54 protein-coding genes and 3 tRNA genes (2 of these 57 only partly in view) are annotated in these 56836 nt (G+C 65.1%); 31 read left to right on the top strand and 26 right to left on the bottom strand.

All coding sequences use genetic code 11. The annotated features are described in order from the left end of the window. From LA521A_RS13840 to LA521A_RS13770, 15 genes are all read left to right on the top strand, one after another. Positions 1-316, top strand: the 3' portion of a protein-coding gene (locus LA521A_RS13840; protein WP_281779452.1) for an HK97 gp10 family phage protein. 215 nt of this gene lie to the left of the window's left edge; only the last 316 of its 531 coding nucleotides appear in the window; its start codon lies beyond the left edge, outside the window; the stop codon is at positions 314-316. After that, positions 313-672 carry a DUF3168 domain-containing protein gene (locus tag LA521A_RS13835; protein WP_281779451.1) on the top strand — a complete coding sequence of 120 codons (360 nt, stop codon included), beginning with the start codon at positions 313-315 and terminating at the stop codon, positions 670-672. Before LA521A_RS13840 ends, LA521A_RS13835 begins: the two co-directional genes overlap by 4 nt. Positions 673-759: 87 nt before the next feature. Then, complete coding sequence (locus tag LA521A_RS13830) at positions 760-1407, top strand: phage tail protein (protein WP_281779450.1); 648 nt, start codon at positions 760-762, stop codon at positions 1405-1407. A gap of 50 nt (positions 1408-1457) precedes the next feature. Then, positions 1458-1766, top strand: coding sequence for a phage tail assembly chaperone (locus LA521A_RS13825; RefSeq protein ID WP_281779449.1), 309 nt, complete (start codon positions 1458-1460; stop codon positions 1764-1766). Further along, positions 1706-2119 (top strand): DUF1799 domain-containing protein, encoded by a 414-nt coding sequence (locus tag LA521A_RS13820; protein ID WP_281779448.1) that lies wholly within the window; start codon positions 1706-1708, stop codon positions 2117-2119. The genes LA521A_RS13825 and LA521A_RS13820 overlap by 61 nt, the downstream gene beginning before the upstream one ends. A gap of 43 nt (positions 2120-2162) precedes the next feature. After that, positions 2163-4814 carry a phage tail tape measure protein gene (locus LA521A_RS13815; RefSeq protein ID WP_281779447.1) on the top strand — a complete coding sequence of 884 codons (2652 nt, stop codon included), beginning with the start codon at positions 2163-2165 and terminating at the stop codon, positions 4812-4814. Beyond that, entirely contained in the window at positions 4814-5419 is a 606-nt protein-coding gene (locus LA521A_RS13810) for a DUF2460 domain-containing protein (RefSeq protein WP_281779446.1), read from the top strand. The genes LA521A_RS13815 and LA521A_RS13810 overlap by 1 nt, the downstream gene beginning before the upstream one ends. Beyond that, positions 5416-6357, top strand: a complete 942-nt coding sequence (locus LA521A_RS13805) for a DUF2163 domain-containing protein (protein WP_281779445.1) — start codon at positions 5416-5418, stop codon at positions 6355-6357. The genes LA521A_RS13810 and LA521A_RS13805 overlap by 4 nt, the downstream gene beginning before the upstream one ends. Then, positions 6354-6785 (top strand): C40 family peptidase, encoded by a 432-nt coding sequence (locus LA521A_RS13800; RefSeq protein WP_281779444.1) that lies wholly within the window; start codon positions 6354-6356, stop codon positions 6783-6785. Before LA521A_RS13805 ends, LA521A_RS13800 begins: the two co-directional genes overlap by 4 nt. Beyond that, positions 6782-7789: a hypothetical protein gene (locus LA521A_RS13795; protein ID WP_281779443.1), complete on the top strand. Its 1008-nt coding sequence runs from the start codon at positions 6782-6784 to the stop codon at positions 7787-7789. Before LA521A_RS13800 ends, LA521A_RS13795 begins: the two co-directional genes overlap by 4 nt. Continuing rightward, positions 7786-8808: a hypothetical protein gene (locus LA521A_RS13790; RefSeq protein WP_281779442.1), complete on the top strand. Its 1023-nt coding sequence runs from the start codon at positions 7786-7788 to the stop codon at positions 8806-8808. The genes LA521A_RS13795 and LA521A_RS13790 overlap by 4 nt, the downstream gene beginning before the upstream one ends. Continuing rightward, positions 8808-10994, top strand: a complete 2187-nt coding sequence (locus LA521A_RS13785) for a phage tail protein (protein WP_281779441.1) — start codon at positions 8808-8810, stop codon at positions 10992-10994. Before LA521A_RS13790 ends, LA521A_RS13785 begins: the two co-directional genes overlap by 1 nt. Beyond that, positions 10994-11875, top strand: coding sequence for a DUF2793 domain-containing protein (locus LA521A_RS13780; RefSeq protein ID WP_281779440.1), 882 nt, complete (start codon positions 10994-10996; stop codon positions 11873-11875). Before LA521A_RS13785 ends, LA521A_RS13780 begins: the two co-directional genes overlap by 1 nt. Continuing rightward, positions 11875-12744 carry a hypothetical protein gene (locus LA521A_RS13775; protein WP_281779439.1) on the top strand — a complete coding sequence of 290 codons (870 nt, stop codon included), beginning with the start codon at positions 11875-11877 and terminating at the stop codon, positions 12742-12744. The genes LA521A_RS13780 and LA521A_RS13775 overlap by 1 nt, the downstream gene beginning before the upstream one ends. A 434-nt stretch (positions 12745-13178) precedes the next feature. Continuing rightward, the gene (locus LA521A_RS13770; protein ID WP_281779438.1) at positions 13179-13415 is read left to right on the top strand and encodes a hypothetical protein; all 237 of its coding nucleotides are present in this window, start codon (positions 13179-13181) and stop codon (positions 13413-13415) included. Positions 13416-13664: 249 nt separating this feature from the next. Here LA521A_RS13770 and LA521A_RS13765 read toward each other — a convergent pair whose 3' ends face one another. Continuing rightward, positions 13665-14597 (bottom strand): SOS response-associated peptidase family protein, encoded by a 933-nt coding sequence (locus tag LA521A_RS13765; protein ID WP_281779437.1) that lies wholly within the window; start codon positions 14595-14597, stop codon positions 13665-13667. Between the two features lie 115 nt (positions 14598-14712). On the opposite strand from LA521A_RS13765, the gene LA521A_RS13760 reads away from it, so the two are divergent. Both LA521A_RS13760 and LA521A_RS13755 read left to right on the top strand, forming a co-directional pair. Next, a complete protein-coding gene (locus LA521A_RS13760) occupies positions 14713-15657 on the top strand; it encodes a hypothetical protein (protein WP_281779436.1) in 945 nt (314 codons plus the stop codon). Next, on the top strand, positions 15654-16247 hold the full coding sequence (locus LA521A_RS13755) for a hypothetical protein (RefSeq protein WP_281779435.1): 594 nt from the start codon (positions 15654-15656) through the stop codon (positions 16245-16247). Before LA521A_RS13760 ends, LA521A_RS13755 begins: the two co-directional genes overlap by 4 nt. 215 nt (positions 16248-16462) lie before the next feature. Here the strand turns inward: LA521A_RS13755 and LA521A_RS13750 are convergent, their stop codons facing one another. The 4 genes from LA521A_RS13750 to LA521A_RS13735 form a co-directional block, all read right to left on the bottom strand. Beyond that, on the bottom strand, positions 16463-16810 hold the full coding sequence (locus LA521A_RS13750; protein ID WP_281779434.1) for a nucleotidyltransferase family protein: 348 nt from the start codon (positions 16808-16810) through the stop codon (positions 16463-16465). A gap of 38 nt (positions 16811-16848) precedes the next feature. Beyond that, the gene (locus LA521A_RS13745; protein WP_281779433.1) at positions 16849-17352 is read right to left on the bottom strand and encodes a hypothetical protein; all 504 of its coding nucleotides are present in this window, start codon (positions 17350-17352) and stop codon (positions 16849-16851) included. 97 nt (positions 17353-17449) lie between these two features. Beyond that, positions 17450-17526: transfer RNA gene (locus LA521A_RS13740), tRNA-Asn, on the bottom strand. 49 nt (positions 17527-17575) lie between these two features. After that, the gene (locus LA521A_RS13735; RefSeq protein ID WP_281779432.1) at positions 17576-18274 is read right to left on the bottom strand and encodes a GspH/FimT family pseudopilin; all 699 of its coding nucleotides are present in this window, start codon (positions 18272-18274) and stop codon (positions 17576-17578) included. On the opposite strand from LA521A_RS13735, the gene uvrB reads away from it, so the two are divergent. The 11 genes from uvrB (at position 18257) to LA521A_RS13680 (ending at position 28762) form a co-directional block, all read left to right on the top strand. Next, positions 18257-20290: an excinuclease ABC subunit UvrB gene (gene uvrB, locus LA521A_RS13730; RefSeq protein WP_281779431.1), complete on the top strand. Its 2034-nt coding sequence runs from the start codon at positions 18257-18259 to the stop codon at positions 20288-20290. The two genes, LA521A_RS13735 and uvrB, sit on opposite strands and share 18 nt — an antisense overlap. A gap of 124 nt (positions 20291-20414) precedes the next feature. Beyond that, positions 20415-20489 (top strand) — tRNA-Val (locus tag LA521A_RS13725). 347 nt (positions 20490-20836) lie between these two features. Continuing rightward, complete coding sequence (gene thrS, locus LA521A_RS13720) at positions 20837-22738, top strand: threonine--tRNA ligase (RefSeq protein WP_281779430.1); 1902 nt, start codon at positions 20837-20839, stop codon at positions 22736-22738. A 66-nt stretch (positions 22739-22804) separates the two neighbouring features. Continuing rightward, complete coding sequence (gene infC / locus LA521A_RS13715) at positions 22805-23329, top strand: translation initiation factor IF-3 (RefSeq protein WP_343226718.1); 525 nt, start codon at positions 22805-22807, stop codon at positions 23327-23329. Between the two features lie 297 nt (positions 23330-23626). Further along, entirely contained in the window at positions 23627-23824 is a 198-nt protein-coding gene (gene rpmI, locus LA521A_RS13710; protein WP_027083463.1) for a 50S ribosomal protein L35, read from the top strand. A gap of 13 nt (positions 23825-23837) precedes the next feature. Beyond that, entirely contained in the window at positions 23838-24197 is a 360-nt protein-coding gene (gene rplT, locus LA521A_RS13705) for a 50S ribosomal protein L20 (RefSeq protein WP_115842434.1), read from the top strand. A 214-nt stretch (positions 24198-24411) separates the two neighbouring features. Next, complete coding sequence (gene pheS / locus LA521A_RS13700) at positions 24412-25407, top strand: phenylalanine--tRNA ligase subunit alpha (protein WP_281779428.1); 996 nt, start codon at positions 24412-24414, stop codon at positions 25405-25407. A gap of 97 nt (positions 25408-25504) precedes the next feature. Next, positions 25505-27892 (top strand): phenylalanine--tRNA ligase subunit beta, encoded by a 2388-nt coding sequence (gene pheT, locus LA521A_RS13695; protein ID WP_281779427.1) that lies wholly within the window; start codon positions 25505-25507, stop codon positions 27890-27892. Positions 27893-27910: 18 nt separating this feature from the next. After that, the gene (gene ihfA, locus LA521A_RS13690; protein WP_115842431.1) at positions 27911-28213 is read left to right on the top strand and encodes an integration host factor subunit alpha; all 303 of its coding nucleotides are present in this window, start codon (positions 27911-27913) and stop codon (positions 28211-28213) included. Next, positions 28206-28562 carry a MerR family transcriptional regulator gene (locus LA521A_RS13685; RefSeq protein WP_115842430.1) on the top strand — a complete coding sequence of 119 codons (357 nt, stop codon included), beginning with the start codon at positions 28206-28208 and terminating at the stop codon, positions 28560-28562. Before ihfA ends, LA521A_RS13685 begins: the two co-directional genes overlap by 8 nt. Before the next feature lie 123 nt (positions 28563-28685). Continuing rightward, positions 28686-28762: transfer RNA gene (locus LA521A_RS13680), tRNA-Pro, on the top strand. Between the two features lie 109 nt (positions 28763-28871). On the opposite strand, the gene LA521A_RS13675 is transcribed toward LA521A_RS13680, so the two are convergent. Next, positions 28872-29051 carry a DUF3606 domain-containing protein gene (locus LA521A_RS13675; RefSeq protein ID WP_281779426.1) on the bottom strand — a complete coding sequence of 60 codons (180 nt, stop codon included), beginning with the start codon at positions 29049-29051 and terminating at the stop codon, positions 28872-28874. A 272-nt stretch (positions 29052-29323) separates the two neighbouring features. Next, positions 29324-30439, bottom strand: coding sequence for a PAS domain-containing sensor histidine kinase (locus LA521A_RS13670; RefSeq protein WP_281779425.1), 1116 nt, complete (start codon positions 30437-30439; stop codon positions 29324-29326). Positions 30440-31028: 589 nt separating this feature from the next. Here LA521A_RS13670 and LA521A_RS13665 point away from each other — a divergent pair. Next, positions 31029-32234, top strand: a complete 1206-nt coding sequence (locus LA521A_RS13665) for a right-handed parallel beta-helix repeat-containing protein (RefSeq protein WP_281779424.1) — start codon at positions 31029-31031, stop codon at positions 32232-32234. 84 nt (positions 32235-32318) lie between these two features. Here LA521A_RS13665 and LA521A_RS13660 read toward each other — a convergent pair whose 3' ends face one another. The 4 genes from LA521A_RS13660 to LA521A_RS13645 form a co-directional block, all read right to left on the bottom strand. Continuing rightward, positions 32319-32756: a DUF1801 domain-containing protein gene (locus tag LA521A_RS13660; protein ID WP_281779423.1), complete on the bottom strand. Its 438-nt coding sequence runs from the start codon at positions 32754-32756 to the stop codon at positions 32319-32321. 31 nt (positions 32757-32787) lie between these two features. Next, a complete protein-coding gene (locus tag LA521A_RS13655) occupies positions 32788-33342 on the bottom strand; it encodes a DUF1801 domain-containing protein (RefSeq protein WP_281779422.1) in 555 nt (184 codons plus the stop codon). Between the two features lie 120 nt (positions 33343-33462). Continuing rightward, complete coding sequence (locus tag LA521A_RS13650) at positions 33463-33648, bottom strand: hypothetical protein (RefSeq protein WP_281779421.1); 186 nt, start codon at positions 33646-33648, stop codon at positions 33463-33465. A gap of 164 nt (positions 33649-33812) precedes the next feature. Continuing rightward, positions 33813-35840, bottom strand: a complete 2028-nt coding sequence (locus LA521A_RS13645; protein ID WP_281779420.1) for a PAS domain-containing sensor histidine kinase — start codon at positions 35838-35840, stop codon at positions 33813-33815. A gap of 222 nt (positions 35841-36062) precedes the next feature. Here LA521A_RS13645 and LA521A_RS13640 point away from each other — a divergent pair, with 222 nt between their 5' ends. Next, on the top strand, positions 36063-37070 hold the full coding sequence (locus tag LA521A_RS13640) for a TraB/GumN family protein (RefSeq protein WP_425494523.1): 1008 nt from the start codon (positions 36063-36065) through the stop codon (positions 37068-37070). Positions 37071-37082: 12 nt separating this feature from the next. Here LA521A_RS13640 and wsfD read toward each other — a convergent pair whose 3' ends face one another. The 14 genes from wsfD to LA521A_RS13570 all read right to left on the bottom strand — a co-directional run bounded on the left by wsfD (position 37083) and on the right by LA521A_RS13570 (position 54208). Then, positions 37083-39884, bottom strand: a complete 2802-nt coding sequence (wsfD, locus tag LA521A_RS13635; protein WP_281779418.1) for a glycan biosynthesis hexose transferase WsfD — start codon at positions 39882-39884, stop codon at positions 37083-37085. Positions 39885-39923: 39 nt separating this feature from the next. After that, positions 39924-41237 carry an NAD(P)/FAD-dependent oxidoreductase gene (locus LA521A_RS13630; protein WP_281779417.1) on the bottom strand — a complete coding sequence of 438 codons (1314 nt, stop codon included), beginning with the start codon at positions 41235-41237 and terminating at the stop codon, positions 39924-39926. Continuing rightward, positions 41224-42261: a lysylphosphatidylglycerol synthase transmembrane domain-containing protein gene (locus LA521A_RS13625; RefSeq protein ID WP_281779416.1), complete on the bottom strand. Its 1038-nt coding sequence runs from the start codon at positions 42259-42261 to the stop codon at positions 41224-41226. Before LA521A_RS13625 ends, LA521A_RS13630 begins: the two co-directional genes overlap by 14 nt. Then, positions 42258-43037 carry a glucose-1-phosphate cytidylyltransferase gene (gene rfbF, locus LA521A_RS13620; RefSeq protein ID WP_281779415.1) on the bottom strand — a complete coding sequence of 260 codons (780 nt, stop codon included), beginning with the start codon at positions 43035-43037 and terminating at the stop codon, positions 42258-42260. Before rfbF ends, LA521A_RS13625 begins: the two co-directional genes overlap by 4 nt. A gap of 10 nt (positions 43038-43047) precedes the next feature. Then, entirely contained in the window at positions 43048-44013 is a 966-nt protein-coding gene (locus LA521A_RS13615) for a glycosyltransferase family 2 protein (RefSeq protein ID WP_281779414.1), read from the bottom strand. Then, a complete protein-coding gene (locus LA521A_RS13610) occupies positions 44000-44857 on the bottom strand; it encodes an NAD-dependent epimerase/dehydratase family protein (RefSeq protein ID WP_281779413.1) in 858 nt (285 codons plus the stop codon). The genes LA521A_RS13615 and LA521A_RS13610 overlap by 14 nt, the downstream gene beginning before the upstream one ends. Continuing rightward, a complete protein-coding gene (gene rfbG / locus LA521A_RS13605) occupies positions 44854-45933 on the bottom strand; it encodes a CDP-glucose 4,6-dehydratase (RefSeq protein ID WP_281779412.1) in 1080 nt (359 codons plus the stop codon). Before rfbG ends, LA521A_RS13610 begins: the two co-directional genes overlap by 4 nt. 274 nt (positions 45934-46207) lie before the next feature. Then, positions 46208-48115, bottom strand: a complete 1908-nt coding sequence (gene dxs / locus LA521A_RS13600; protein ID WP_281782101.1) for a 1-deoxy-D-xylulose-5-phosphate synthase — start codon at positions 48113-48115, stop codon at positions 46208-46210. 124 nt (positions 48116-48239) lie between these two features. After that, the gene (locus LA521A_RS13595) at positions 48240-49382 is read right to left on the bottom strand and encodes a hypothetical protein (protein ID WP_281779411.1); all 1143 of its coding nucleotides are present in this window, start codon (positions 49380-49382) and stop codon (positions 48240-48242) included. Between the two features lie 159 nt (positions 49383-49541). Further along, entirely contained in the window at positions 49542-50204 is a 663-nt protein-coding gene (locus LA521A_RS13590; RefSeq protein WP_425494522.1) for an HNH endonuclease, read from the bottom strand. 83 nt (positions 50205-50287) lie between these two features. Continuing rightward, complete coding sequence (locus tag LA521A_RS13585; RefSeq protein WP_281779409.1) at positions 50288-52072, bottom strand: acyl-CoA dehydrogenase C-terminal domain-containing protein; 1785 nt, start codon at positions 52070-52072, stop codon at positions 50288-50290. A 55-nt stretch (positions 52073-52127) separates the two neighbouring features. After that, a complete protein-coding gene (locus tag LA521A_RS13580) occupies positions 52128-52601 on the bottom strand; it encodes an LEA/WHy family protein (protein WP_281782100.1) in 474 nt (157 codons plus the stop codon). Positions 52602-52851: 250 nt separating this feature from the next. Then, positions 52852-53067 (bottom strand): hypothetical protein, encoded by a 216-nt coding sequence (locus tag LA521A_RS13575; RefSeq protein WP_281779408.1) that lies wholly within the window; start codon positions 53065-53067, stop codon positions 52852-52854. Between the two features lie 580 nt (positions 53068-53647). After that, positions 53648-54208: a dihydrofolate reductase family protein gene (locus LA521A_RS13570; protein WP_281779407.1), complete on the bottom strand. Its 561-nt coding sequence runs from the start codon at positions 54206-54208 to the stop codon at positions 53648-53650. Positions 54209-54399: 191 nt separating this feature from the next. On the opposite strand from LA521A_RS13570, the gene LA521A_RS13565 reads away from it, so the two are divergent. Beyond that, on the top strand, positions 54400-55287 hold the full coding sequence (locus LA521A_RS13565; protein ID WP_281779406.1) for an NmrA family NAD(P)-binding protein: 888 nt from the start codon (positions 54400-54402) through the stop codon (positions 55285-55287). Positions 55288-55588: 301 nt separating this feature from the next. Here the strand turns inward: LA521A_RS13565 and LA521A_RS13560 are convergent, their stop codons facing one another. Further along, positions 55589-56836, bottom strand: partial view of an NBR1-Ig-like domain-containing protein gene (locus LA521A_RS13560; protein ID WP_281779405.1) — the 3' portion only. Its footprint extends 312 nt past the window's final position; 1248 of the gene's 1560 nt are visible here — the last part of the coding sequence; its start codon lies beyond the right edge, outside the window — the gene reads right to left on this strand; its stop codon occupies positions 55589-55591.

Genomic DNA, 56836 nt, shown 5'->3' with positions numbered 1-56836 from the left:
GGTCGTCTATTCGGTGACGTGGAACGCCAAGATCGCCCCGCACGGCCACAACGTGGAAATGGGGCACTGGCGCTACAACAAAATCGTGAACGGCCGGCCACAGAAGAGCCTGCGCCCGGGCCTGAAGAAGGGCAAAGGGCCCGAGGATCACGTGCCTCCGGGCAAGTTGAAAAATCGGAAGTGGGTGCCGGGTAAGCCGTTCCTGACACCCGCGTACCACAACGGGGCGCAGCGCTCCCTGCAGGCAATGATCACGCGCGGTCAGCAGCGTTTGCCCGAGCTGCTCGCCGGCGTAGCACCCGAGGTGGCCGAATGAGTCTGGAAGCAGAACTGAAAGCGCTCCTCGGGCCGCTGGTGAGCAATCGCGTGTATCCGGACGTGACGCCGGAAGATCCGAAGTACCCGCTGATCGTGTACCAGCAGGTCGGCGGCGATGTCGTGGAGTTCGTCGAGGGCAAGGTCGCCGACAAGGACCACGCGCGCATGCGTGTGCACGTGTGGGCGAAGACGCGGCTGCAGGCGACGCAGATTGCGCGCCAGGTGCGCGTCGCGATCGTCGAGGGCGCGATGAAGGGCAGCACCTACGGTGCGCCGATTTCGCTGCACGAGGACATGCTGAAGATCTACGGCAACCGAACCGATTACGGGATCTGGTACACACCGGACCCATGAGCAACCGAGCCGCCCACGAGGCGGCTTTTTTGTGCCCGCCGTTTGGCGGGACCAGTCACCCCGCCAAACCCACAGAAGGAAAGCACCATGAGCGTCTCGCTCCCCAATGGCTCCACGATCCACATCGCCAGCGGCACCGGGTCGGCCATCAACGTCACCGCCATCTCCAACGTCGTCCAGGCCGTGTGCACGGCGGCGGGCCACGGGTTGGCGAATGGCGACTTCGTCATCCTGACTTCCGGCTGGTCGCGCCTGACCGACAAGGTTTTCCGCGTCGCCGGCTCCACGACCAACACGTTCGAACTGGAAGGCGCCGACACCAGCGACGTCAACATCTACCCCGCCGGCGGTGGCATCGGCTCGGTGAAGAAGGTCTCCGGGTGGACGCAGCTGCAGCAGGTCCTGCAAACGCAGTCGCAGGGCGGCGAGCAGCAGTTCGCGACGTACCAGTTCCTCGAAGGCGATCGCGAAGTCCGCTTGCCCACCACGAAGTCCGGTGGCGGCCTGACGATCAACGTGGCGGACGATCCGACGCTGCCCGGCTACATCCTCGCCAGCAAGGCGAACGACGACCGCGTGGAGCGCGCGGTGCGCGTCACCACGGCGAAGGGCAGCAAGATCCTGTACCTGTCGTACATCACGATCGACAAGACGCCGAGCATGGACGTCAACGCGGTGATGGCGTGCCAGGCGACGCTGTCGCACCTCAACGAGCCGGTCCGCTACGCGGCCTGATCCCCCACCGCGGGGCAGGGATGCCTGCCCCGCAGTTCTGAGAGCCCCCGATGTTCAAGATCAAGAGCGAACCGACGTTCCCGGCCACCATCACAATCATCGGCCAAGGCCGCGAGCAGAAGCTGGCGCTCGTGTTCCGCCATCGCATCCGCACCGAGTACGCCGATCTCCTGCAGGCCGTAGCCAAAGGCGAGAAGACCGTCGAGGACGCCGTCCTCGAAGTCGTTGAGTCGTGGGAAGCGGACGCGGAGCTGAGCCGCGACACGCTGGTGCAGCTGGACGAGCAGCAGCCGGGCGCGTGCTGGGCGATCCTCATGGGCTACCAGAGCGCGCTGGCGGTCGCACGCAAGGGAAACTGATCGGCGGCGCACAGGCGCTCTACTGGAAGAAGCCGACGACGGAAGACCTCGGCGGCTTCGATCCCGAGGACTATGCGTCGCCCGAGCAGCAACGCACTTCGGTCTACTACGACGTCGACGCGAAGGATTGGTTCTTCGATCTCTGGGAGGAGAACTGGCCGCCGCTCCAGCTCTACATCCAGCTGCAGACCCAGTGGCGCGTCGGCATGGCTGGGCCGTACGGCCTGGACTACAACGTCATCTTCCACGAGTTGGACCGGCAAGGCCTCGACCGAGAGGCCTACGACGAAATGCTGGCGGCGTTGCGCGTCGTTGAAGAATTCGCCTTGAAGGCGATCACGAAATCGAACTGACCACGGCCCGCCTCGCGCGGGCCTTTTCCTTACTGGGACGGCAATGACTGAAGTCATCGGCACCGCGCGCCTCGATATCGTGGTGAACACCGAGGACCTGGAGCCCGCGATCGAGCGCGCGAAGCGCGGCGTGACCGGGATGTCGCAGGCGGCCCAGGCCGAGTATCAGAAGCTCGGTGCGGCGGAGCGCCGGCGCGCGGACGCGCTGATCCGCCAGGCCGACACGCTCGGCCTTACCCGCGCGCAACAGGTCGCCTACAACGCCACGCTGCGCACGTCCGGCGCGTTGCAGGACGAAGTGATCGGCCGCATTCGCGCGGCCGAAGCGGCAACGCGTTCCGGCGCGAGCGCGCTCAACCAGTACGGGCAGTCCGCGAAGCAGGCGCAGGCGGCGCTCCGCGGCGTTCCCGCGCAGCTCACCGACATCATCACCTCGCTGCAAGGCGGTCAGAATCCGCTCACCGTGCTGTTCCAACAGGGCGGCCAGTTGCGCGACATGTTCGGCGGCGTGGCGCCGGCGGCGCGCGCGCTCGGCGGCGCGGTGGTGGGCCTGATCAATCCTTTCACCCTTGCGGCGGGTGCGGCGGCGGCGCTTGCGTTGGCCTGGCACAAGGGCTCCGAAGAGGGCACGCGTTTCAACGAAGCCCTGATCCTCACGGGCAACTACGCTGGCAAGACGGCCGACCAACTGGCGACGCTGGCAAGCCAGTTGGACGGGCTCGACGGCGTCACCACTGGAAGCGCGGCGGCCGCGATTGCCGCCGTGGCGGGTACTGGCCGCTTCACCGGAGAGCAGCTCGAGCTGGTGGCCACGGCCGCGGAGCAGATGCGCGCGGCGACCGGCAAGGCCATCGAGGAGACCATCGAGGAGTTCGAAGGCCTGCGGAAGGACCCGGTCAAGGCGATTCTCGAGCTGAACGACAAATACCACTTCCTCACGCAGACGCAGCTCGACCGCATCGAGACGCTGAAGGAGGAGGGGCGCGAGCAGGAAGCCGTGGCCGAGGCGATGCGGACGTATGCCGGCGTGATCGGCGAGCGCACGCCGCAGATCGTCGAGAACCTCGGCTACATCGAGAAGGCGTGGCGCGGGATCAAGAACCTCACCCGCGAGGCGGTGGACGGGCTTCTCAGCGTCGGTCGCGCAGCGCCCGTGCAGCAGCAGATCGCGGATCTCACCCGCGCCAACTCGGTCGCCTTCAACGAGCTGCAGCGCTTCGATCCGTCGTCGGACATGGCGGCCTACATCAAGAAGGGCATCAGCGAGCGCTACGACGAGATCAAGCGCCTCAATAAGCAGCTCGCCGAGGACGCCGCGAAGACCACGCCGCAGGCGACCGTCGACAGCGCCACCGAGCGCGCGCGCATGGAAGCAGAAAAGGAGTTCGATCGCGCTGCGCTGTCAAACCTCGACAAGAAGGCGAAGCTGGAGCGCGAGATCACGGACCTGAAGGAGAAGGGCGCCAAGGCCGGGAAGAGCCAGGCCGAGATCGACAAGGCGGTCAACGACGCGAGGGCGCGCTTCGCCGAAGCCGAGGCGCGATCGCAGCGGAAGGGTTCGAAGAACGATCCGACCGCGACGCTGCTGAAGAGAGTACAGGACCAGACCGCGCTCAATCAGGAGCAGGCCCTTAGCACCGAAACGCTGACCGCCAGCGAGCGCATCCGCATCCAAGTGCTCGAGGAGCTGGAACGCATCGGAGGCAAGGTGTCGGCTGGGCGTCGGGCCGAGATCGATGCGGCGCTCGAACAACTGCGCGTGAGCGGCGAACTGGCCGAAGCGCACAAGAAGGAAGTGCTGGCCAAGCGCGAGCTGGCGAAGCTGCAGGACGAGATCACCGCTCGCGAGGGCATCCAGCGCGAGCAGAACAATCTCGATCTCGCGCGCTACGGCATGGGCAGCGACGCTGCCGACCAAGCGCTGCGGCGCCTGGACATCGAGCGCCAGTACGCGAAGGAAGTCGAAGACCTGCACAAGCGCGCAGCATCCCAGCAGCGTGAGGTGCTCGCCGAAGAAGAGCAGGCGCTGCGCGATAGCCGCGACCGCATGATCGTGGAGGAGGAGCGCTACCAGCGCGAGCGCGCCGCAGCGATGGGCGACTGGCGCAACGGCGCGACCACCGCGGTGCAGGACTTCGTGGCCGACTCGGCCGACATCGCCGGCCAGATGTACGACATCTGGAGCGGGGCGTTCTCCGGCCTGTCGGACGTGATCACCGAGTTCATCACCACCGGCAAGGGCGATTTCGCCGGCTTCCTCAACAGCTTGGCGGCCGACATCACCGCCTTCGTGGTGAAGCAGCAACTCTCGAAGTGGATCGGGCAGCTCTTCGTCGGCGGCCGGCAGTCTGGCGGCGACTTCTCCGGCGAGACGATGGGGACGATCTTCGACCTCTGGTCGAGTAGCGGGTGGGGCTTCGCATCCGGCGGCTACACCGGCGCCGGCGGCAAGTTCGAGCCGGCGGGCGTGGTCCACCGCGGCGAGTACGTGATCAACGCGGAGGCGACGCGAACGCTCGGCCGGTCGTTCCTCGATCGGCTCAACGGTGGCCAGGTCCCGGTAATGAGCGGCGGCGGAGGCGGCGACACGTATGTGGTGAACGTGCCTGTGATCGGGCGAGTGGACGCGTCGACGCGTTTGCAGATCGCGAGCAACGTGTCCCGTGAGCAGCGGCGCGCCGCGAGGTTTGGCTGATGGCCTTCGACGAAGACAGCTTCATCGATTTCCGCTTCAACACGAACTACCGCTATGGTTTCGTGGGCGGCCCGAACTTCGCGACGCTGGAGAAGCGACTTCGAAGCGGCGTCACCCGCCGTCGCCCGCTGATGGACATGCCGCTGCACCGTTACCGCGCCGAACTGGCAACGTTCAACGAGGACGAGCGCGCGGCGTTGCTGGACGCAATCTGGGTCGCTGAGGGCAAGGCGTATACCTTCCGTTTTCGCGACTTCAACGACTGGCGCGTCAGCAATCAGGTGCTGGGCTACGGTGATGGCACCAGTTCGCCTATCCAGCTGGTGAAGCACTACACGCGCGGGCCGAAGACGAAGAGCCGGGACATCACGCTGCCCGTCGACGTCGCAATGACGGCGGACGGCGTTCCGTTCACCGGTTTCGTGGTGCAGCCGATCGGCGGTCTGGTGCTTCCTACGACTGTGTGGCCTGCCGGCGCGCTGCTGGAGTGGACCGGCACGTTCGATGTCTGCGTGCGCTTCGCGAACGACTACAACCCGCTGACCAGCGTGGCGGGCCGCATCAACGAGCTGATGATCGAGCTGCAGGAGGAACGGTACGGATGAGCCGAATCATCCCCGTTTCACTGCAACCAAAGCTCGATCGACACGTCGGCGTGTTCACCCGGTGCGTGCGGTTCCGCTTGAAGAGCGGACAGGTGTTCGGCTTCGCCATGTGGGATCGCGATATCACGTACGACCACGGCGACGGCCTTGGGCCGACGGTGTACTCGGCATCGCAGGGCATCGACCCGTCGATGATCGCGTCCGATGTGAACTACTCGGTGGCGAACGCCGAGGGGAAGATTCTCGTATCCACGACGCTGCAGGGGCTGACCATCGAGATGGTCGAATCCGGCGCGCTGGACGACGGAGAGTGGGATTGCTTTGTGCTCGACCAGCGTGATCCCGCGACCGGCAGCGCGTTGCTGCTCGACGCGGGCGACCTGGGTGAGGTCCGTTCCGAACGCGGCATGGTGGTGATCCCTGAACTGCTGTCCTACGCGATGCGGTTGCGCCAGTTCATCGGCACCGTCTGGCAGCGCTCAGGGCGCTGCATCTTCGGCAGCCCCGCGAACTCGCAGACCGGCTGCGGCGTTGACGCTGAAGCATTGTGGCAAGGCGGCGCCGTGGCCAGCGTCGGGGCCGAGAGCGATCGCACCTTCACCGGCAGCTTTGCGGGCTTCTTCCCTGGGCGGCTTGAGTTCACCAGCGGGCCCAATGCCGGACGCCGCTATGCGATCGAGAAGGTCGTCGGGAGCACGATCACCCTCGCCGAGACAACGCCGTACGCAATCGAGAATGGCCATAGCTATCGGCACCGCCCCGACTGCACGAAGCTGAAGGATGGACCGTTGGGATGCGACAGCTACAACAACTGGCCGAACTTCAAGGGTGAGTGGACGATCCCCGTTGGCGACGGCGTCGCCGGTAGCGTTCCGGGCGGCAAGCTCCCCGGCGGCGGCGGATGGACGGGCGAAGTCGGTCCGCAGGTGCTGGAGTGAGCGGCGCCGCTCTGGCGATCGCGCACGCGCGATCGATGATCGGTGTCCCGTGGCGCCATCAAGGACGCAAGCCTTGGGCGGTGGACTGTCTCGGCCTGGTCATCCTGTCGCTGCGAGCGGGTGGCTGGTCGCGGACCGTCGACGCGCCGGCGCGCTACGGCCGCGAACCGTGGGATGACCGCCTTCGCCGCGGGTTGCGTGTGCACTTCGGGGAGCCTGTCACCGGGACGTGCGAGCCGTGCGATGTCGCGCTCGCGCGCTGGGGCGCAGGCGAACCTACGCACGTGGGGCTGCTGGCCGACTACGTTCACGGCGGTCTCTCCATCATCCATGCCAGCACGCGGCAGGGCGTCATCGAGACCGCGCTTGCCGGTCGCATCCGGGACGCCGTCATCGAGGCCTATCGGCCGAACTGGGGTGACGCGTGAGCGATTACGCAGGTCCTGTATTAGGCGCCGTCGGCGCCGTTGTTGGGTGGTTCGTGGGCGGCCCTGCGGGTGCATCGTGGGGCTGGGCCATCGGCTCGACACTGGGCAGCGTGTACAGCGCGTCGCAACAGGTTATCCCCGGGCCGAAGATTGGCGATCTGCAAAAACAGACGTCGCAGGAAGGCGGGTTTCGCGGGATCGTCTTCGGTCGATCGAACCCGATCATGGGCAACGTCATCGCCGATAGCGAGCCGGTGATCGTCAAGAAGAAGGAGCGCCAAGGAAAAGGCGGTCCGAAAGTGGAAACAGAGTACGCATATCGCACGTATGCGATTGGGTTCTGCGAGGGCGAGACGACGCTTCTACAGGCGTGGCGAAACGGCATCCTCGTGTATGACGCCGAGGATCCGGCGTTGACGGCCGCCAACGCGAAGTTCCTTGAGTACGCAACATGGCACACCGGCAGCTTCGACCAGATGCCGGATCCTGACCTGCAGGCGATTCTCGGCGCCGGCAACACGCCGTTCTTCCGTGGCACGTCGTACCTGGTGCTCGCGAATGAGGACGTCACCGATCAGCGCGGCGCGTGGTCGCAGTGGCAGGTGCGCGTCTTCCGTGGTGCCGCCAAGCACGTCACCTCTCCGCTGTATCCAGTGCTAAGCATCGAAAGCATGGATGCGCCTGCGGTGGTCGCAGGGATCGCGTCTCTCGATGCGTTCATCGACGACCTCGATCACGCAGCTACGCTCACCGGCGGCGATCTGCGCGAAGCGCTCCAGGAATACGAAAACAATCCGCCCGACGAACTCGACACGTTCGCGACACTCACCGGCGGCCAACTCCGGCTTGCTCTGGTCGATTACAGGAGCAACCCGCCTGATGAACTGGACACCTCGGCAACGCTCACCGGCGGGACGCTCGTCAACACGCTGATCACCTATTCCAACAATCCGCCCGACGAACTCGACACGTCCGCGAACATCACCGGAGGCACCCTGTCGTGACCAATTTCCTGATTCCGAACAAGAACCTGATCGTGCCGAAGCGAGATGCAGCGATCGGGTTTCAGCATGACGTCGAGCAGATCATCAAGATGGTGTGCCATAAGGTCGATGCGCACGGCCAGATCGTGCACTCGCGCGTTGCGGCACAGTTTCCGAACCTGATCACCACTGGTGGACTTGATCGCATCGGCAACAATAATGGCGCGGCCGCGTATTGCCAGGTCGGAACCGGCACCGCGGCGCCGTCATTTGGCGACAACTCGTTGGCGAATCGCATCGCCGGATCTAACACCGAGATCAGCGGCGGGACGACCCAGCAGATCGTAGCCGGCCCACCGCGGTACTCGTCGAACGTGTCCGGTCGGCGCTTCGCTGCGGGCGTTGCGACCGGCACGCTCGCGGAAGTCGGTTTCGGCTGGGCGACAAATGGCAGCCTCTGGAACCGCGCGCTCATTCGAGATGGTGCCGGCAACCCGACGACGATCACCGTGCTATCGGACGAGATCCTCGATGTTTATCTCGAAACGCGCATCTACATCCCGACGGGCGACTCGGCGCCCTTCGTCCTGAACCTCGCGGGCGTCGACTACACGTTCGTTCGCCGGCCGATGCGCAATGGCCAAGTGAATTCACCAGGTGGTTTGTCGCTCGGGTGGGGTCTGACCAATGCGCCGGGCTCGATGACGCAGTGCGGTCTGAACGGGGATACCGGCGGCGGGACCGGCTTCCAAATCGGAAGCGCGGCGTGGGACGGTGCGCTCGCCGCCGAGAACGCGGCAAATCCGACGGGCAACCGCAGCGGAGCGAACGCCACCATGTCCGCATATGTCGGCGGAACGAATCAGCGCGCCGGCTCGCTCACATGGCCGGTCTCGCAGGGAAATCTGGCGGGCGGGATCGACGTGGTCTCAGTGATCACTAACTGGAGTTCGTGGCAGTTCTCGGTGTCGCCGCCGATCCCCAAGACCAGCAGCCAGACGCTGGTGCTGAACGTGCTGCAGACCTGGGGCCGCCACTGATGATTCCCGAGGGCCGACTGTCGACGCAGGCCGTCGCGGCGCCTTTCGTGTGGCCCGGCAAGCGCCCGGGCTATCCCTTGGAGGCGCGCCATCCCGGTGGCGTGAACATCAGCGACGCCTCGCAAGGGTTGGAGGTGAAGATCTGGACGGCGACCTACGATCAGGTGGCGGAATCGGTGAGCCTCACTGCGCCTGGGTCGCCCGTCACGCTGTTGTTCACCGCGGCGGGCATCAAGGAAATCGACCTCGCGTTCGACCAGAACATGCGGCCGCTGATCGCGTATGTACAGGGCAGCCAGGCGAAGTTCTTCTGGTACGACCCCACGGTCGAGGGCTACACGCATACCAGCCTACCGGCGGGCACGATCACGCCGCGCTGCGCGATGGACGACACGCGCTCTCAGTTCCAGAGCCAGGCTGACATCATCATCGCCTACGTGCGCGCGGGGTCAATGTACTTCCGGCTCCAGCGCGAGCGTTACGCGACGGAGCATCTCCTGCAGTCCGGTGTCGCCGGCGGGCTGGTGCGCATCGGTATGAACTCGCAGCTGCGCTTCCAGTTCGAACTCGAAGACGCCGGAACGGAGGACTGGCGGCTCCCGCAGGTGATCGAGGACGTGTGCCGGCGTGCGAACCTTCCTGAGCACCTGATCAACCTCGTGATGATGGACTGGGAGAAGGTCATCCGCGGTTACACGATTGGCTCGGCATACGCGGGAGCGGGCATTCTTCAGACCTTGTCCTCGATCTTCTTCTTCGACCCCTCGAACGCGAACGGCAAGGTCGCATTTGTGCCGCGCGGCCGCGACGCGGTGGCCACCATCATCGACGACGATCTCATCGACGACGGCGAAGACGCGGAGGTCGAAGACACGCGGCGTCAGGACAGCATTGGCATCCCGCGTGTGCTGCACCTGAACTACTACGACGTCGACGGGGGGCTGAACACCGACAAGCAACGCAGCGAGCGCCCCGAAGGAGCGCGCGCCGACGGCGAGCAATCGCTTCAGACACCCGTCGTGTTGTCGGCAGACGAAGCCGCATCGGTGGTTGCGATCACACACGGGATGATGGTCGAGCAGCAGAAGGGCGAGCTGACGTTCGCGCTTCCGGACAGCTGGCTTCGTCTCACCGAGGCCGATCCGGTGTTCCTCCAGCTTAAGAACAAGATGGTCCGGGCGATCCTGACGCGCGTCGAGACCGACGACGGCGAACAGCGGTACAAGGGAATTCGCGATCGCCAGAGCCTGTACCGAACGCAGGTGCAGGGAATTCCAGCTGCGCCCGTCACGCGGCCGCCATCTTCTGTGGCTGGGCCAACCACCGTCGAGATCCTCGACATCCCAATCCTCCGGGATACGCACGACCAGCTCGGGTTCTATGTGGCGGTCTCGGGCATCTTCCCCGCGTGGCCGGGCGCGCTGGTGGAGTTGTCGCTCGACGGTGGCGCTACCTTCGTCGACGAGCAGAGTACGCGAAACGCGAGCGTCGTTGGAAAGCTCACCACGGCGCTCGGCGCACACCCGCGAGAGTATCCAGACGCCACGAACACCTGCCGTGTGCAAATCGATACGCCGAACGCGCTGCTGGAGAACACCGACCTTGCCGGCATGTTGAACCGCACGAACCGCGCGGTGATCGGCAACGAGATGGTGAACTTCGCCGACGCCGACGAGTTCGCGCCTGGCGTGTGGGATCTGTCGCACTGGTTGCGCGGGCGAAAGGACACGGCGCCGGTTGCGCATTCGGTGGGTGAGCGCTTCGTGCTGCTCGACACAGCGATGTTCATCCCCGCCGACATGTCGTGGCTCAACCGCACCCTGACCTTCCGCGCGATGACGTTCGGCCGCCCCGTTGAGGAAGCCACGATTGTCTCGGTCGTCTTCACTGGTCAGTCGCAGGTAGAACGCCATCCGGCATATCTGCAGGCGCGTCGTGACGGTCTCGATGCGGTGGTGAGCTGGCAAGGGGTGGGGCGGCTTGGTGGCGGCGCGAGGGTCGCGATGGGTGCGTACTTCGCCGGCTATCGCCTCACGCTCACCGACGGCACCACGACGCGCGAGGTCGACACGGCTGCGACGAGCTACACCGGCTCGCTCGTTGCCTTCGACGGCCCCGTCACCGCGCGGGTGCAACAGCGCAATCAACTGACCGGGCTCGGCCCGTATATCGAGGTCACGATCTGATGGCTACTCCGAACACCGGGATTCCGTACGTCCCGGAAAACACGTTGGATCCTGCGGCGGGGCTCAATCTCTCGCTCAACGTCATCGACGCGCTGCTGCAGACGGCGCCGATCGACATGAACCGGACCGCGCCGCCGGCGACCCCGAGCGATGGCGACCTGCACATCGTCGCTGCCGGTGCGACGGGCGCGTGGGCTGGGCACGACAACGCGCTCGCTCGCTACGTCGCGGTGGGTGCCCTGTGGCAGTTCTACCCTGCCGGCACGAACGTGTTCCTCGTGCTCAACCAAGCCGACGGCGCGCTGTATGCCTGGAACGGTTCGGCATGGGTTGCACCGATCGCTTCCGGCTCCGTCGCCGCCATTTCGGTGAGTTACAACCCGGCGACGTCGGGACTTACCGCGACCAACGTCCAGGCCGCGCTCGACGAGATCGCCGCGGCGGCCGGCGGTATTGCCGGACCGGTGTCGAGCGTCGACAACACGTTGCCGCGCTGGAACGGCACCGGCGGCGATGCGCTGCAAGCCTCCGGCGTGGTCGTGAGCGACGCCGACGAGATCAGCGGCTATCGCGGCAACATCAATGCGCAGACGGGCACCACGTACACCGCGCAGGCCTCGGACAGCGGCAAGGTGCTCACGTTCGCCAACGGAGCGGCGGTCACGGTCACGCTGCCGAACAACCTGCCGGCGGGCTGGTGCTGCACGTGGGTGCAGAAGGGTGCCGGCGCAATCGCTTTCGCCGCGGCGAGCGGCGCGACGCTGCAGAACCGCCTTGGCCACGACGGCAGCGCGGGGCAGTGGGCCATGGGTTCGCTGTACGTGGACAGCAACGCGGGCGGCGCGGCCGCGGCGTACGTGCTCGCCGGGGACACCGCCTGATGTTCGCGCTACCCGCAGGGCTCGGCGCAGCGAAGCCGGCCGCCACGGTCGCGGCATGGCAGCGCTTCAATCCTACCGGCGCAGAGCAGACGTTCGTCGTGCCGCCCGGGTTCACCAACTGCACCGCGTACGCGATCGGCGGTGCTGGTGGCGGCGGCGTGTACGCGTTGAACGGCGGCAACTCCGGCGCGGGCGGTTACAGCGAGGGCACGTTCTCAGTGACGCCCGGCGAGACGCTGAGGATCCGCGCAGGAGCGGGCGGGCAGGGCGGTCACCGTGACGTCGGCACCGCGCATTACGGCGGGGTCGGCGGTTATCCGGGCGGTGGTAGCGGTTCGTTCGGCGACACGTTCGGCGGTGGTGGTGGCGGCTATTCCGGCGTCTTCCGCAATGCCGGCGCGGCGCTCGTTATCGCGGGCGGCGGCGGCGGAGGTAGCGGCTTCAGCAATGCGGCAGGGTCGGGCGGTGGAGCTACCGGCGGCGCGGGCAACGGCGCTGGCGGCGGTTCGCAGTCAGCCGGCGGAACCGGCACCTGGCCAGGCAGCGCCTTGCAGGGCGGCAACGCCGACAACGGGAACCGCACCGTCTTCACCAGCAACGACGGCGGCGGCGGCGGTGGCGGCTACTTCGGCGGCGGTGCCGTGAGCGGTGACGGCCGAAGCGGCGGTGGCGGTTCCGGCTTCCTCGGCGTCGGTGTCACAGGCAACACGTACGGAGGCGTCAACAACACGCGACCCGCCCAGGTACCGGCGACCATCAATGGCGAATCGACTGCAGGGCTCGGCGTCGGCGTGCCGGGCATCGCGAGTGTCGCCGGCGCGACGGCTGCGAACGGCGGCGCCGGGGCGATCTGGCTGCACTTCACGTAGCGCGTCGCAGCCCGGGAGACGCCCGGGCGTACGATGCCGGCATGCTGGGCCCGGCCTTCAAGTGGAGCGATTCGGAGGACATGTGCGTCCTGTTCCTCCGCTACGGGTCGGTGGCCACCGTCAAGCGGAGGGCCCCGGGCCTGGTCGAGATCGAGATCAGCTGGGGGAACACTAAGGTCCGCGGCACGGACGGAAGCCTTCGCATGGGGCGCCGAGGAGTCGAGCGGTGGATCAAAGCTCGCGGCGGCCCGCACGAGAAGCGAAAGCCGTACCAGCCTTCAGCAGAGTTCCTGCGGCGTAAGGCGAGCGAGGCGGCGGCCTACAGGTTCCTGCTAGGTCGCCCCTCGAAATGAAGTGGCGGGCCGGGGCGCCTAGGTCTCACCTCGTGAGATGCTCCGCCTGCAGGCTTCGGGCATCCCCCACTGGTATCCACCATGACTGAAAAGCTCGCTTGGGCCGAAATTGAGCCCCGCCTTCGCCAGCTCCGCCTCTCCGCCGACGAGCTGAAGGAACGGTTTCCCGATGAGGCCGACTTCATGCCGCGGTTTGCCGACCTGGCCGACGACATCCTCGAGGCCGCTAACGATGCCTGCTACGACGACGCGAGCGTGCGCATCACCGACATGCTGATCGATTTGGGCTACGTGCCGGCTGAGCACCGGCAGCACTAAAAGGGCAGGCCGCGAATGAATATCCAGCCAGCGGCGTTGCATTGGCTGCACCGTTCGCCGTTTTCGTAACCGCTAGCCTCACAACTCGGGCATTCCTCCCAGTCGCCGACCTGAATGGCGCTTTGGATAACGCCCTTGCATCGACGCTTCCCATAAGTACGCGGGCAAGGCTGGTTTGCGAGCTCGATGCACGCCGGCGCGCGACAATTCGTGCAGGCGGCGGTTGGCTGCCGGAGCTTGGTCATGGCATCACGCCGCCAACCGATGCTCATAGTAGGGATGCCGCTTGTCGTCGAAGATGGCGTACAGCGCGGCGAGATTGCCGGCATCCGGTCGCAGCCACGCGTCGATGTGCTCGGGCTTGATGTTGATGATCGTACGATCGTGCCCTGCGGCCGCGACCTCGGGCTCCGGCTCGTCGGTGATCGCCGCGAACGAGTAGAGATCAGGCGCGCCCTTGTAGCCCGGTGACCGGTTCCACAGACAGGCGATCAGCATGGGCTCCGCCGTCTTGGGCGTGAACGCCAGCACTTGGTTCTCGCCGTTCGGCCCTTCGACGTTCTCGTAAAACACGTCGGCGACCATGATGCCGTGCTGGTACCCGAACAGGTCCTTCCACGAGGACTCGAGCTTGTCGCGCCGGGCATTGTAGGTGCCAGGGAACTTGCGCTCGACTGCCTCGGTCCAGCCCGGCAGGCGGCAGAAGTACCGCATCGGCTTGATCACGCGCCGGCCGTCCTCCCAGATCATCACGGGCGCGTACACACCGGGGAACACGCGCGAGTCGCGGGGCAGGGCATCATCGGTGCGCCGCAGGTCCGCCAGTTTCTGCTTGGCTGCCTCGATCTTGTTGGTGGCGATGCGCACGTCCTCCTGCGCCTTCTTCGTCACCTTGGTCTGCAGTGCCCGCTGCGCAGTGTTGAGCCGCGTGGTCTGGGTGAACAGCTCCTGCTCGGCCTTCGAGGCGGCCTCGGCGTTCCACAGCTGGATCTGCCGCCAGATGTCCCGTTCCTCTGTGGTCTCGCCGGCGGCGAAGGCGTCGTCCATGGCCTTGGGCGTCTTGGGCCTGGTCTTCCCCTTGTCGTGGAAATAGAGGATCGCGAACTCCTCGACGGAGATGGTGGCGCCGAACTCGCGAACGTACTTGCGGTAGTTGGCCCAGACCTGGGCGGAATAGCACATGGCGAGGCCGTAGGCGGAGATTGAGCGAATATACCTCTGGTGCTTATCTGGTTAGCCTGTGACTGCGGTCACGATGTATGCTCCGGCCGTCATATGGAGCGTCCAGGGGGACGAAGTGCCGACGATCAACAGGACGTTGCTGCTCAAGCGCGTTGTTCAGGTAGACGGGATCCGCTTCCCGGCGATCGAAGCACTTGCTTTGCACGAGTCGATGGATCGAGTTTTCGAAGCCGCGAACTCTGTCTGGGACCGCCATTACCCGAAACGGGAGCAGGCCACGCCTGGACGGCGTTGCGTCTTCTTCGAGCGCGTGGAGCGGCGCGGCACCGCCGTGCTCTTCAACGCCTATGCCTACCTCGCCCGGCATACCCCTGACCAAGCGGTCATTGACGACGTTCGGGCGCGTGTGTCCGCTGATCCGATCGTGGACGAGCATGGGACCCACAAGGAGATCGTCGAGCGCTTCGCCATAATCGTGCTCGGGGAAACGATGATCATCGAGTCCGCGCGAGTATCCGGAAGCGCACACCTCGCGCTGGCCGCAATGCGAGATTTGATTCGTCGCCATGATGCACCGCGACATCCCAACATGAAGCTCGAGGACGCGCCGAGCCTAGATTTCCAACGCATGGCCCGCCTTCACCGCGGGGTCGCTAGCGTCACCGCGCGCCTCCACGTGGGGTTTACTGCGGAACCCAATACGTTCGGTGACGCCATGGAGGCAATCGTCGCCAGAAAGGGCTTTGAGAGGGCGAAGGTCACAACAACCATCGAAGCGTCGGAGAACGATCAGCTCGACCCCACCAGGGTCGAAGAGATGCTGGACGAAAGCGAAAGCGGAACTGGCCTTTCCGGCATCACAATCCGCTTTCGGGACGGGGCCTCGCTGGGCGAACTCAGCAGCTACCGGGAGAAGCTCCCCATTCAGGTTCAGCAGGTCCGCCCGGGGGTGCCGGTCGTCACCGAAATTGAGACGGCGATGGTCGACTATCTCAGGGCACTGGCGACGCCAGATGAAGACAACTTCCAGTTGATCACCCAGACCGGGATGTTTACATGACCATGGCCCTCTTCGCCCCCCAGCTACCTCCGGAGTTTCAAGCCGCGAAGGAAACGCTGCGGGCGGCACGGACGGAGGCGATTCCCACGAAAGCCGCCCGGCGTGCCCGCGTTGCCGGGTATGTCCTGTTGCTTGTCGGGGGCTGCTGCTTAGCCGCCGCCCTGATGGCGATAGGAGTTCTTTCTGCGGATCAAAAGGACTTCTGGCGCTCCGGGCTGACGGCAATCTCCATCCTGAGCGGCTTCATGGTCGCCACGATGGTGTTCACGGGGAAGATTGAGGCGGCAAAGAGCTTGTCCTTGTCTGAATTGCGCGATGTCGCGGCGAAGTCCAATTACCTCCTGCTGTACCAGGTGGCGACGCTGGCGAATCACCTTGTGTGCATGCCCCTGATGCTCCTGACGCCGTCCGTGGCCGAGCGATCCGCAAATGCTGGCGCCGTCTGCGCCGTCCTCGCGTTCGGGCTTTTCTTCGTCTCGATCGTTAGGAGTCTGCTCATTCCGGTGCAGATCATCGAGCTTCACCGCTTCACCCATGCTGCGATGCTGCGGGAAAAGCGCGACGAGGCGAAGAAGGTCGATAAGATCTGAGCGCCTGTGGCCGGTGATCGGTGACCCCAAACTGACCCCACGGCCCTGCTAAGCGCCTGATTCCACAAGATCGGGAAACGTCACCAGCGACCAGCTTAGTCCTTGTCGCCATTGATCTTCCCTGACCTTGACATGGTAGGGGCCTATTCGATGCGTGGTGGCCTGCCCACAGTGCATTAGGCCTTGATAGCGGCCGCAGTGAGCGTAGGAGTTCGTTAGGACGGTCGCCGCTCGTAAACCAAGATGCTCGATCGCTCAATGCCCTGATGAACTATCGGCGTGCTCGGCCCTCTGTATTGGCGAAGATCGACCTTTACCCCGGTCAGAGTGGTGAGCTCATCCTCCCAGCCCTCAGTGTCGAACATCCACGCGACATAGGCCCCGTGGGGGTCCTCGGGCACATTGTCGACCTCAAGAGCGATATCCAAGTCGCTTGGTCCGTCGGGATGGTTGTCGCCTCTCTCCTCGCCTCGCACGCGGCTGCCAAATAGGTGTGCGCGGGAAACGTTGGGCTTTCTTGAAGCCCACTCTCGAACGAGCGCTGCAAGATGGTCGATGTCCATGCTGCCGTCCAAGGTCACTTCGCGCCTGGTGAGCCGCCCTACGTACGATGGCGTCGCAGCGAATCGCGGAGTTCCTTACGAGCCCGTTCGCAGAAGCGAAGCTTTCCCTGAAACCGTGCCCAGAAGTACATGCCGCCAAAGAGCGCAAGTATCGCGGCGCCAACGCCAAACACCTCGTTCGTACTCGGCGCCAAGCCGAGCACGGAAACTGCCAGGTCAACCTCCGGGAAGGCTTTGCGAAGCGTGTTCCAAGCCGGCAGGAGGAAAGAGCCACTTATCAGCGCGAGAGATATGCCGAGGCCAAAGAAGGTGCGCATGTATTCGATCACGAGCAAAGCTGGGCTCGCGCGAAAGTCACGCAGCAGTTCGGCTTGCCGCGCGCGGCGAGCGTCAGCATGACGGCCGTAGGTCTGTGAAACAGCGGAAAGTCCGCGCGACAGCCCGTCCCTCGCGTACGAGGCAACGACACTCACGACGAGGCCGACGATGACGACCGTAAACCACCACTCAAGGTCTAGCAGCCTTGCTTGAATCGCTTCCATGCGGCTCTCTATCGCTCCATCAGGTCTGATTTTGGACAGAGTGCCGAATTTTGGACAAAAGAAAAGGGCCGCGATCTCTCGCAGCCCTTGCAATGCTTGGCGCCCGAAGTTGGACTCGAACCAACGACCCCCTGATTAACAGTCAAGTGCTCTAACCGGCTGAGCTATTCGGGCGGGGACCGGCATTGTAATGCCTCGAGCGACAAGGTCAAGACATGATCGCTCAGAGGGCGCAGCCGGGATCGGCACCGCGCGGGCGCTCGGTGCGGATCCGCCCTGGGCGGCTCACCACGACGCGGCCCACCTCGCGCTGCGCATCGCGCTCGCACAGCAGGATCGTGAGGTTGCTGGTGGCCGTGTAGCCGCTCGGCATGTAACGCACGCGCTGTCGGGCGATGCTGCTGCGGAGCGTGAATGCGTCAGGGTCGATGGCAAAGCGCTGCAGCACATCCGACGGCTTCTCGGGCTGGTCGCGACTGTACCGATCGCGGTACAGGATCCACCCGTCTTCCCAGACCGCGTCCTTGCGGCATTGCCGACCGTCGGCGCTGGGGCACACGGTGACCGGGATTCGCCGCGATACCGACGCCATGCGGGCGCCAGCCAGCGACGAGCCCAGCAGGTGCAGGGCCGTGGTGCCCTTGGTTCGCATCACCAGCGAGTTGAACTGCGGAAGCGCGAGCGCCGCGCAGGTTCCCAGCACGGCCAGGGTGATGATCAGTTCAGGAAGCGTAAGGCCGCGGGCCCGGTCCATGGCGTCGGAAACAGCGTGGAGGAGGCCACAGCGTCGCCATTCGCGCCGGATCGCGGCATCGCCACGCGCCGTCGGGCAGGGTAGGGAAACGCCGCTTCCGCCCCCATCCATGTGGCGGTCTACACTGAGGAATTTTCCGGAGCCATGCCGATGAACGACAGCCTCCATCCCGCCGGATTCCAGCTCGTCTCGTCCTACCAGCCCGCCGGCGACCAGCCACAGGCGATCGAGCGGCTGGTCGCGGGCTTCGAGAACGGCCTGGCGGCGCAGACGGTGCTCGGCGTGACGGGCTCGGGCAAGACGTTCACCGTGGCCAACGTCGTCCAGCAGGTGCAGAAGCCGACCATCGTGATGGCGCCGAACAAGACGCTCGCCGCGCAGCTATACGGCGAGTTCAAGTCGTTCTTCCCGCATAACGCGGTGGAGTATTTCGTCAGCTATTACGACTACTACCAGCCCGAAGCCTACGTCCCCTCGTCGGACACCTTCATCGAGAAGGACAGCTCGGTGAACGAGCACATCGAGCAGATGCGCCTGTCGGCGACCAAGGCGTTGCTCGAGCGCCGCGACGCGCTGATCGTCTGCACCGTCTCGGCGATCTACGGACTGGGCGATCCGAACGAATACTTCCGCATGGTGCTGCACATGGTGCGCGGTGAGCGCATCGACCAGCGCGAGCTGATCCGCCGCCTCACCGAGATGCAGTACACCCGCAACGACACCGAACTGCGTCGCGCCACGTACCGCGTGCGCGGCGAAGTGGTGGACGTACACCCGGCCGAAAGCGACGCCGAAGCGCTGCGCATCGAACTGTTCGATGGCGAGATCGAACGCCTGACGCTGTTCGATCCGCTCACCGGCGAAACGCTGCGCCAGGTGCCGCGCTACACGATCTACCCCGGTTCGCACTACGTGACCACGCGCCGCACCGTGCTCGACGCGATCGACACCATCAAGGAGGAGCTGCGCGAGCGCCTGGAGCAGCTCTATGCGCAGAACAAGCTCGTCGAAGCGCAGCGCCTGGCGCAGCGCACGCAGTTCGATCTGGAAATGCTGGCCGAGGTGGGCTACTGCAACGGCGTGGAGAACTACAGCCGCCACCTCACCGGCCACATGCCCGGCGAGCCGCCGCCGTGCCTGTTCGATTACCTGCCGCCGGACGCGCTGCTGGTGGTCGACGAATCGCACGTGACGGTTCCGCAGATCGGCGCGATGTTCAAGGGCGACCGCTCGCGCAAGGAAACGCTGGTGGAATTCGGCTTCCGCCTGCCGTCCGCGCTGGACAACCGGCCGCTGCGCTTCGAGGAATGGGAAGGCCGTTCGCCGCGCGCGATCTACGTCTCCGCGACGCCCGGTCCGTACGAGTTGAACAAGTCCGAGGACCAGATCGTCGAACTCGTCGTGCGACCGACGGGCCTGATCGATCCGGAAGTCGAAATCCGCCCGGTCGCGACGCAGGTCGACGACGTGCTCGGCGAGATCAACGAACGGGTGAAGATGGGCGATCGCGTGCTGATCACCACGCTCACCAAGCGCATGGCGGAAAACCTCACCGAATACCTCGGCGAACACGGCATCCGCGTGCGTTACCTGCATTCGGACGTGGACACGGTGGAGCGCGTGGAGATCATCCGCGACCTGCGCCTGGGCAAGTTCGACGTGCTGGTCGGCATCAACCTGCTGCGCGAAGGCCTGGACATGCCGGAGGTCTCGCTGGTGGCGATCCTCGATGCGGACAAGGAAGGCTTCCTGCGTTCGGCCGGTTCGCTGATCCAGACCATTGGCCGCGCGGCGCGAAACGTGCGTGGCAAGGCGATCCTCTACGCCGACCGCGTCACCAGGTCGATGCAGGCGGCGCTGGACGAAACCGAACGCCGTCGCCAGCGCCAGGTCGAACACAACCTCGAACACGGCATCACGCCGCGCTCGGTCGCCAAGCCGATCGTCGACATCATGGAAGGCGCGCGCGCCGAGCCGGGCGAAGCCACGAAGGGTCGCGGCAAGGGCAAGAAGACCGGCGAAAGCCTGGCCGACTACGCCAAGCTGACGCCGGCGCAATTCGCCGCGCGCATCAAGGCGCTCGAACAGCAGATGTACGAGCACGCCAAGAACCTGGAGTTCGAGGAAGCCGCGGCGGTGCGCGACCAGTTGCGCCAGATCAAGGACGCCGGTTTCGCTGCCTGAACCGGCGCGGCGGCAGGTCGATTCGCACGGACCTGTTGCCGCCGCCGGGCCGACGGTTTACACTGCGCGCCCCTCGACGAGCGGTTCGCGGCGACGGGAATCCGGATGCATCCGGAGCGAATTCGGGCGGTTAGCTCAGCGGTAGAGCACTACCTTGACATGGTAGGGGTCACAGGTTCGAACCCTGTACCGCCCACCACTACACAGTGGTTTCGAACGGCGCGATCCTCACGGGTTGCGCCGTTTTTCTTTGCGTCGCCGCCGCGTGCGACCGCCGGCGTTGACTTGGCCGCCAGCAGCCCCAACACTTCCCGCATTCCCGGGCGATTCGCCCGAAACACGAAACGAAGGTGGCCCGCGGCAAACCGCCGGCCGAGCGTGCGACATGAGCACTACCATCGCCCACTGCTGAGCGCCCACGACGCCCCTCCAAGACGGCGCCGCGGCGCCGTTTTTCGTTTCCGGCTTCCCGTCTTCAGGCCATGCGCCGCCCCCGGCAGCGCCGACATTCCACCCAGCCAGCCGCGCATCGCGCGCCCGGACCCCATGATCGCCATCACGCTCCCCGACGGCAGCCGCCGCGAATTCGAACAACCCGTCTCCGTCGCCGAAGTGGCCGCCTCCATCGGCGCCGGCCTCGCCAAGGCCGCGCTGGCCGGCAAGGTCGACGGCAAGCTGGTCGACACCAGCTACCGCATCGCCAACGACGCCTCGCTCGAGATCGTCACCGACAAGCACCCCGACGCGCTCGACGTCCTGCGCCACTCCACCGCGCACCTGCTCGCGCAGGCCGTGCAGCGCCTGTACCCGGGCGCGCAGGTCACCATCGGTCCGGTGATCGACAACGGCTTCTACTACGATTTCGCCTACGAGCGCCCGTTCACGCCGGAAGACCTGCCTGCGATCGAGGCCGAGATGCAGAAGATCGTCAAGGAGTCGCTGCCCGTCGCGCGCAGCGTGAAGTCGCGAGACGACGCGGTGGCGTTCTTCCGCGGCCTGGGCGAGGCCTACAAGGCCGAGATCATCGAGTCGATTCCGGCGAACGAAGACCTCTCGCTCTACAGCCAGGGCGAGTTCACCGACCTGTGCCGCGGCCCGCACGTGCCGTCGACGGACAAGCTGCGCGCGTTCAAGCTGATGAAGGTCGCCGGCGCCTACTGGCGTGGCGATTCCAACAACCAGATGCTCAGCCGCATCTACGGCACCTCGTGGCTCAACGACAAGGACCTCAAGGCTTATCTGACGCAGCTCGAGGAAGCCGAGAAGCGCGACCACCGCAAGATCGCCAAGGCGCAGGACCTGTTCCACCTGCAGGAAGAGGGCCCGGGCCTGATCTTCTGGCATCCGAAGGGCTGGTCGATCTGGCAGGTCGTCGAGCAGTACATGCGCCGCGTGTATCGCGAAACGGGCTACGGCGAGGTGCGTTGCCCGCAGATCCTCGACGTGTCGCTGTGGCAGAAATCCGGCCACTGGGACAACTACAAGGACAACATGTTCTTCACCGAGTCCGAGAAGCGGACCTACGCGCTGAAGCCCATGAACTGCCCGGGCCACGTGCAGGTGTTCAACCAGGGCCTGCACAGCTACCGCGACCTGCCGATCCGCTACGGCGAGTTCGGCGCGTGCCATCGCAACGAGCCCTCCGGCGCGCTGCACGGCATCCTGCGCGTGCGCGGCTTCACCCAGGACGACGGCCACATCTTCTGCACCGAGGACCAGATCGAGTCCGAAGTGCGCGCCTTCCACGAGCAGGCGCTGAAGGTCTACGGCGATTTCGGCTTCACCGACATCCAGATCAAGATCGCGCTGCGCCCGGACTCGCGCCTGGGCGACGACGCCACGTGGGACAAGGCCGAGAACGCGCTGCGTTCGGCGCTGAGTGCCGCCGGCGTGGAATGGCAGGAGCTGCCGGGCGAGGGCGCCTTCTACGGCCCGAAGATCGAATACCACCTGCAGGACGCCATCGGCCGCACGTGGCAGCTGGGCACGATGCAGGTCGACTTCATGATGCCGGGCCGCCTGGGCGCCGAGTACGTCGACGAACACAGCCAGCGCCGCCATCCGGTGATGCTGCACCGGGCCATCGTGGGCTCGATGGAGCGCTTCATCGGCATCCTGATCGAGCACCACGCCGGCCAGTTCCCGGCCTGGCTGGCCCCGGTCCAGGCCGTGGTCATGAACATCACCGACGCCCAGGCCGATTACGTCGAGGAGATCCGGAAATCCCTTGCAAATCAAGGCTTCCGGGTCCATTCCGATTTGCGCAACGAGAAGATCGGCTATAAGATCCGCGAGCACACGCTGCAGCGCGTGCCCTACCTGCTGGTGATCGGCGACCGTGAGAAGGAAAACGGCCAGATCGCCGTCCGCACGCGCGGAGGCGAGGACCTGGGGACGATGACCGTCGCCGATTTCGCCTCGCGTTTGCGCAGTGAGGGCGTACAGTAACGCCTGCAGCCTGACCTGACCCCGGCCGCCACGGCGGCCGGCACGTTCCATACCGGAGATTGCAACATCAGTACCCCCGAGAAGCCGAATCGCAAGAACCAGGAAATCCGCGTCCCGCGCGTGCGCGTGATCGGCAGCGATGGCGAAATGATCGGCGTGCTCACGCGCGACGAAGCGCTGCGCATGGCCGAGGACGAGGGCCTGGATCTTGTGGAGATCCAGCCGAACGCCGATCCGCCGGTCTGCAAGATCATGGACTTCGGCAAGTTCCGCTTCGAGCAGCAGAAGAAGGCCAACGAGGCCAAGAAGAAGCAGAAGCAGGTCGAGATCAAGGAACTCAAGTTCCGTCCCGTGACCGACGAGGGCGACTACCAGATCAAGCTGCGCAACATGCGCCGCTTCCTGGAAGAGGGCGACAAGGTCAAGGTGAACATCCGCTTCCGTGGCCGCGAGATGAGCCACCAGGAACTGGGCCGGGAGATGGCAGCACGCATCGAGGCGGACCTGGGCGAGGACATCGTCATCGAGTCGCGCCCGCGCTTGGAAGGCCGCCAGATGGTCATGATGATCGCGCCGAAGAAGAAGAGCTGATCGTCCGGATCGGCAGGAACGGGCCGCCTGGTGCGGCCCGTTTTCGTTTGCGGGAGGGGCGAGAGGGTCATCCGCCGCCGCACTAAAGCCCTGAATTGCAAAGGTTTCCGGTTGTCTGCATAATGGCCGGCCCGGCTCGCCGGGATTTGCAGTTCGTTGTATCAGGAACCTGTCGTGATCCTTTACGGATCAACGACTTACAAGCCGGCAAGGGCAGGACGGAAAGAGTGGTTGCGTCTCCATGGGACGCGCAGGCCACCGCCCAGGCCAGTCATCGAAATCCGAAAGGACATCGCAATGCCCAAGATCAAGACCAATCGGGCGGCGGCCAAGCGCTTCCGGAAGACCGCTTCCGGCAAGTACAAGTGCGGCCACGCCAACAAGAGCCACATCCTCACCAAGAAGGCGACCAAGCGGAAGCGCAACCTGCGGCAGACGAACCACGTTCGTGCCGAGGACGCAGGCCGTCTCGATCGCATGCTGCCGTATCTCTGAGGAGGGCTGAACAATGGCACGAGTCAAGCGTGGCGTGCAGGCGCGCCGCCGTCACAAGAAGATCCTGAAGCAGGCCAAGGGCTACTACCACGCCCGTCGCAAGGTTTTCCGCGTCGCCAAGCAGGCGGTCACGAAGGCCCTGCAGTACGCCTACATCGGTCGTAAGCAGAAGAAGCGCAACTTCCGTTCGCTGTGGATCACGCGTATCAACGCGGCGGCCCGCATCAACGGCCTGAGCTACAGCCGCTTCATCAACGGCCTGATGAAGGCCGGCATCACCCTCGACCGCAAGGTGCTGGCGGACATCGCCGTGCACGACGCGCAGGGTTTTGCGGCGCTGGCAGAGAAGGCGAAGAGCGCGCTCGCAGCGTAAGTTGCTCGCTTCGCCGCGCGCCGGCCACGGTCGGCGCCGGTCGAATGCACAACGCAATACACGCATGGGGAAGGGCGCAAGTCCTTCCCCATGTTTCGTTTTGGGCGCCCGCAACATGCACTGTGCGCCGTCGTCGCCAGGGCCGCGCACGCGGCCGGTAGCGGCGAACTGCGGGCTTCAACGCAACACAACGATCGAAAAGGTTCGGCAGCACATGACCGGAATCGAATCCCTCACCCAGCAGGCGCTGGCCGACATCGCAGCGGCACAAACGCCGGACGCGATCGAAGCCCTGCGCGTGTCGCTGCTCGGCAAGAACGGCAGCGTGACCGCGCAGCTCAAGCAGCTGGGCGCGCTGCCCGCCGACCAGCGCAAGACCGCCGGCGAGGCGATCAACAAGGCGCGCGACGAGCTCACGACCGCGCTGACGCAGCGCCGCACCGTGCTCGACGACGCCGCGCTCGACGCGCGACTGGCGTCGGAAAGCATCGACGTGACGCTGCCCGGCATCGATGCCGAGCGCGGCGGCCTGCATCCGGTGAGCCGTACGATGGAGCGCATCGCCGACATCTTCGGGCGCCTGGGCTTCGAGCTCAGCAACGGTCCGGAGATCGAGGACGACTGGCACAACTTCGAAGCGCTGAACTTCCCGCCGCACCATCCGGCGCGCGCGATGCACGACACGTTCTACTTCGGCGACGGTCGCCTGCTGCGCACACACACCTCCGGCGTGCAGGTGCGCTACATGCAGGAGCACCAGCCGCCGCTGCGCATGATCGCGCTGGGCAAGGTGTACCGCAGCGACAGCGACCAGACGCACACGCCGATGTTCCACCAGTGCGAAGGCCTGCTCGTCGACGAGCACGCGAGCTTCGCCGACCTGAAGGGCACGCTCGCCGAGTTCGTCCGCGCGTTCTTCGAACGCGATTTCGAGATGCGCTTTCGTCCGAGCTACTTCCCCTTCACCGAACCCTCGGCCGAAGTGGACATCGCCTGGCAGCAGCCTGACGGCTCCACGCGCTGGCTGGAAGTGCTCGGCTGCGGCATGGTGCATCCGAACGTGCTGCGTAACGTCGGCATCGATCCGGAGAAGTACACCGGCTACGCATTCGGGCTGGGCGTGGAGCGCTTCGCGATGCTGCGTTATGGCGTCGACGACCTGCGCAGCTTCTTCGACAACGACGGGCGTTTTTTGAAGCAGTTCGCCTGAAGCGGGAACCGGGAATGGGGGAATGGGGATCGTATAAGCGAAACCCGTCACCGCATTCCAAGTCCCGATTCACCATTCCCGATTCCCGGCTTTCACCATGAAATTCTCCGAAAACTGGCTGCGCCACCACGTCCCGACCAACGCCTCGCGCGAGCAGCTCGCCGCGACGCTGACCGCCATCGGCCTGGAAGTCGAAGAGGTCACGCCGCTGGGCGAATCGCTGGACGGCGTCGTCGTCGCGCGCATCGTAAGCGCGACGCGTCATCCGGAAGCCGACCGCCTGCAGGTGTGCGAAGTCGACACCGGCAACGGCACCGTGCAGATCGTCTGCGGCGCGCCCAATGCGCGCGCGGGTCTGATCGCGCCGCTCGCCACCGTCGGCGCGAACCTGCCGGGTGGTGTCGCGATCAAGGCCGCGAAACTGCGCGGCGTGGAATCGTTCGGCATGCTGTGCTCGGCGAAGGAATTGGGCGTGGATCCGGATGCTTCCGGCCTGCTCGAACTGCCCGACGACGCGCCGGTCGGCACGCCGTTGGCGCAGTATCTCGGCCTGCCGGATGCCAGTATCGAGATCAAGCTGACGCCCAATCGCGCCGACTGCTTCAGCGTGCGCGGCATCGCCTACGACGTGGCGGCCGCGCTCGGGGGTGAAGTGAAGCCGCTCGACGCGGCCGACGTTCCCGCGCAGAGCGATGCGACGATTCGCGTCGAGCTCGACGCCGGCCCGCGCGTGCCGCGCTTCGCCGGCCGCGTGATCGACAACGTGGACGCCAACGTGTCCACGCCGGCATGGATGGCCGAGCGCCTGCGCCGCAGCGGCGTGCGTCCGATCAGCTTCCTCGTGGACGTCACGCAGTACGTGATGCTTGAACTCGGCCAGCCGATGCACGCCTTCGACAAGGACACGCTGGAAGGCGATGTCGTCGTGCGCCCGGCGCGTGCCGGTGAAGCGCTCAAGCTGCTCGACGGTCGCACCGTGGAACTCGACGACGATTTCCTCGTCGTCTCCGACAGCCGCGGCGGCCACGGCGCGCGTGCGGTCGCGCTGGGCGGCATCATGGGCGGCTTCGATACGCGCGTGACCGACGCCACGCGCAACGTGTTCCTCGAAGCGGCGCACTGGATTCCGTCGGCCATCATCGGCCGCAGCCGCAAGCTCGGCCTGCATACCGACGCCGGCCACCGGTTCGAGCGCGGCGTCGATCCGGAACTGCCGCGCATCGCGGTGGAATACGCGACGAAGCTGATCGTCGACATAGCCGGCGGCGTGCCGGGTCCGACGCTCGACGTGACGCTCGCCGAACACCTGCGCAAGCCGCAGCCGATCGTGCTGCGCCGTGCACGCTTGGCTCGCGTGCTCGGGCTTACGGTCGCCGATGGCGAAGTCGAACGCATCCTGCGCGCCCTCGGTCTGCAGGTTGAAGCCCTGACCGACGGTTGGCGCGTGGTGCCGCCGACCCGTCGCTTCGATCTGGAGATCGAGGAAGACCTGATCGAGGAAATCGCGCGCATACACGGCTACGACGCGATCCCGACGACGCTGCCCGCCGGCGCCGCGCGCCTGGTCGCGCCGAGCGAGACGCGCGTGGACGAGTCGACCGCGCGTCGTCACCTGGCCTCGCGCGACTTCCTGGAAGCGGTGAACTACGCGTTCGTCGACGCTGACCTCCTGTCGAAGTGGAGCCTCACCGACGGCAACGTGCCGCTGGCCAATCCGCTCAGCGGCGAGCTGGGCGTCATGCGCACCGCGCTGCTGCCGGGCCTGGTCGCCGCGCTTGCGCGCAACGCCGCGCGCCAGCAGCCGCGTGTGCGCCTGTTCGAGCTGGGCAACGTGTTCCGCGCCAACGCCGGCGACGCGCCCATCGAAACCGGCCGCATCGCCGCCGCCGCGTGCGGCGACGTGCATGCGGAGCAGTGGGGCGTGGCGGCACGCACGATCGGCTTCCACGACCTCAAGGGCGACCTCGACAGCCTGGCCGCCGTCGCCGGCGCCACGCTCGAGTACCGTGCCTCGCAGCCCGCGTGGGCGCATCCGGGTCGCTCGGCGGACGTGTACCGCGACGGCGTGAAGCTCGGCTGGATCGGGCAACTGCATCCGCGCCTGCAACGCGCGCTGGAACTGGACGTGGATGTGGTCGCGTTCGAACTCGACCTGGCGCCCATGTTCAGCCGCGCCGTGCCCCGCGCCAGGGCCTTGTCGAAGTACCCGTCCGTCCGCCGGGATCTCGCGTTCGTCGTCCCGGAGAACGTCGAATGGGCCGCCATCGGACAGGCCGTGAAGGCCGCCGCGGGCCCGTTCCTGCGCGATCTGGTGCTGTTCGACCGCTACCAGGGCAAGGGCGTTGAACCCGGTTTCAAAAGTCTTGCTATGGGCTTGATTCTGCAGGATGAATCACGCACCCTGACTGACCGTGACGTCGATTCCGCAGTGGCTTGCGTGACCGACGCGCTGCAGCGGGAGTACGGGGCAACGATCCGCGGCTGAGGTTGAGGAAAGCAGACGATGGCATTGACCAAGGCCGAGATGGCCGAACGCCTGTTCGACGAAGTCGGGCTGAACAAGCGAGAGGCGAAGGAATTCGTGGACGCGTTCTTCGACGCGTTGCGCGAGGCCCTGGAGCACGGTCGCCAGGTGAAGCTTTCCGGGTTCGGCAACTTCGACCTGCGCCGCAAGAACCAGCGTCCGGGCCGTAACCCCAAAACCGGCGAGGAGATTCCGATCTCCGCCCGCACCGTGGTGACCTTCCGCCCCGGCCAGAAACTGAAGGAACGCGTCGAAGCCTATTCCGGAGCGGAACATGCTTGACCCTGGCAGCAATCGCGAACTCCCGCCGATCCCGGCCAAACGCTACTTCACCATCGGTGAAGTCAGCGAGCTGTGCGACGTCAAGCCGCACGTGCTGCGCTACTGGGAGACCGAGTTCCCGATGCTCAACCCGGTCAAGCGCCGCGGCAACCGCCGCTACTACCAGCGCCACGAGGTGCTGATGGTGCGCCAGATCCGCGGCCTGCTGTACGAGCAGGGCTACACCATCGGCGGCGCGCGCCTGCGCCTGGAAGGCGAGACGGCGAAGGACGAATCCGCGCTGAGTTCGCAGATCATCCGCCAGGTGCGGATGGAGCTGGAAGAAGTCCTGCAGCTGCTGAGGCGCTGATTCCGCATCTCCGGATGCGGCGCTGAAGTCGACGCCTCCGCAAGGAAGCGATCGCGGTGGCCGCGGCGAGGTTTCAACCGTTATACTTGCCGCCCGCTCGCAAGGGCGGCACATGCAACACGTCGGGGCGTAGCGCAGCCTGGTAGCGCATCTGCCTGGGGGGCAGAGGGTCGTCGGTTCGAATCCGGCCGTCCCGACCATCTATTCGCATGTAGGTGACGCTGAGTCCACGCGTCACCGTCAACACCCACTTCATCAGGTGATTGAGGCCGCAAAACGCGGCGCGTCAGCGCTCGATCACCGCGCACCTCACCCCCGCTGAAAATACTCCCGCACCTTGTCCGCGACCGGGCCGACGGCATCGACCGCGGCGCGCAGTTCCTCTTCCGTGACATCCAGTGCCTGCGTCCAGTAGCGGACCTCGTGCTCCTGGTTGACGTTGATCCGGGCGCGATCGGCGCCAGTGCGCGTCTTCGTGTTGTCCGTCATGACCGGGCTCCTCGGTGGGAAGCGCCACTGTACGAACCCGCGTGTGATCGCCGGGGCAACCCTGCGCGGTCGAGCCCGGCTGCGTCGAGCCGTCACGCCCGTCGCGCATTCGCACGCCGATACTCAAGAACCGCGCTTAGGACACGTCCTTGAATGCCGATCCGATATTCACCGGGAAAGTCGAGGAGCGACGCGTCCGCGCACGCATCGAAGCGCTGCGCGAGCTCGTCGACGAGAACTGATCGCAGCGCACCGCGCGCGATGCGTCGCGGCTATTCGCGCGCCGGGAAGCGCACGATGAACTGACTGCCCTTGTCGACGCCTTCGCTCCGGGCCTGCACGCTGCCCGAGTGCAGTTCCACGATCTTCTTCACCAGCGCCAGGCCGAGGCCGAGGCCGAGCTTCGAGCCCTGCAGGTGCGGCAACGTGAACAGTTCGAAGATGCGCTCCAGGCGATCGGCTTCGATGCCGATGCCTTCGTCCGACACGCGCACGACGACGTCGTTGCCGATGAAGGTTCCCGTCACCCAGATCTTGCGCGGCGCGGGCGTGTAGCGGATCGCGTTCGCGATGAGGTTCACGAACACCTGCTGCATGCGCATGCAGTCGATGTGCATCTCGATGTCGCCGGAGGGCACCAGCACCGGGATCTCGCGCGATTCCTGCTCCATCTGCCGCTGCGCGATGCGCGTGGACGACTCCAGCAACTCGCGAAGGCTGCAATCGGTGCGGTCCAGGCTGAAGCCTTTCGAGGTGACCTTGCTGTGCTGCATCAGGTCGTCGATCAGGCGCGCGGCCATCGAGACGTTGCGCGCGATGCTCTCGACCTGCGGCTTGAGGGACGGGTCGCGCGATTGCGCCGAAAGCAGCGTCGCCGAGAGGCTGATGCCGGACAGCGGATTGCGCAGCTCGTGCGCGAGCAGCGCGATCGCGGCGGTAAGGCCTTCGTTGGTCTGCGTGACGGCGTGGCAACGCTTCATGGCCGCTTCCAGCTGCATCTTCCCGTCGGTGAGGTCGCGGAAGATCTTGAGGAAGTTCCGGTCGCCGGCATGCGCGCTCAGGCAGATGGTCTGGCCCGATGCCCAGAACCGCGAGCGGTCGGCGCGCGCCATCCAGCGGTCGTTGCCCGATCGCCCGCGTTGCCGCGCTTCTTCGATCTCGTGCTCGGGAATGCCCTTGCGCACGTCCTCGCGGGTGAAGTAGTGCGAGATGTTCCCCTGCATCAGCCCGCTTCGCGTTTCGCCGAGGATGGTTTCCGCCCCGATGTTGGCCCAGTTGATCGTGCCGTCGGCGTCCAGCAGCAGTACCGCGTATTCGCTGGAGACGTTCGCGAACGTCCAGAGCATGTCCTGCACGATGTGGTCCGTCGCCGGATGAGTTTCGGACACTTACGTACTCCGCGCGAAGGAACGCCAGTGTGGCGCGCGGTTGCGCTGCTATTCGTGAAGCGGCGGACGATGTTCCCGTCGCGTCCGCTTGGGTTGGCGAGCGGTTCCTGGCGCGAAGCCTTGATCGGGGCATCGAGCAGACCCCGCGGCCTTCATTCGGCAATCCAGCCCACATTGCCGCGCGTTTTCACTTCACACGGCCGCGTGAAGGTGAGCGCGCCCGTGTCACCACGCCGCCCGCATTCAGCCAACGCCAACGGCCTGCTGAGCCCGCTTGTCTTCGCGCGCCACTCGCGCAGAGGGCGTCACGCGTGCACGGCGCAAGCGATCATCACACCGCGAAAACCGCAGTCAGGATATTGAACGCCGCGGCGCGCGGTGTCATTTTCGCGGCATTTCTTGAGCCAAACCACAAATACGCAAAGTCCCCCGCACTCGTTCAGCATCATCACGATTGTGTGAGCTAAGGTTCACGCCAGTCACGGACATGATCGTGACGTGATGACTGAGCGAAGGTGGTGTGAAACGCATGTCCTTCGCTTCGTCTCCGCGCTGTTCAGCAAACGCTGCCCTTACTCCGGAAACGAACGTGAACGATAACCGTGCTTTCAGCGCGACGGCGATGCCGCGCCGCGAATTCATCCAGAAGACCCTGATCCTCTCGGTTCCGCCGATCCTCGGCATCACTGGCATCGGCAAGGCCCTCGCCGCTGGCGCGACCACCGGTCTCACGTGGACGCCGCCGGCTCGCGCACGGGGTACCGCCGTGGTGAGCGTGAAGAACTACGGCGCGGTGGGCGATGGCGTCCGCGACGACACCGCGTCGTTCCAAGCCGCGATCAATGCGCTTCCTTCTACCGGCGGCACCGTGCAGGTTCCCGCGGGCACCTATCTCATCGATCCGACGGTGAACGTGCGCCTTCGCAGCAGCATGCACCTGCAGCTGGATCCGAGCGCGGTGCTGAAGGCCAAGCCGAACGCCGCCGAGCGCGCGTACGTGCTGATGGCGATGCAGGTCAACGACGTCGAGATTTCCGGCGGTCGCATCGTCGGCGATCGCGACACGCACCTGGGCACGACGGGCGAGTGGGGCCACGGCATCATGATCCGCGGCTCCAACCGCGTGACGGTGCGCGACATGCACATCTCCAACGGCTGGGGCGACGGCATCTCCATCGGCGGCGCCGCGCAGGCGTCCGGCGCCGTGGTGCCGTGCACCGACGTCGCGATTTCCAACATCGTGTCGACCAACAACCGCCGCCAGGGCCTGACCATCGGCTGCTCGCGCAACGTGAAAGTGTACGACAGCGAGTTCAGCAACTCCAACGGCATCGCGCCGCAGTGCGGCATCGACATCGAGCCCGACGTCAACGACCTGCGCACGACCGACACCGTCCACATCCAGAACTGCCTGATCCGCAACAACAAGGGCAACGGCATCCTGGTGTACAAGCGCGTCACCGGCGTCACCGTGAAGTCGTGCACGATGGAATACAACGGCGGCTACGGCCTGCTCACGGTCGGCGCGGCCTCCGGCTACATCGCGCAGAACCGCTTCCTGCGCAACACGCTGTGCGGCCTGATGTTCAGCTCGACGACCGACAACTACCAGGCTAGCGGCAACGTCTTCCGCAACAACTACACGAAGATCTTCGGCGTCAACACGCTCGACAAGCCGCTGGTCACGATGACCGGCATCCTCGCCGGCACGATGCCGAAGGGCAACGATCCGCACGTGCAGAAGTCGAGCACCGCGACCAACATCCGCGTGACGACCAACCAGTACGCGATGTAAACCAGCTCGTCGCGTCGGCGCAAAGAACCGGCTCGAACTTGATCCGCCGCGGTCCCGTACCGCGGCGGATTTTTTATGCGCGCGTCACTTCGCCGCGGCGGTCGTCTTCTTCTTCGCCTTCTTCGACGCGTTCAGCGCGACCGCCGCGCGGATCAACGCCTTCAACGCGGCCTCGTCGATCTCGTCGCCTTCGTGCAGGTCGATGGCGCGTCGCGTGTTGCCGTCCAGGCTTGAATTGAACAGGCCCGCCGGGTCCTCCAGGGATGCGCCTTTCGCAAAGGTCATCTTCACGTGGTTCTTGTAGGTCTCACCGGTGCACACGATGCCGTCGTGCGACCACACCGGCACGCCGCGCCACTTCACTTCCTCGACGACGTCGGGATCGGCCTGGTGGATCAGCTTGCGCACGCGCGCGAGCGTCTTGCCGCGCCAGTCGCCCAGCTGCGCGATGCGTTCGTCGATGAGGTGCGAGGCGTCATCGTTGCCCGCATCCGTGCTGCCGTTTCCGTTGGACTTCTTCATGGTCGATCGCCTGGTTGCATGAGGGACGGCGTTACATCTTCTCGCCGGGCAGCTTGCTGGCCTGTTTGAGCCACTTCGCGAATTGCGCCTCGTCGACCGGCTCGTCTTCACGGATATCGAGATAGCGCACGTGCGCCATCTTCGATTCGCCCGGCGGCATCGGCTTGAGCGACGCACCGCGGAAGAACGACACCTTGATGTAGCGCGTGAAGCAGTGCACGCCGAGGAACCAGCCGTCGTCCCCATGTGCGCCATACAGCGGCGAGTTCCACTTGACCGCTTTGCGCACGTTGGGAATCGTGTCTTCGATCAGCGCGTCGAGGCGACGCCACACGTCGCGCTTCCAGCCGGGCATCGCCGCGATGTACGCCTGCACGGGCGCATCGCCATGGCCTTTGGGAATCTGCGGATTACCGCCGGAAAGCAGCCGGGGCGCATCGGGCTTCGCGCCCGCCGCCTTGCGGGCCGCGGTCTTCTTCGCCGGTGTTTTCGCGGCGGGGCGGGGCGTGGCCTTGCCAGGCTGCTTCGCGGCGGCCGAACGGGTCGCGGTGCGCGCCGTCTTCCTGGGAGTCGTGGTACCGGGCATCCGATCGCGTCCTGTCGAACGTCGGGACGATGGGCGAGCCGTCGTCCCGGTCTGCGGGGGTCGCGCCGGAGGATAGCATCGCCTGCGAGCGCCGCTGCGCAGGCGAGGAGGAAACGCCGCTCAGGAAAGCGCCAGCGCCTCTCTCCCAGCGAAGGCGCTTTCCCGAGCCGGCTCGTCGGCGAAGGCTCCAATCACGAACGGCGCGTTGCAGGCGTAGCCCTGCAGGATGCCCTCGCGACTGACGACGTCGAAGCCGACGGCCACGTGCTCCTGCCAAAACGCATGTCGTTCTGCCGACTTCTCCATCTCCTGCCCCTCAATCGGTTGAGGTGCGGAATCTCCGTGATGGATGGTGAGGAGGCAGTGAAGTCCTCGGCCTCCGCGCGGCGATCACGCCGGAGCCTCATACAGGATGGCCTGCGCGACGCACGCGCCGGCATGTCTGCGCATGCTTGCGGCGGACGTCTGCCTTATTCCGGCAGGTCCTCGTCGAGCACCGGCGGCATGTCGCGCGGCAGGCGCAGTTCGAACGTCGACCCTTCGCCGGGGCCGGCGCTGTAGGCGGTGAGGGTGCCGCCATGCAGACGCGTGAGGCTGCGGGCGAGGGCCAGGCCGATGCCCAGGCCGCCTTCGTGACGCTCCGGCGTCGATGCGCCCTGCGCGAACAGCTCGAACACGCGCGACAGCATGTCCGCCTCGATGCCGATCCCGTTGTCGCGCACGCGCAGCAGTACGTCGGGGCCGACCGCTTCGATCTCCAGCGCGACCGTCCCGTTGGGCGGCGTGTACTTGGCTGCGTTGTTCAGCAGGTTCGACAGGATCTGCGTGAGGCGCGAAGGGTCGGCCCACAGCTCCACGCCGACGCTGCGATCGGCCAGCGTGAAGCGATGGCCGCGCCGCGTCATGAGCGGCATCGTCTGTTCCACCGCTGCATCGACGATGTCCGACAACCGCACGCGCCGGCGCTTCAGTGCCGTCAGGCCGCGCGTCACGCGCGAGACGTCCATCAGGTCCTCGACGAGGTTGCCCATGTGGATGGCCTGGCGGTCGATGATCTCGCTTGCCTGCAGCACGTTCTGCACGCTGTCCGGGGCCATCTTCAGCAACTGCGCCGCGGTGGCGATGGGCGCGAGCGGGTTGCGCAACTCATGCGCGAGCATCGCGAGGAAATGGTCCTTCTGGCGATCGGCGGTGCGCAATGCTTCCTGGCTGCGCTCCAGCATTTCCTGCACGCGCTTCTGGTCCTGGATGTCGGTGCACGTGCCCATCCAGCGGACGATCAGGCCCGTCGCATCGCGCATCGGCAGCGCGCGGCCGAGCACCCAGCGGTACTCGCCGGTGTGGAAACGCAGGCGGTATTCGATGTCGTACGGCTCTCCCGTCGCAAGGCTGCGTCGCCACAGCGCCCGCGCGCGGTCGCGATCGTCCGGGTGCAGCGATTCCTCCCAGTCGTGCCCGCGCGTGGCGCCATCGGGCAGTCCGGTGAAGTCGTACCAGCGCTGGTTGCAGTAATCGAGCTCGCCGTTGGAGCGCGCCGACCACACCATCTGCGGCACGAGGTTGGCGATGGTGCGGAAACGTCCCTCGCTCTCGCGCAGTGCCGACAACGCGGCCTCGCGCCCGGTGACGTCCGCGCCCTGCACGAAGATGCCTTCGACGTGGCCGTGCGAATCGCGGATCGGCTGGTAGATGAAGTCGACGAAGATCGTGCGGTCTTCCGCGTCGTCCTGCCGCAACGTCACCGGCATGCCGCGACCCACGAACGGATTGCCGGTTTCGCGCACCTGGGCGAGCAGCTCGAAGAAGCCCTGGTCGGTGAGTTCGGGGAGCACTTCGCGCAGCGGCACGCCGATGAAATCGCGACGGCCGATCAGGCGTTCGTACGCTTCGTTCGCCAGGTCGAACACGTTGTCCGGCCCGCGCAGCACGGCCATGAAGCCGGGCGCCTGTTCGAACAGGTCGGTGAGGAACGCCTGGCGCGCCGACAGCCGCACGTTGTCGCGCTGCACCGCGGCCGCACGCGACAGCACGCCTTCGGACGCCTGCTCGGCGGTGACGCCGGTGGCTTCGCGCGCGCGGCGCACTTCCTCGCGAAGGCGATGGACTTCGGTGACGTCGGTGGTGTGCTGCATCACCGCAATCACGTCGCCGTCGTCGTTGCGCAGCGGCGTGTGGGTGGCGCTCCAGTAGCGGACGTCGAGGACGGGGCCGTTGGGCGTTTCGGATTCTATCGTGTAGGGAATCAGCGCGAGCACGTCGCGCTCGCCGGTAGAAAAGGCGCGTTCGAGCGACGTGCGAAGCACATCGGCCTGCGGGCTGCCGTCGTCGTTGGTCGCACCGGGGAACACCTCGAACAGCGCGCGACCGAGCAGCCGCGCACGCGGCAGGCCGGTGAGCAGTTCGTAGGCCTGGTTCACCTCGACGAAGCGCATCTGCCGGTCCAGCACCATGTACGCGTTCGGCGAGTGCTGGAAAAGGCGGTCGAACTGGATGGACACGCGTCGGGCTCCCTGGGTGCAGCGCGCCAAGTATCCACTACTCGTGTGCACGGCGGCGGCGCGGCTACGATGGCGCGGTGGATCCCGGCGCAGGCACTGCGTCGTGCGGGTGCGTGGCTGCCAGGCTGAACGGAACTCGCGGCCGATCGGGCGGTCCGAACGGAGCGTCTCCTGCGTCGTTCAGCAAGTCGCGCAGCCGCTCCATCCGACAAGGGAATGCAGATGCGTAGTCGAAACGTCAGGTGGTTTTCCGGAGTGCTCGCCGCTTTCGCGATCGGGACCGCATCGGCGCAGCCCGCGCCCGAGGTGCCGCTTCCGCCGATCCGCGATCTCGAAACGATGGTGGTCAGCGGCATCCAGCCCGGCCCGGGACTGTGGAAGGTGCGCAAGGGCGAACACACGCTGTGGATCCTTGGCACCGTGTCGCCGCTGCCGCGACGCATGGAGTGGGAATCGCGCGAGGTCGAGCAGGCCATCGCGCAATCGCAGGAACTGATCGAACCGCCGGCCGTTCGCATCGACACGGACCTTGGCTTCTTCGGCACGCTCGCGCTCGCGCCCAAGGCGTTCAGTGCGCGCAAGAATCCCGATGGCCAGACGCTGCAGGAGGTCGTGCCGCCTGATATGTACGCGCGCTGGGCGGTGCTCAAGCGCAAGTACATCGGCAGCGATCGTGGCGTGGAAAGCTACCGGCCGATCCTCGCCGCGATGGAGCTGTACCAGGAGGCGATTCAGGACGTCGGGCTGAAGCAGGGTGGCGTCGTGTGGCCGGTGGTGGAGAAGCTCGCCAAGCGCCACAAGGTGCCGCGCACGCAAACCATGGTGACGGTGATGATCCAGGACCCGAAGGTCGCGCTGAAGGAGTTCCGCAGCGCGCGCCTGCAGGACCTCGACTGCTTCGCCAAGACGCTGGACCGGCTGGAGTCGGACCTCGGCACGATGCGCGAACGCGCCAATGCCTGGGCGGTCGGCGATCTCGAATCGCTGAAAGCGCTGCCTTACACCGACCAGAACGAAGCCTGCCTGCGCGCGGCCGCCGAGTCGGACGTGCTGCGCAAGCGCACTCGCGACATCGAAGGGCAGGTCGCCGCGCGATGGCTCGGCGCGGCCGAGGCGGCGCTGTCGAAGAACATGACGACGTTCGCCGTGCTGCCGATGCGCGAACTCACGCGGCCGGATGGCTTCGTCGCGAGGTTGAAGGCGAAGGGGTATGTGGTCGAAGAGCCGTAGTCATTCGTCGATCTAGCTTTCGCTCGCAGCGGGCGTTGATGACGCCTCACGTGTGCGCGACGTTCTGAGCTTATTGCTGGCCCAATCCAATGTCACCGCGCAAAGAATTAGTGCAGCAGGCAACATCGGCAGCGCGTAACGACCTTGGCCTTCAAACACGAATATTGCTCCCAAGCCCGCGACGACGAGTCCGGCAGCAAGGACGAACCAGTCATTCTGCCGCGCCCAAAAGCCGCGCCAACCGAAGACGATCGCGAGGATCGCTGTTGCATAGCTCAAGGTGGTGATTATGTTGGTGGCCCGTGCCAACCATCGTGGCACTCCGACTTCACCCAGGGGCCAGTAAAGCATTGTCGTACTGGATCGAAGGAACACGTTACGGAGACGCTGGACTCCCAGCCGCGTGAAGGCGACGGGATGTTCAACGATCCACCTTATCGCTTCCGATCGAGCAAGGGCGTCATCGTCTGGTGTCCACTTCAGGACTTTCGCATTCTCGTCGCCTTCCTCGAAAAGCCAGGCTCGATTCGCACGGGTGAACTCCTGTCGGGTCTCCGGTGATATCTCCACTGAAGACAGGGGCATCCATCCGCCTTGGTCGTTAGCGGAATTGTTGTTTGCAAGCAGGATATATCCAGAGCTGGCGCTGACCGGAATCCATCGATCGAACAAGGCGTGGTTCCGCAACAGCCATGGAGTCATCGTCAGTGCGAGCGCAATAGCGCAGCTCGACACGAGAAGTCGCCGGTCTGGCGAGCGCAGGAAGGCAATGGTGATGAAAAGCGCAACGGCGGGAAGAAATTGGGGCCGGGCCAGGACGAAAACGCCGAGCACCACCCCAGCAGCCAGCCAATGTGCACGCGAAGGAATGCGGATTAGCGCGAATGCACAAACGACAAGGAAGACTGCAATGGTCTCGGTCCCCAAAACGACGGAATAGGTCACTAATCCTGGATGGAGGGCAAAAGCCGTAACCAGAGTAAGCCGCGTGACGGGCCTCCAGTTGGATTGGGCGCAGTAACGAGTGAACAACCCCAGCGTCGCTAGAGAAAGTATTAGATTAGCGATTTTTCCCTGCCATACCCCGGTACCGAACAGCTTGAAGACAGCACCCAGGAACAGTGGGTAGGTGGGCCCCTGGGATACGAAAGGCCACTGGTGATAGGCGAGCGCCCCGTTCTGTGCGAACCCGGCGGCAACATCGAAATATCGCTTGAAGTCCGATATCGGTTCTAAGGGAACGAAAGCGACGGTCGCGATGCGGGCCAGGGCACCAGCAACGGCTACAGCCCATAACAATCGGGTCAGGCGCTCCGAGTTTTCAAGCGTGGAAGGTCCGTACATCTTGCCCCATGCCCAGGGGCGTCGCCGTTCCAGCCTGCCCGCCTGGCGATTCTGGGCCGCCGCTACCAGGGTCCAAAGAGCCTGTACGTAAAGGAGCATTGCCGCGATGCTCCCGAGTAGCAGATGCTTGCGCGCCTCCTGTTGGCCGTCGAAAGTCGAAACCAGAAGGTCCGCGCAGAGCACGGCCAACAGCATCAAGGCGAGCAGTTGGTGAGCCAGCCTCTGCTGATAAGGGAGGGCAGTGCGCCATAGCGCCAGTACGATCCCTAAACCGAGGGCGACGACAAAGAACAGGCGACCAGATAGCCACGTGGAAAGCCGGCTCGGCAGCGTGACCAGTACTGGCGGCGCGCCCAGCGACTGACCATGCACGTTTCCAAGCGGGACGTCCAGATTTCCGATTTCACGGGCGTTGGTGAAAGCGGACTTCGCAAAAGCTGCCGGCTCCAGAGCAATTGCGCGCAGGAAAGTCCGTACGTTGACGCTTGCTTCGTTTTCGACGAACTGTAATGCCTCAGGACGCCAAACCGGCTTGCCTACGTGTTCGACCGACGTCGGGGGCAGGCCGAGTTTGGCAATCAGGTCCGCCGGATTTGTGGAGTGCGGAAGCAAACCGTAATACAAGGCGTTATAGCTGGTAATGCGTGCTGCGTTCCCCTCGCTCGCATCGCCTGCACGGAGCGCGAAACTCGCCAGACCAAGAAGGCTGGTCACCGTTAGCGCGATTGCCCCAAACGCGAGCAAGCGCTGCCTGAGAGGCCTGGCGGACGGGCCGATCAGGAGGAAGTACGCCGCCAATGTCGCCGGCACACAGAAGTAGAGATATTGCCTTTTTGCCAGCACGGCCAGGCATAAAAGCACTACGGAGCACCATCCCAGCCAGGTACCCCAGCGTCGCGACTGCTCTTGTTCACCCAGCGCCCGAGACGTAAGGAACGCGAACGTCACCAGCAAAGCCAGTATCGGTACGCCCTCGGCAAAAAAGGAGTTGTAATAGGCGGACAGCCGACCATCAGTAAAGACGAGGGTCGTGGCGATTGTGGCGATCGCACCAACAAGCCCGGTACGGATCTTCCGTGCCGCGATGAGCAGCACTACGGCTTGCAGAAGGAAGAATGGCAGGCCGATGTAGCGGAGGTTGACGACTTCGGTGCTATATAGAAGCCGATTGAGCTGATTGCCGACCCACCAAAAAATGGTGGCCGACGTGAACCAGGAGGCGCCCTGCTCCTTCGCTGCATGCCAGTAAAACAGGGGCTGGTTGAAGAACCGGTAGGCATGGTCGGCCGTACCCGCCTCTGGCCAGTTTGTTTCGAGATCGGTCGGGTGGGTAACGTAAGGTTGGTTGTATCGCGTGTAGTCGCCGTTGTCGGCGACGGCAAATTCGCGGTTAACCAGAAGAATCGCGATGAGCGCACCTAGAAGCAGCCAGGTTCTCCACGAGTGCAAGTGGAGAATGGCGTAAGACATCGGTCGCTTGGGAAGGTGTCCGCCCACTGTCCTTTCCGATCATCCTTCCGCTGACAGCACTTTGGCGATACGGCGACCTTCCCGGATGGCGTAGTTGGTCCCGCGATCCTCCGGATAGATCTGCGCCATCGTGGAAATCTGCAGGTTTTCGAACTGCGTCTGGCTACCAGGCACGTACTGCGAATAGTTGCGTTCCGTCACCGGCTGGGCGTACTCGGAGCGCCAGACCTTGTAGTCCACCACCCACGAGCGCTCCAGCTTCGGGAACATGCGTTCCAGATGCTCAAGCGCGAATTCGAAGTACTGCTCGTCAGTGAACTTCCAGACCGGATCTTCCACGGCGAGATAGCGCGAGAGGTACGCGATGTGCGTTCCCTTGTAGTGTTCGGGGGTGTCGAAGTTGGTGTGTTCGATGACGCCAACGAACGGGAAGCCGGGGTCATTCACGTTCAACCAGTAGGTTTCCGACAGGCTCTGGCGCAGGCGCAGTACCAAGCACATGTTTCCCAGGTAGCGCACGCGGCGAAGCTGGGCGATCGCAGTCGGATCGGCCCGCTCCTCCAAGATGTCGGCGATCTGCGGGAACGCCGGCGTGAGCAGGAAACGATCGCCGTATACCTCGCCGTGATCTGTCCTCAACGCAGTCACCCGGGCGCCGTCCGATTCGATGCCCTGCGCGCGCACGCCGAAGCTGACCTCGCTCCCCAGCGCACGTATTGCATCGACGAGCGCCTCGGCCAGACGACCGAAGCCACCCTTGAAGTACGCAAGTTCCTCGCCGCCCTTGTCGTTGCGCGTACCGCCACGCAGGACGAGCTTCTTCCACATCCAGACCGCGTTCACCGTTTCAGCGAACACCGAGAACTTCGCATCGATCAGCGGCTCCCAGACGATCTTGTAGACGGACTTCCCGCAGAGCGGCTCGAGCCACTCGCGGATGCTCAGGTGCTCGATCGTCTTCCAGTCCTTGATCCGGCGCACCTGGAACACGAGCAGGCCCAGGCGGATGCGATCGATGAGCGACAGCGCTTTGAAGCGAAGGAGGTCGAGCGGCGTCGAGAGTTTCCAGATGCGGCCGTTGTAGTACATGCCGGTCCGGGTAGGCAGCAGAATGACGTCGCCTTCCAGCCCGAGCTCCTTCACCAGCTCAGGTACGAAAACGTCATTGTTGAACCAGTGGTGATAGAACTTCTCGACCTTCACGCCGTCGTCGAACTCGAATACGCCGGCCAGTCCGCCGGGCGTGTGGTCTGCCTCGATCACATGCACGCGCTTGCCCTGCTTGGCGAGCACGTAGGCGGCGGTCAGTCCGGTAAAACCGGCTCCCACAATGACGACGTCATACTTGTTCATGTTGGTTCTTCGCAGTGAGTTCTTTCTGCCGGGCCGAGCGGAACAGCTCCGGACGCAACGAGAGGGCGATCGCGCCTGCGATCGTGGAGGGCAACCAGAGGGCCAGGTGTACGATGACCGCATAACTCCCGGCCTGCGCGGCAGACCCGCCCACCAGCGAAACGGCGGCGAATGCCGCAAGGTGGAACGGGCCGACGTACCCCGGTGAGGATGGTGCCAGCGTCGCCAACGTGGCGATCGACATCACCAGGAGCGCCACCGTGGGCGTCGCTGGGATCGAAAGGCCGACGAGGATGAAGTAGAACAGGCCCGACTCGAACGCCCAGATGGCCATCGATATCAGGACGAGCTGCGCGAGGATGCCCGGGCGCGCCATTGCGGCGAATCCATGCAACAGCTCACCGACAGTGCGATAGAGGCGCGACAGTTTGTCCGTCGGGTGCGCGCGACGGTTGGCCATGGAGTTGAAAAGCGTACCGAGGCGCGCGCTCAACCCAAGGCCAAGCACGAGAGCCAAACCGCCCACGATGGCGAGACTGACGGCAGTTTGCTGAAGCCCTTCCGGCACCACGACCGTCCGGATGGCGAACAATCCGATGGTCAGGCTGGCCAGCAGTGTCATGAGGTCCACCAGGCGTTCCATCACGAGGCTGCTTGTCGCAAGCGTACGGGTAAGACCCATCGCGGTAGGAAACACCAGGGCACGAAGAACGTCGCCGAGTCGAAGCGGCAGCACATTGTTGAGCGCGATGGAGCCCAGGAACGGCGCCGTGCACTCACGGAACGACGCACGTGCGCCGGCAGCGCGCAGCAGCATGCGCCAACGCCAGATTCGCAACACGTACCCGGCTGCCAGTGACGAAATCCCCAGGACCAGATAGGGCCAGTGGAAGTGTCGAACCGCGTCCAGCACGTCCTGCAATTTCACCTGGCGGGAAAGCAGGTACAGGCATCCGAGCGTCGCCACAAGGCCGACAAGATGTCGGCCCCAGCTTATCCGCCCGTCCTTTGTTGCATCGTTCATTCGCGGGCCCAGGTGCACCACGGTGCGTCGCCCGCCGCCCACAGCGCCTCGAGTTCGCGCTTGTCGCGCAGTGTGTCGCAAGGCTGCCAGAAACCCTGATGGTGGAATGCGGCGAGCTGACCGTCTCGAGCGAGGTTCGCGAGCGGCGCGCGCTCCCAAGACGTGCTGTCGCCTTCGATGTAGTCGATGGCTCGCGGTTCGAGGACAAAGAACCCGCCGTTGATCCAGCCGATTTCGTCGCTCGGCTTCTCTTCGAAGCTCGTCACTGCGTTCGTGTCGTCGATGTTGAGGACGCCGAAGCGGCCAGGCGGCTGCACCGCGGCGACGGTCGCGAGACGACCATGACGGCGATGGAACTCCAGCTCCGCTCCGATGTCGATATCCGACAGGCCGTCGCCATAGGTCAGGCAGAACGTTTCGTCTCCAAGGAAAGGGGCAACGCGTTTCAGCCGTCCGCCAGTCATCGTCTCCGGGCCGGTGTCGACCAGCGTGATCCGCCAGTCCTCGGCGTTGTTGCTGAGAATGCGGTGCTCGCCGGTTTTCAGGTCGATCGACATGTCCGACATGTGTCGGTAATAGTTGAAGAAGAATTCCTTGATCACGTAGCCCTTGTAACCAAGGCAGATGACGAAGTCCTTGATGCCGTGACGGGCGTAGGCCTTCATGATGTGCCACAGCAGGGGCTTGCCCCCGATTTCGACCATCGGCTTGGGCTTGGTGTCGGATTCTTCGGCGATGCGGGTGCCGAGGCCGCCGGCCAGGATGACTGCCTTCATTGTTCTCTTCCTAGAGTTTTAGTTCCGAACTGTCAAAATTCAGCGTCTGCTCCACGATCGCCAGCGGCTCTGCGCGCAGGACAAGGTAGATGCGAAGCAGATACTCGCCGATCAGCCCCAAGAGGAACGCGTTGAGGCCAATGCCGAACAGCACAAGAATGTGGATGCTCGCCATGCCTTGGGGCAGTTCGGGGTGGAGCACGCGCAACACGGCGTAATACAGCGCACCCAGTGCGCTGATCGCGAGCATCACTCCGCCCACGAAGGACGCCGCGCGCAACGGAACGGTGGAGTGGTTGAACACCGCCGTGAGCCCGAGTCGGATCAGTCGTGACACATCGAACTTGCTCTCGCCCGCTACGCGTGCATCGCGGTCGTAGGCGATCCCGGTCTGCCCGAAGCCCAGGCCTGCGATCATCCCGCGAAGATACGGATTGGGCGTGCGGATCTTGAGCAGCGCGTTCACCACCCGGCGATCGATGAGCCGGAAGTCGCCAACGTCCCGTGGAATGGGATGTTCGCTGACCTTGTCGATGGCCCAGTAGCCGAACCTGCGGAAGGCGTTCAGAAGCCAGGACTCCGGACGCTTCCTTCGGATGCCGTAGACAACGTGGAACCCTTGCCGCCAACGTTCGAAGAACGCCTCGAGCAGTTCCGGAGGGTCCTGGAGGTCCGCGTCGATCTGCATGACCGCGTCGCCGCGCGTGTGCATGTAATTGGCGAGGATGGAGCGCTGGAATCCGTAATTGCGCGAAAAGCGGATTGCCCTGACGCGTTCGTCGCGGTCGGCCAGCGAGCTCAGCTGCGCCCAGGTGTCGTCGTCGGAGTGGTTGTCGCTGAACACGAATTCGAGGCGACAGCGGTCGCTCATGCGATCAGCGAGGGCAGACAGGCGCTCGTAGAGACGCGCGATATTGCCCGATTCGTTGAGGACGGGAATGGAAATCGAGACCAGCGGTTTTTCAGAGTTGTCCATTCGTAGTTCCAGCCCTTTCGGTTCCGTCCTGGCGTGCAAGTTCATCTTGCAGGTAGCTGGCGATCGCCGGCAGCGTCGGCCTGAAGCCGGCGCCGTCGAGGGCAGCGGGCCGCTGGAAAACGTGCCCGTAATTCTCCTCGGCCGGCTCCGGCAAGGCGCCTACCGCCAGCAGATGCGATTTGCCGCAACTGGCGAACACATGCTCGGCGATGTCGCGCAGACTCACCGGCGCGCCGTGGCTTAGGTCAAGGGATCCTGTGACGCCGGCGTCGACGATGCGCCGAACCGCAGCCACTTCATCGTCGATGTGGTGGTACTCGCGCAACTGACGGCCTGAGGTCATCGCGAACCGCGTCTGGCTGCGCAGCGCGCTCAGCATCTGGCCAAGGAACATGAAGGCATTGGGCGCGCCCCCACCGAAGAGTGTATGGATGCGCAGGTGCGTGACGGCGGCTGCGCCGGAATCGCGATCCTTGAGGTCTGCAGCAAACGCGGCCTTGCTGGCCACGTATGCGTTCGCATCGGGTATCAGCCGTTCCATCACCGTTCCGAAGGTCACGGTGTGAAAGCCCAGGTACGTGCCGGCATCTATGATGTTGCGAGGCAGCCAGCGGTTCACTGCATCGAGCTGCATGCGCGGAAGTCTTGGATCCAGCAGTCCGGACGCCACGTAAACGATTTTGGGCGCGACTCCGCTGGCGAAATGACGCCGCACGAGTTCTTCCGAACCCGGCGCGGACCAGGGCTCGTAGACGGAACGGTCCAGAACGTGCACGTCCTCATGTGCATGCGCGCGTGCGATCGCCTGGCCCAGGCGCCCGCGCCCCCCAACGACGACGATCATTCGATGCCCTGTCGCCAGGCCTGAATCTGGGCGAGGGTGATGTCATGCGCCGCTGCGGGGCCTCGGTAGAAATCGCGATACCACTTGGCGGTCTCCTCGATCATCTTCTCGGTGCCCCACACCGGAGCCCATCCGAGTTCGTTGCGAGCCATCGTGCTATCGAGCGCCAGCGCCCGCGCTTCCGGGAGCGGATTGTCCATATAACGCAGGTCAGGGCGTTCCCAGAATTGCGACATCAGTTCGAGGACGTCGCGTACCGAGTAGTGCCTGAAATCCTGGGGCCCTAGGTTCCAAGCCTTCGCGAATCGCGCAGGCTCGTCTCCCACCAAACCGGCGAGCAGGACCAAGTACCCGTGCACCAGAGCCAGCACGTGTTGCCAGGGACGAGTCGCGTCGGGATAACGCAAGACGAGACTCTCCTTCTGGGTGACAGCCCGCGCGAAATCGGGGATAAGGCGATCTTCCGACCAGTCGCCACCACCGACGATGTTGCCACCGCGCGCTACCGCGATGGCGGGACCTTCGCCCTTTGTCCAGGGATAGGAGGCCGCGTAACTCTGGATCACCATCTCCGCGGCTGCCTTGGAGGCGCTATACGGATCCTTGCCGCCCAGCGGGTCGTTCTCGCGATAGGGCCAAGCCCATTCGTTGTTCTTGTAGACCTTGTCCGTCGTGATGCATAGAACGCCCTTGACGCTCTTTACCTTCCTGGCGGCTTCCAGCACGTTTGCCGTGCCTTGGGCGTTGACCGCGAATGTGCGCACCGGTTCGCGATAAGAGCGCCTGACCAACGGTTGTGCAGCCAGATGCAGGATCAGCTCGGGTTGGAAGTCGTCGACCGCCCGTTGAAAGGCATCTTCGTCGCAGATGTCCCCGAAGGTCGTTGCGATCTTGCTGCCGAGACCGAGCGCATCAAAAAGTGCAGGGGCGGTCTCGGGCGGCAAAGAGAATCCCGCGAGCTTCGCGCCGATGGTGTTCAGCCACATGCAGGCCCACCCACCGGTGAACCCGGTGTGGCCCGTGACGAGGATCTTGCGGTTGGCGAGGACCGCCTCGAAGCTGGCGTTTGGCGTCATGATGCTGAGGCGTGCCCTGAAAAGCTGGAGTGAGAAGCTGCGCTGCGGCCTTTCCCATGTCGGTCCGCACGACACACTGATAGCTAGCGGGCCCCGTTGGACGACGGGGCTCGGCACGCAATTCTAGCGGAAAATTCTCAGTTCCCGGGCGCGTTATAGGCAGCTTCAGGGCCGTGGGGATGCGAGAGACCACCAACCACGCCCCCTGGCGCAGGCAGACGCATATAGACCCCAGGGGCGATGGCAGCACTTGCAAAGTGCGGCAAATGCTCGCTCAACCCGCCGCGCTCACCGCCACATTCGGTCGCCCCAGTTCCGGCCAGCGCTTCAGCACCGCGGCGCGGATGCCGGCGACGTCGAGCCCGGCTTCCGACAGCAGCTGCTCGCGGCTGGCGTGGTGCTGGAATGCATCCGGCAGGCCCAGGTGGAGCGTCGGCAGCGTGATGCCTTCTGCGTTGAGCAGCTCGGCGACGCCCGAGCCCGCACCGCCGGCGACGACGTTGTCCTCGATCGTCACGAAGCCCGCATGCGTACGTGCAAGCTCGAGGATCAGCGCACGATCCAGCGGCTTCACGAAACGCATGTTGACGACGGTGAGGCCCAGCTCCGCGCCCACCGCTTCGGCCGCCGCGGTCACGGCGCCGAACGCGAGCAACGCCAGCGCGGAACCGTTGCGACGCACGTCGGCCTTGCCGATCGGCAGCGTGTCGAGCGTCGGCTGCACCGGGACGCCCGGGCCCGTGCCGCGCGGATAACGCACCGCCGCCGGACCTTCGTAGCGGTAGCCGGTGCTGAGCATCTGCCGGCATTCGTTCTCATCACACGGCGCCATCACGACCATGTTCGGCACGCAGCGCAGGTAGCTCAGGTCGAGGTTGCCGCCGTGCGTCGCACCGTCGGGCCCGACCACGCCGCCGCGATCGATCGCGAACAGCACGTCGAGGTTCTGGATGGCGACGTCGTGCACGAGCTGGTCGTAGCCGCGCTGCAGGAAAGTCGAATAGATCGCGACGACCGGCTTCGCCCCTTCGCAGGCCATGCCGGCGGCGAGCGTCACGGCGTGCTGCTCGGCGATGGCGACGTCGAAGTAACGCTGCGGGAATTCGCGGCTGAAACGCACCAGCCCCGACCCTTCGCGCATCGCCGGCGTGATGCCCTGCAGGCGCGGTTCGGCGGCAGCCATGTCGCACAGCCAGTCGCCGAAGACGTCGGTGTAGGTCGGCTTCTTCGCGCCCGGCTTGCTGATCAGGCCCTTCTCGGGATCGAACGGACCGACCGCGTGATAGCCGATCTGGTCGCCCTCGGCGAGCTCGTAGCCCTTGCCCTTGGTCGTGATGATGTGCAGCAGCTGCGGACCCTTGAGCCCCTTGAGCGTCTTCAGCGCCGAGAGCAGGGCGGGCAGGTCGTGGCCGTCGATCGGGCCGGTGTAGTGGAAGCCCATTTCCTCGAACAGCGTGGACGGCACGAACATGCCCTTCCAGTGTTCTTCCCAGCGCTTGACGAACTTCGCCGCCGGCTTGTTCTTGTCGCCGAGCAGGCGCTTTCCGCCTTCGCGGATCGCGTTGAGCGTGCGGCTGCCGGTGAGGCGCCCGAGCATCTGCGTGAGGCCGCCGACGTTCTCGGAAATCGACATCTGGTTGTCGTTGAGGATCACCAGCAGGTTCGGCTCCGGATCCATGCCGCCGCCGTGGTTCAGCGCTTCGAACGCCATGCCGGCGGTCATCGCGCCGTCGCCGATCACCGCCACGACCTTGCGGTCGTCGCCCTGCTGCTGCAGCGCGATCGCCATGCCCAGCGCGGCGGAAATCGAGGTGGACGAATGCCCCACGCCGAAGGTGTCGTATTCGCTTTCCTCGCGCTTGGGGAACGGCGCGACGCCGCCGGCCTGCTTGACGGTATGGATGTCGTCGCGGCGGCCGGTGAGGATCTTGTGCGGGTAGGTCTGGTGGCCGACGTCCCACACCAGGCGGTCCACCGGCGTCTCGTAGAGCCAGTGCAGCGCGACGGTGAGTTCGATCACGCCCAGGCCCGCACCGAAGTGGCCGCCGACGAGGGCGACCTGTTCGATCAGGTAGGCGCGCAGCTCGTCCGCGATCGCGGGCAGTTCCTCTTCGGGGAACTGGCGCAGGTCGGCGGGGACCTGGATTCGGGACAGGCGCGGATAACGGTGCGGATCGATCATCACGACGGTGTCAGACGGCAAGTTCGCCATTGTCCCGCCGTCGTCCGGAGCGGGCAAGGATCGAACCCGTCCGCTTCACGACGCCCTGTTCAGTCGGCGCCGCGAACGACGCCGTGATGCGGGATCAGCGGCCGCGCAGGCGGCCAAACAGGCCGCTGCCGCTCTTGCCCGGATCGACCGGCTCGGGTTCGCGCTCGGGTTCGGCGAAACCGGTGGCGAGGTTGGCGTTGATGAAGTCGGCCACTTCGGCCTGCGTCACGCCGCTGGCCTCGGCGATTTCCGGCAGCAGCGCCGGGCCCTTCATCATCACCGTGGCGATGCGGAAGTGCTTGGGGTATTCGCGCTCGGTCTGCGGCCACTTGACCATCAGATAGCGGCGCGACGGGTCATGTTCGGCGGCCAGCGCACCCTTGCCGGCGAGCAGGTTGCCGAACCACACCAGGCGCGAGAGCGGCATCGCGGCACCGAGGCGCGCGCTTTCGCTCGCCCAGGTGGCGGCATCGACCGGCACGAATTCGCCGGAATCGAGCTTGCCTTCGAAATGCGCGGCCAGCGGCTTGAGTGCCGCCGGGCCGTGGTACACGCGCTGGTCCAGATCGATCAGCAGGCCGTCGGTCGCGCTGCGCAGGCGCGCGCGACCCTTGAGGCGATCGTTGACGATCCAGTCGAGCAGCGAGCCTTCGACGATCGAGGACGAACGCGGGGCGACCGGTGCCGGTTCGGCAGCGGCGGGTGCCGCGGGGGCGGTCGTTTGCGCGACGGGCTTCTCGACCGCGGGCGTCTCGACCACGGGCGCCGGTGCGGTGGCAGCCGGCGGCGGAACGGGTACAGGCGCCGGCTCGACCTTCGGTTCGACGACAGGCGCCGGCGCGGAGACCGGCGCAGGCGCGACCGGTGCAGCGGCCACCGGGGCAGGTGCCGGCTTGGGCTCCGGAGCGGCCGGCGCTTCGACGGCGACGCCGGCCTGCGTGGCGATCTCGCGCAGCAGGTTGCCCACGCTGTTCGCATCGAACGGCTGGCCCAGGCGGAAATCCGCCTGCGTGCGCTGCGCGGCGGTCAGCGCGACCACGCTCTTGCCGGCGGCATGCAGGCGCAGCCAGCTCATCGGGCCATACATGCTGTCCATGTCGACGATGACGTAGTCGGCGTCGGCGTCGGGCACGAGGCTCCACGCATTGCCCATGCGGCTGTTGGCAGCCTGGATCGCCGCCTGAAGGGCGGACTCCGTCGTCGGGTCCATGCCGGTCAGGCCGAGGGTAAGGCGCATCGTGAATCCGTCGTGAATTTGCAATGGATGGCGAGTGTTGCGGACGCCCTGACGGTCGTCAACGCGCGCAATGCGTCGCATCTGAACGTTTTATGTCAGCTGGCCCGTCGCCGGAAGCGGGACCGGGTCAAATCGCCAACCGCATCACGCACACGGGCCTTACGCTTGCATGCGCGCGTTCTTCGGCAGGTGGCTGCGAAGGAAGGCCATCTGGTCGGCGAGGATGTTGCGGTTCGACAGGATCAGGTGCTCGACCCAGCTGGGCCGGTACGGCACGGCCAGCAGCGGCATGCCCGCCTGTTGCGGCGTGCGGTTGCCCTTGCGCGAATTGCAGTGGAAGCAGGCTGCGACCACGTTCTCCCAGAGGTCGCGGCCGCCCTTGGACACCGGCACGACATGGTCGCGCGTGAGGTGGGGGCGGCTGAAATCGTGCCCGCAATACATGCACAGGTAACCGTCGCGGGCGAACAGCGCCGCATTGGTCAGCGCCGGCGTGGGATCGAGCGCGTGCGCGCGCGCATGGCTGCGTGCGGCGACGATCGGGTGCAGTTCGATCACGCTCTGCTCGCCGGTGTAGCGGCTGATGCCGCCGTGCACCTGCAGGCAGGGATCGCCGAGCGTCCAGGCGACCGCACCGCGCACGTAAAGGCAGGTGGCGTCCTGCCAGCTCATCCAGTCGAGGACGCGACCATGCGCGTCCAGTGAGAGCAGGCGGACCGAATTCAGTCGGTCGATCGCGCCGCGAGGCACGAAGGGAGGCGACGCCGGATCCATGTCGGTTCCGGTTCGGACCAGGCGTAGCTTCGCTCTATCGGTCTCCATCGGGACACCAGCTTATACGCCATTGTTTACGTTTTGTGTACTTGCGACCTGCGCGGTTTGTTATCGCGCAGGTCGCAATGGGCTCAAACCGCCTCGACGGCCAGTTCCGGGAGGCCGGCCACACCGCTTTCGATCGCCGCCGAATGCGTGAGCGTGCGCGGCAGGATGCGCGCGAAATAGAAGCGGGCCGTCGCGCGCTTGTCATCCTTGAACGCCTGCGGGTGCGACGAGGCATCGGCCGCCGCCACGCTGCGTGCCCACCAGTAGGCGAGCACCGCATAGCCGGAATACATCAGGTAGTCGAACGAAGCCGCGCCGATCTCGTCGGCGTTTGCGGCCGCGCGCTGGCCGATTCCCATCGTCAGCTGCTGCCAGCGCGTTGCGGTCTCGCGCAGCGGGCCGACGAATTCGGCGAGCGACGCGTTGTCCGCGTTCTCCTCGCAGAACGCCTGCACGCGCGTGAGGAACGCCTTCAGCCCCGCGCCCCTCATCGCGATGATCTTGCGACCCAGCAGGTCCAGCGCCTGGATGCCGGTCGTGCCTTCGTACAGCGTGGTGATGCGTGCATCGCGCGCGAGCTGCTCCATGCCGTGCTCGGCGATGTAGCCGTGGCCGCCGAAGCACTGCAGCGCGTTGTACGTGCACTCCACGCCCCACTCGGTGAGGCACGCCTTGACGATCGGCGTGAGGAAGCCGGCCTGCGCGTCTGCGAGTTCGCGCTCGGCCGCATCGTTGGAACTGGCGGCGATGTCGCCCTGCATCGCGGCGTCGTAGCCCATCAGGCGGCCGCCTTCGATCAACGCCTTGCACGTCAGCAGCATGCGGCGCACGTCGGGGTGCACGATGATCGGATCGGCCGGCTTGTCCGGGAACTTCGCGCCGGACAGCGCGCGCATCTGCAGGCGCTCGCGCGAGTAACGCAGTGCGTTCTGCAGCGCACGTTCCGACAGCCCGAGGCCCTGCAGGCCGACGCCGAGGCGCGCGGAGTTCATCATGGTGAACATCCCCATGAGCCCCTTGTGCGGCGCGCCGACCAGGTAACCCTGCGCGCCGTCGAAGTTCATCACGCACGTGGCCGAACCGTGGATGCCCATCTTGTGTTCCAGGCTGCCGCAACGCACCGCGTTGCGCTCGCCGGTCGAACCGTCCTGGGCCACGCGCTCGCGCGGCACGACGAACAGCGAAATGCCCTTGCTGCCGGCAGGCGCATCGGGAAGTCGCGCCAGCACCAGGTGCACGATGTTGTCGGTGAAATCGTGCTCGCCGGCGGTGATGAAGATCTTCGTGCCGGTGATCGAATAGCTGCCGTCGGCGTTGGGTTCGGCGCGTGTCTTGAGCAGGCCGAGGTCGCTGCCGCAATGCGGCTCGGTCAGGCACATCGTGCCGGTCCAGCGGCCTTCGACCAGCGGCTTCAGGAAGGCTTCCTGCTGCCAGCTTTCGCCGTGGTGCAGCAAGGCTTCGATGGCGCCGTGCGAGAGCAGCGGGAAGTTGCCCCACGCGAGGTTCGCCGCGTCGATCATTTCCTTGAGCGGAACGCCCACCAGCTGCGGCAGGCCCTGCCCGCCGAATTCCACCGGCGAGGTCAATCCGGCCCAACCGCCGTCGACGAACTGCGCATACGCCTGCTTGAATCCGCCAGGCGTGCTGACCGCGCCGGTAGCGAGGTCGAGCTTGCAGCCTTCGCGATCGCCGACGGGATTGAGCGGCGCCAGCACCGTTTCGGTGAAGCGGCCGGCTTCCTCGAGCACGGCGTCGAGCACGTCGCGCGTGGCATCGGTGAAACCCAGGCGCTGGAACTGCGCTTCGGCGCCAAGGACGTCGAACAGCGCGAAACGCATGTCGGCGAGAGGGGCTTTGTAACTGCTCATGAAGGATTCCGTGCGGGACGCGCGTCGTGGCGGTCGAAAAGAAAGGGAAGGGCGATCAGCGCAGCACGCCGGGCAGGCCCGGTGCCGGGCTGAGCACGCCGTTGCGGTCGAGGTCGAAGCTGCGCTGCTTGCCTTCGTCCGGCGTCGCATCGATGCGTCCGCTGAGCGAATAGGCGAGGCTGCGGCCGGAGGCCAATGCATTGGCCGCGGCGAATTTGCCCGCAGCGTCCGGCGTCATGTTGACGGTGATGACGTCGGCCGATTCCGGTCCGATCGACAGGCCGGGTTGCGCGCGAAGGCGACCGGTTTCGGCATCGGCGACCTTGACGGCCAGGTCGATGTTCTCGAACCGCATCGGGATGCTGCTGAAGTTCTCGATGCGCACCTCCGCCGACCAGCTGCCGTCGGCGCGGACGGTCAATTGCTGGATGCGTGCGGAAGGTTCGGAAACGCGGCGGACGGGCCCGCTGGAACATCCGGCCAGCAGCAGCGCCAGCAACGCCAATGCGGTCCAACGTGTCCAGTGCATCGCCTTCATGCCGCCGCTCCGAATGATGGGACGGCGAGCATACTACGGCGCACGGTACGGTCCGCCAGCCCGAAGTCGGGGCGGTTGGGAACAGGGCGAAACGGACCGACAGCCCGGTGACGACTTCATTCCGGCGACGCCGGAGCTGGGGGATCAGGCCGTCAGGTGAGCGGAATCAGATCGCGAGCCACGATGCCGTCGTACCGGCGAAGCCGGCATCGGGGCAGTCACGTCGCAAGAAGAAGATGAATCAGGTCGCCGCGGCCGGCGCAATCACCTGCGCGATGAGCGCCAGCGCCGCCACGGTGCTCCAGACCACGACGTACCGCAGCGCGGCGCGACGCGCGCGCTTGCGGCGGTACTCCCGGTGCGAATCGGAGGCGTTGGGATCGACCGCGCCGTCAGCGTAGGCGTTCCGCGAGGAACCGCTGGCGTAAGTCGTTTCCACCGTGGGCCCCTTGGACACGTGTCCGATGTCGTGCGGAAGAGAAGAAGCGCCCCGGCCCAGCAAGCTCACCCGCTCACGGTGACGGCCTGATTCCATTGCTGAGCAGCATCCTTGCTTGCGCATTGACCGGGCTGCCGGGGCGGACCACAGAATCCGTCTGAACCGGCCGTGACGCCATCGGGCGACTTCGCTTCGCGGGGTAAGAAAATTCCTACAAGCCGCTTTGGGCGGAGTACCCACCTGAAGCGCATTTTCCCTTCCGGAAGAGAAGGTTGCGTGATGGGGCGCCGGGAGAGCGGCGGAATCCGAAGTCGCGGTGTCGGGCGTCGGCATGCGACTTCTTCTGATTGATGGGGCCAGCAGACCCGTGCAGCGGAGACGGACCGACAACGCCCGGCAGGTCGAAGACGCAGTCCTCGTAGCCTTCTACAACTGAGGGCTTCCCGCGCAAGCCAGAGGCTTGTAGCGGCCATGGGCTCGATCGCGAAGGCGGGGGAGGGCAACGGCAGCGCGATCTCGAAGAGCCAACCAGCGCCAACCAGACCCCATTGGACTAGCTGCTGGCGATGGGTCTCGTTCCCCGCATTCGCGAATCAGGTTAGTGGCTATCCTTCATAACGTTGTAGGTCAGCTCTGCAAACCCGGAGCCGAACCGCGTTGCCGAGATCAGGGCAAGGCCGGGGCTGAGGAGCCGTCGCGGGAACAGCGGCTTCCCGGATCCAAGCGTAGCGGAGCCGATTTGCACCGTGATCTCGTCCAGCAATCCGGCGTCATGGAACTGCGCGGCGAGGCCGCCGCCGCCCATGATCCACACATTCTTGCCGTTGGCAGCCGCGAGCATCTGAAAGTAAGCCGCGCGCACGTCGCCGTTGGCGAACGTTACGTCGGCGCCCTCGATTGTGGGCAACTTGCGACTGGTGAACACCCAGGTCGGTTGAGTATATGGCCACGCCGTTCCGGTCTGTTCGGCGACGGTGGCTGCATTGCGCAGAATCCATTCGTAGGTCGACGATCCCATCGCGATCGCGCCGACGCGCTCGATGAAGGACGGATAGCTGGTCTGGCTGATGTCGCCAAGCGGAAACAACCATTCCAGTGAATCGTCTTCAGTGGCCAGAAAGCCATCGAGGCTGGACGACGTGTAGTACTGCGTCTTCAAAGCAGCGTCCTCCTTGAGAAAGAGTGGGACGCTAAGAACTCGCCGTCTCACAGTGTGAGACTGACGCCCGCTCATGGCCGATAGCAATTGTTCGGCCGGCAGACACAGCCTGATGCTCGACTTCACGGGGCGGCCATGCTCGCTATGCATCATGTGTGCCCTACCGGTCCGGCATGGTTAGGGAGAACAAAATGCACGTGATTTTGGGAGGTACCGGACACGTTGGTTCCGCTACAGCAGAGGCCTTGCTTGCTGAAGGCGAGCGGGTTCTCGTCGTGACAAGGAACGCTAGCCACGCACGAGCGTTCCAGTCGAAGGGCGCCGAAGTCATGGAGGCGGATGTCAATGATGTGCCCTCGTTGCGCGCTGCATTGGAGCGAGGCAAGCGTGCTTTGTTGCTCAACCCGCCCGCTGACATTCGCGCCGACACCGATGTTGTCGAAAGGCTGACGGTGCAGCGAATTCTGGAAGCACTGCGCGGCATCGCCCTCGAAAAGGTGGTGGCCATCTCTACCGGTGGGGCACAGCCGGGCGATCGGATCGGTGATTTGAACGTGCTGTGGGAACTTGAAGAAGGACTGCGTCGCCAATCGATCCCAGCTGCCATCAACCGTGGCGCGTACTACATGAGTAATTGGGACAGTCAACTAAGCAGTGTCCGTGCGACGGGCAGGCTTTCGACCATGTTTCCCGCCGATTTGCCGATCCCAATGGTTGCGCCGGTCGATCTCGGGCGGGCCGCCGCCGATAGATTGATGTCCGGCGTTGATGACGTCGGCGTTCGGTATGTGGAAGGCCCGCGTGCCTACAGCTCTAACGAGGTGGCAGAGGCGTTTGCGAAAGCACTGAATCGTCCAGTCGAGCTCATGGTTACGCCGCGTGCTCAGTGGAAGGAGGCGTTCCAGTCAATGGGCTTTTCCAAACCGGCCGCTGATTCTTACGCTCGTATGACAGAGGTATCGATGGATGGCGGTTTCGATCAAGGCACGGACCCGATCCGCGGCAAGATCAGTCTTGAGAGCTACATCCGTGCAATTGCAGAAGAACATGCCGACGAGGAGCGTGCGGCTACCAGCTAATGCTGGCCACTTCGCGCGAAGGTAGGCTCGGTAACGACTCTTACTAGTTGATCACGGGACGCCAGACGGTCCGGTGGCCAGCGGTCTGAGTCCGTGCGAGGAGCGCCGGTAAGATGGCGCCACGCCTCCTGACGGCTTCCACTTCGAACCTTACGTAGGCGGACCAGGTCTCCTTCCGCACGTAGCGCACGCGGCCAACCCCATGCCCGAGGGTCGACAGAGGTCAATGCCCCATGACGCCTTGTTACGAGGCCGGGCGGAACGCCGCCCGGCCTCGGTCATGCCTCTTGAGTCCGTTAGGTTACGGCTCGATACATTTTGGCGTGGAGCAATGCGGCGGCGGCTCTTCCGGCGGCTGGGTCGTCTGTACGCCGGAAACGTTGATGGCCGTGATCGCCGCGCCGCCGGATTTGAGCGTGAAGCGTGTGCCGTTGGTATTAATCCATGTCGCCGACTGGGATCCGTTCTGTGCACGCGCGAACAACACCGGGCTACTGCCGTCGAGGTTCGATGCCCATACCTCGGCATCGGCACGATTGGAGTTCCAGCTCAGCGTCGTGGTGCAGGTGCTGCCGCCGTAAGGAATCGTGCAGGGATTGCGGTTCGCGCTGATCGATCCGGTTGCCGGCGGTACGACGGCGATCGACCAATCCGGCGTCTTTGCGCCAAACCACGACATGCCGTCGGCAACCATCTGCCACTGCATCTTGTACGTACCGGACGCCGACGGTGCGCGCACCGTGAAGTTGAATCCAACGTCCTGTCCGGGACCGACGTCATGCGGCAACGGAACCCGGTGCAGGCCCCACGTCATGTTGTCGCCAGGGTTTTGCGATCCCAAGCTGATGTTGGTGCCAGCGCGCCAGGTTTTCTCGCTGATATTCCGGAACCACGCCACCACGTTGTAGTACTGGCCGGCAACCATTGCACCGTCTAAGGAGGCGCCAAGGTACTGCGAGTACAGGCCATACTTGATCTGGAAGCCAATCGGTCGGTACGCAGAGCGCAGTGCGGGCGTATCGCGCACCCCCGTCATCCCCGAGGCCGGATTGCCGGCCCACAGGAACGGCATCAGCATGATGACGCGGGAGTCCGCTATCGCCATTTCGTAGGTCTGGTACGGATCGTGCTCGACCTCATCCAGATCGCCACCCGTTGCAGCCTGCGGAACAAGGATTGTTCGCTGCTCGGGGCGGAGCTTCGCAGAAAACGCCGCGAACGTTCCAGCGTACGAGTATGGGCAAAACATGGTAGGGAAACTGCAGCTCTTGTAGTCGTCCATACCGGCCCAGTCGAACAACCGCATGCCCTGTATCACGGGATCGTAGTGTTGACTGACGACTACGGCGACAGGGAAGTTCCAGGTTGCCGGATTTGATTTGATGACATTGACGGCATTGGCAAGGGCCGGATGCGGCGCGCCCCCGATATCGACCAGACCCTTTTGGTATTCGGGCTCATCAACCGGATAGAACGCCGCAACTGCGCTTGCTTCCGGGTTCCCAGGAACCAGATATCCGGCCGCGACCAGCTTGTCGACGAGCGCGCC

The sequence above is a fragment of the Lysobacter auxotrophicus genome (genome assembly GCF_027924565.1).
Classification (GTDB): Bacteria; Pseudomonadota; Gammaproteobacteria; order Xanthomonadales; family Xanthomonadaceae; genus Lysobacter_J; species Lysobacter_J auxotrophicus.
This window is presented reverse-complemented; position numbering and strand designations above follow the sequence as displayed.

Excerpts from the sequence above, each read along its gene's own strand:
- LA521A_RS13650 (WP_281779421.1), bottom strand. The coding sequence starts at position 33,648 with ATGGAGAAGTCGGCAGAACGACATGCGTTTTGGCAGGAGCACGTGGCC.
- LA521A_RS13675 (WP_281779426.1), bottom strand. The coding sequence starts at position 29,051 with ATGACGGACAACACGAAGACGCGCACTGGCGCCGATCGCGCCCGGATC.
- pheT (WP_281779427.1), top strand. The coding sequence starts at position 25,505 with ATGAAATTCTCCGAAAACTGGCTGCGCCACCACGTCCCGACCAACGCC.
- LA521A_RS13755 (WP_281779435.1), top strand. The coding sequence starts at position 15,654 with ATGACCATGGCCCTCTTCGCCCCCCAGCTACCTCCGGAGTTTCAAGCC.
- LA521A_RS13610 (WP_281779413.1), bottom strand. The coding sequence starts at position 44,857 with ATGATCGTCGTCGTTGGGGGGCGCGGGCGCCTGGGCCAGGCGATCGCA.
- LA521A_RS13745 (WP_281779433.1), bottom strand. The coding sequence starts at position 17,352 with ATGGAAGCGATTCAAGCAAGGCTGCTAGACCTTGAGTGGTGGTTTACG.
- LA521A_RS13815 (WP_281779447.1), top strand. The coding sequence starts at position 2,163 with ATGACTGAAGTCATCGGCACCGCGCGCCTCGATATCGTGGTGAACACC.
- ihfA (WP_115842431.1), top strand. The coding sequence starts at position 27,911 with ATGGCATTGACCAAGGCCGAGATGGCCGAACGCCTGTTCGACGAAGTC.
- LA521A_RS13585 (WP_281779409.1), bottom strand. The coding sequence starts at position 52,072 with ATGAGCAGTTACAAAGCCCCTCTCGCCGACATGCGTTTCGCGCTGTTC.
- rfbG (WP_281779412.1), bottom strand. The coding sequence starts at position 45,933 with ATGACGCCAAACGCCAGCTTCGAGGCGGTCCTCGCCAACCGCAAGATC.
- LA521A_RS13780 (WP_281779440.1), top strand. The coding sequence starts at position 10,994 with ATGGCTACTCCGAACACCGGGATTCCGTACGTCCCGGAAAACACGTTG.
- LA521A_RS13770 (WP_281779438.1), top strand. The coding sequence starts at position 13,179 with ATGACTGAAAAGCTCGCTTGGGCCGAAATTGAGCCCCGCCTTCGCCAG.
- LA521A_RS13595 (WP_281779411.1), bottom strand. The coding sequence starts at position 49,382 with ATGCGCCTTACCCTCGGCCTGACCGGCATGGACCCGACGACGGAGTCC.
- LA521A_RS13805 (WP_281779445.1), top strand. The coding sequence starts at position 5,416 with ATGAGCCGAATCATCCCCGTTTCACTGCAACCAAAGCTCGATCGACAC.
- LA521A_RS13630 (WP_281779417.1), bottom strand. The coding sequence starts at position 41,237 with ATGAACAAGTATGACGTCGTCATTGTGGGAGCCGGTTTTACCGGACTG.
- LA521A_RS13580 (WP_281782100.1), bottom strand. The coding sequence starts at position 52,601 with ATGCACTGGACACGTTGGACCGCATTGGCGTTGCTGGCGCTGCTGCTG.
- dxs (WP_281782101.1), bottom strand. The coding sequence starts at position 48,115 with ATGATCGATCCGCACCGTTATCCGCGCCTGTCCCGAATCCAGGTCCCC.
- LA521A_RS13640 (WP_425494523.1), top strand. The coding sequence starts at position 36,063 with ATGCGTAGTCGAAACGTCAGGTGGTTTTCCGGAGTGCTCGCCGCTTTC.
- pheS (WP_281779428.1), top strand. The coding sequence starts at position 24,412 with ATGACCGGAATCGAATCCCTCACCCAGCAGGCGCTGGCCGACATCGCA.
- rfbF (WP_281779415.1), bottom strand. The coding sequence starts at position 43,037 with ATGAAGGCAGTCATCCTGGCCGGCGGCCTCGGCACCCGCATCGCCGAA.
- LA521A_RS13810 (WP_281779446.1), top strand. The coding sequence starts at position 4,814 with ATGGCCTTCGACGAAGACAGCTTCATCGATTTCCGCTTCAACACGAAC.
- LA521A_RS13660 (WP_281779423.1), bottom strand. The coding sequence starts at position 32,756 with ATGAAGAAGTCCAACGGAAACGGCAGCACGGATGCGGGCAACGATGAC.
- wsfD (WP_281779418.1), bottom strand. The coding sequence starts at position 39,884 with ATGTCTTACGCCATTCTCCACTTGCACTCGTGGAGAACCTGGCTGCTT.
- LA521A_RS13590 (WP_425494522.1), bottom strand. The coding sequence starts at position 50,204 with ATGGAGACCGATAGAGCGAAGCTACGCCTGGTCCGAACCGGAACCGAC.
- LA521A_RS13565 (WP_281779406.1), top strand. The coding sequence starts at position 54,400 with ATGCACGTGATTTTGGGAGGTACCGGACACGTTGGTTCCGCTACAGCA.
- uvrB (WP_281779431.1), top strand. The coding sequence starts at position 18,257 with ATGAACGACAGCCTCCATCCCGCCGGATTCCAGCTCGTCTCGTCCTAC.
- rpmI (WP_027083463.1), top strand. The coding sequence starts at position 23,627 with ATGCCCAAGATCAAGACCAATCGGGCGGCGGCCAAGCGCTTCCGGAAG.
- LA521A_RS13825 (WP_281779449.1), top strand. The coding sequence starts at position 1,458 with ATGTTCAAGATCAAGAGCGAACCGACGTTCCCGGCCACCATCACAATC.
- LA521A_RS13775 (WP_281779439.1), top strand. The coding sequence starts at position 11,875 with ATGTTCGCGCTACCCGCAGGGCTCGGCGCAGCGAAGCCGGCCGCCACG.
- rplT (WP_115842434.1), top strand. The coding sequence starts at position 23,838 with ATGGCACGAGTCAAGCGTGGCGTGCAGGCGCGCCGCCGTCACAAGAAG.
- LA521A_RS13655 (WP_281779422.1), bottom strand. The coding sequence starts at position 33,342 with ATGCCCGGTACCACGACTCCCAGGAAGACGGCGCGCACCGCGACCCGT.
- LA521A_RS13835 (WP_281779451.1), top strand. The coding sequence starts at position 313 with ATGAGTCTGGAAGCAGAACTGAAAGCGCTCCTCGGGCCGCTGGTGAGC.
- LA521A_RS13750 (WP_281779434.1), bottom strand. The coding sequence starts at position 16,810 with ATGGACATCGACCATCTTGCAGCGCTCGTTCGAGAGTGGGCTTCAAGA.
- LA521A_RS13785 (WP_281779441.1), top strand. The coding sequence starts at position 8,808 with ATGATTCCCGAGGGCCGACTGTCGACGCAGGCCGTCGCGGCGCCTTTC.
- LA521A_RS13830 (WP_281779450.1), top strand. The coding sequence starts at position 760 with ATGAGCGTCTCGCTCCCCAATGGCTCCACGATCCACATCGCCAGCGGC.
- thrS (WP_281779430.1), top strand. The coding sequence starts at position 20,837 with ATGATCGCCATCACGCTCCCCGACGGCAGCCGCCGCGAATTCGAACAA.
- LA521A_RS13685 (WP_115842430.1), top strand. The coding sequence starts at position 28,206 with ATGCTTGACCCTGGCAGCAATCGCGAACTCCCGCCGATCCCGGCCAAA.
- LA521A_RS13615 (WP_281779414.1), bottom strand. The coding sequence starts at position 44,013 with ATGGACAACTCTGAAAAACCGCTGGTCTCGATTTCCATTCCCGTCCTC.
- LA521A_RS13625 (WP_281779416.1), bottom strand. The coding sequence starts at position 42,261 with ATGAACGATGCAACAAAGGACGGGCGGATAAGCTGGGGCCGACATCTT.
- LA521A_RS13765 (WP_281779437.1), bottom strand. The coding sequence starts at position 14,597 with ATGTGCTATTCCGCCCAGGTCTGGGCCAACTACCGCAAGTACGTTCGC.
- LA521A_RS13735 (WP_281779432.1), bottom strand. The coding sequence starts at position 18,274 with ATGGAGGCTGTCGTTCATCGGCATGGCTCCGGAAAATTCCTCAGTGTA.